Origin of the sequence: Moraxella canis, from assembly GCF_034424565.1 — a bacterium.
Classification (GTDB): Bacteria; Pseudomonadota; Gammaproteobacteria; order Pseudomonadales; family Moraxellaceae; genus Moraxella; species Moraxella canis.
This window is the reverse complement of the sequence record NZ_CP139961.1, coordinates 622,501-680,171: the sequence shown is the minus strand read 5'-3', so window position 1 is coordinate 680,171 and position 57,671 is coordinate 622,501. Positions and strand designations below refer to the sequence as shown.

Annotated in this window: 53 protein-coding genes (2 of these 53 only partly in view); 34 read left to right on the top strand and 19 right to left on the bottom strand. The window is 43.6% G+C overall.

Annotation, left to right across the window (positions count from 1 at the left end):
* Positions 1-596 carry the 5' portion of a DUF3108 domain-containing protein gene (locus U0021_RS02990; protein WP_114800297.1) on the bottom strand. It extends 73 nt beyond the left edge of the window, so only the first 596 of its 669 coding nucleotides appear in the window; its start codon is at positions 594-596; the stop codon falls past the left edge of the window.
* A gap of 299 nt (positions 597-895) precedes the next feature.
* Between U0021_RS02990 and groES the strand changes: the two genes are divergently transcribed.
* The 9 genes from groES (at position 896) to ubiM (ending at position 8,756) form a co-directional block, all read left to right on the top strand.
* The gene (gene groES / locus U0021_RS02985) at positions 896-1,189 is read left to right on the top strand and encodes a co-chaperone GroES (RefSeq protein ID WP_201030233.1); all 294 of its coding nucleotides are present in this window, start codon (positions 896-898) and stop codon (positions 1,187-1,189) included.
* 54 nt (positions 1,190-1,243) lie between these two features.
* Positions 1,244-2,872, top strand: a complete 1,629-nt coding sequence (gene groL / locus U0021_RS02980; protein WP_049237155.1) for a chaperonin GroEL — start codon at positions 1,244-1,246, stop codon at positions 2,870-2,872.
* A 168-nt stretch (positions 2,873-3,040) separates the two neighbouring features.
* A complete protein-coding gene (locus U0021_RS02975; RefSeq protein ID WP_114800272.1) occupies positions 3,041-3,541 on the top strand; it encodes a hypothetical protein in 501 nt (166 codons plus the stop codon).
* A 108-nt stretch (positions 3,542-3,649) separates the two neighbouring features.
* A complete protein-coding gene (gene lgt, locus U0021_RS02970) occupies positions 3,650-4,528 on the top strand; it encodes a prolipoprotein diacylglyceryl transferase (protein WP_114800273.1) in 879 nt (292 codons plus the stop codon).
* A complete protein-coding gene (locus tag U0021_RS02965) occupies positions 4,525-5,364 on the top strand; it encodes a thymidylate synthase (RefSeq protein WP_114800274.1) in 840 nt (279 codons plus the stop codon). Before lgt ends, U0021_RS02965 begins: the two co-directional genes overlap by 4 nt.
* Positions 5,361-5,882 (top strand): dihydrofolate reductase, encoded by a 522-nt coding sequence (locus U0021_RS02960; protein WP_114800275.1) that lies wholly within the window; start codon positions 5,361-5,363, stop codon positions 5,880-5,882. Before U0021_RS02965 ends, U0021_RS02960 begins: the two co-directional genes overlap by 4 nt.
* 48 nt (positions 5,883-5,930) lie before the next feature.
* On the top strand, positions 5,931-6,974 hold the full coding sequence (locus tag U0021_RS02955; protein ID WP_114800276.1) for an FAD:protein FMN transferase: 1,044 nt from the start codon (positions 5,931-5,933) through the stop codon (positions 6,972-6,974).
* Positions 6,975-7,047: 73 nt separating this feature from the next.
* A complete protein-coding gene (locus U0021_RS02950) occupies positions 7,048-7,494 on the top strand; it encodes a hypothetical protein (RefSeq protein WP_064620725.1) in 447 nt (148 codons plus the stop codon).
* 65 nt (positions 7,495-7,559) lie between these two features.
* Complete coding sequence (gene ubiM, locus U0021_RS02945; RefSeq protein WP_114800277.1) at positions 7,560-8,756, top strand: 5-demethoxyubiquinol-8 5-hydroxylase UbiM; 1,197 nt, start codon at positions 7,560-7,562, stop codon at positions 8,754-8,756.
* Between the two features lie 582 nt (positions 8,757-9,338).
* On the opposite strand, the gene xerA is transcribed toward ubiM, so the two are convergent.
* The 4 genes from xerA to lptM all read right to left on the bottom strand — a co-directional run bounded on the left by xerA (position 9,339) and on the right by lptM (position 12,971).
* Positions 9,339-10,319 carry a site-specific tyrosine recombinase/integron integrase gene (xerA, locus tag U0021_RS02940; protein WP_114800278.1) on the bottom strand — a complete coding sequence of 327 codons (981 nt, stop codon included), beginning with the start codon at positions 10,317-10,319 and terminating at the stop codon, positions 9,339-9,341.
* On the bottom strand, positions 10,319-11,218 hold the full coding sequence (gene dapF, locus U0021_RS02935) for a diaminopimelate epimerase (protein WP_078256607.1): 900 nt from the start codon (positions 11,216-11,218) through the stop codon (positions 10,319-10,321). The genes xerA and dapF overlap by 1 nt, the downstream gene beginning before the upstream one ends.
* 266 nt (positions 11,219-11,484) lie before the next feature.
* Positions 11,485-12,792: a diaminopimelate decarboxylase gene (gene lysA / locus U0021_RS02930; RefSeq protein WP_114800279.1), complete on the bottom strand. Its 1,308-nt coding sequence runs from the start codon at positions 12,790-12,792 to the stop codon at positions 11,485-11,487.
* Positions 12,793-12,833: 41 nt separating this feature from the next.
* The gene (gene lptM / locus U0021_RS02925; protein WP_227538685.1) at positions 12,834-12,971 is read right to left on the bottom strand and encodes an LPS translocon maturation chaperone LptM; all 138 of its coding nucleotides are present in this window, start codon (positions 12,969-12,971) and stop codon (positions 12,834-12,836) included.
* 356 nt (positions 12,972-13,327) lie between these two features.
* On the opposite strand from lptM, the gene U0021_RS02920 reads away from it, so the two are divergent.
* Complete coding sequence (locus tag U0021_RS02920; protein ID WP_049237136.1) at positions 13,328-14,512, top strand: acetate/propionate family kinase; 1,185 nt, start codon at positions 13,328-13,330, stop codon at positions 14,510-14,512.
* Between the two features lie 88 nt (positions 14,513-14,600).
* Positions 14,601-16,070, top strand: a complete 1,470-nt coding sequence (gene pta / locus U0021_RS02915) for a phosphate acetyltransferase (protein WP_114800280.1) — start codon at positions 14,601-14,603, stop codon at positions 16,068-16,070.
* A gap of 63 nt (positions 16,071-16,133) precedes the next feature.
* Here pta and U0021_RS02910 read toward each other — a convergent pair whose 3' ends face one another.
* Both U0021_RS02910 and yaaA read right to left on the bottom strand, forming a co-directional pair.
* On the bottom strand, positions 16,134-17,012 hold the full coding sequence (locus U0021_RS02910; protein WP_114800281.1) for a pirin family protein: 879 nt from the start codon (positions 17,010-17,012) through the stop codon (positions 16,134-16,136).
* 161 nt (positions 17,013-17,173) lie between these two features.
* Positions 17,174-17,950, bottom strand: coding sequence for a peroxide stress protein YaaA (gene yaaA, locus U0021_RS02905; RefSeq protein WP_114800282.1), 777 nt, complete (start codon positions 17,948-17,950; stop codon positions 17,174-17,176).
* A 207-nt stretch (positions 17,951-18,157) separates the two neighbouring features.
* Here yaaA and U0021_RS02900 point away from each other — a divergent pair, with 207 nt between their 5' ends.
* Complete coding sequence (locus tag U0021_RS02900) at positions 18,158-19,222, top strand: enoyl-CoA hydratase/isomerase family protein (RefSeq protein ID WP_227538686.1); 1,065 nt, start codon at positions 18,158-18,160, stop codon at positions 19,220-19,222.
* Positions 19,223-19,268: 46 nt separating this feature from the next.
* On the opposite strand, the gene U0021_RS02895 is transcribed toward U0021_RS02900, so the two are convergent.
* Positions 19,269-19,874 (bottom strand): rhomboid family intramembrane serine protease, encoded by a 606-nt coding sequence (locus U0021_RS02895; RefSeq protein ID WP_114800283.1) that lies wholly within the window; start codon positions 19,872-19,874, stop codon positions 19,269-19,271.
* Positions 19,875-20,266: 392 nt separating this feature from the next.
* Here U0021_RS02895 and U0021_RS02890 point away from each other — a divergent pair, with 392 nt between their 5' ends.
* Together U0021_RS02890 and U0021_RS02885 are read left to right on the top strand one after the other, a co-directional pair.
* Positions 20,267-21,919 carry an OmpA family protein gene (locus tag U0021_RS02890; protein WP_114800284.1) on the top strand — a complete coding sequence of 551 codons (1,653 nt, stop codon included), beginning with the start codon at positions 20,267-20,269 and terminating at the stop codon, positions 21,917-21,919.
* A 114-nt stretch (positions 21,920-22,033) separates the two neighbouring features.
* Positions 22,034-22,768, top strand: a complete 735-nt coding sequence (locus U0021_RS02885) for a pseudouridine synthase (RefSeq protein ID WP_114800285.1) — start codon at positions 22,034-22,036, stop codon at positions 22,766-22,768.
* A 62-nt stretch (positions 22,769-22,830) separates the two neighbouring features.
* On the opposite strand, the gene U0021_RS02880 is transcribed toward U0021_RS02885, so the two are convergent.
* A complete protein-coding gene (locus U0021_RS02880) occupies positions 22,831-24,606 on the bottom strand; it encodes a M61 family metallopeptidase (RefSeq protein ID WP_114800286.1) in 1,776 nt (591 codons plus the stop codon).
* 247 nt (positions 24,607-24,853) lie between these two features.
* Here U0021_RS02880 and U0021_RS02875 point away from each other — a divergent pair, with 247 nt between their 5' ends.
* From U0021_RS02875 to U0021_RS02850, 6 genes are all read left to right on the top strand, one after another.
* The gene (locus U0021_RS02875; protein WP_049237121.1) at positions 24,854-25,339 is read left to right on the top strand and encodes an FKBP-type peptidyl-prolyl cis-trans isomerase; all 486 of its coding nucleotides are present in this window, start codon (positions 24,854-24,856) and stop codon (positions 25,337-25,339) included.
* Between the two features lie 202 nt (positions 25,340-25,541).
* Entirely contained in the window at positions 25,542-26,522 is a 981-nt protein-coding gene (locus tag U0021_RS02870) for a putative oxygenase MesX (RefSeq protein WP_078256619.1), read from the top strand.
* Between the two features lie 9 nt (positions 26,523-26,531).
* Positions 26,532-27,566 (top strand): methionine synthase, encoded by a 1,035-nt coding sequence (locus U0021_RS02865; RefSeq protein WP_114800287.1) that lies wholly within the window; start codon positions 26,532-26,534, stop codon positions 27,564-27,566.
* A gap of 71 nt (positions 27,567-27,637) precedes the next feature.
* The gene (locus tag U0021_RS02860) at positions 27,638-28,159 is read left to right on the top strand and encodes a flavin reductase family protein (protein WP_078256621.1); all 522 of its coding nucleotides are present in this window, start codon (positions 27,638-27,640) and stop codon (positions 28,157-28,159) included.
* 169 nt (positions 28,160-28,328) lie between these two features.
* Entirely contained in the window at positions 28,329-29,927 is a 1,599-nt protein-coding gene (locus U0021_RS02855) for an AbgT family transporter (protein WP_114800288.1), read from the top strand.
* Positions 29,928-30,246: 319 nt separating this feature from the next.
* Positions 30,247-31,767, top strand: a complete 1,521-nt coding sequence (locus tag U0021_RS02850) for a catalase (protein ID WP_114800289.1) — start codon at positions 30,247-30,249, stop codon at positions 31,765-31,767.
* 95 nt (positions 31,768-31,862) lie between these two features.
* Here the strand turns inward: U0021_RS02850 and nqrF are convergent, their stop codons facing one another.
* The 6 genes from nqrF to U0021_RS02820 are packed head-to-tail and all read right to left on the bottom strand — an operon-like array spanning position 31,863 to position 37,768.
* Positions 31,863-33,098 (bottom strand): NADH:ubiquinone reductase (Na(+)-transporting) subunit F, encoded by a 1,236-nt coding sequence (nqrF, locus tag U0021_RS02845; protein WP_049237105.1) that lies wholly within the window; start codon positions 33,096-33,098, stop codon positions 31,863-31,865.
* 19 nt (positions 33,099-33,117) lie between these two features.
* The gene (nqrE, locus tag U0021_RS02840) at positions 33,118-33,726 is read right to left on the bottom strand and encodes an NADH:ubiquinone reductase (Na(+)-transporting) subunit E (protein WP_114800290.1); all 609 of its coding nucleotides are present in this window, start codon (positions 33,724-33,726) and stop codon (positions 33,118-33,120) included.
* The gene (locus tag U0021_RS02835) at positions 33,726-34,388 is read right to left on the bottom strand and encodes an NADH:ubiquinone reductase (Na(+)-transporting) subunit D (RefSeq protein ID WP_036365960.1); all 663 of its coding nucleotides are present in this window, start codon (positions 34,386-34,388) and stop codon (positions 33,726-33,728) included. The genes nqrE and U0021_RS02835 overlap by 1 nt, the downstream gene beginning before the upstream one ends.
* A gap of 2 nt (positions 34,389-34,390) precedes the next feature.
* Positions 34,391-35,200: a Na(+)-translocating NADH-quinone reductase subunit C gene (locus U0021_RS02830; RefSeq protein WP_049237097.1), complete on the bottom strand. Its 810-nt coding sequence runs from the start codon at positions 35,198-35,200 to the stop codon at positions 34,391-34,393.
* Positions 35,184-36,413: an NADH:ubiquinone reductase (Na(+)-transporting) subunit B gene (locus U0021_RS02825; protein WP_049237095.1), complete on the bottom strand. Its 1,230-nt coding sequence runs from the start codon at positions 36,411-36,413 to the stop codon at positions 35,184-35,186. Before U0021_RS02825 ends, U0021_RS02830 begins: the two co-directional genes overlap by 17 nt.
* A 2-nt stretch (positions 36,414-36,415) precedes the next feature.
* Positions 36,416-37,768: a Na(+)-translocating NADH-quinone reductase subunit A gene (locus U0021_RS02820; protein ID WP_114800291.1), complete on the bottom strand. Its 1,353-nt coding sequence runs from the start codon at positions 37,766-37,768 to the stop codon at positions 36,416-36,418.
* Between the two features lie 767 nt (positions 37,769-38,535).
* Here U0021_RS02820 and U0021_RS02815 point away from each other — a divergent pair.
* The 8 genes from U0021_RS02815 to U0021_RS02780 all read left to right on the top strand — a co-directional run bounded on the left by U0021_RS02815 (position 38,536) and on the right by U0021_RS02780 (position 44,962).
* Positions 38,536-39,786 (top strand): hypothetical protein, encoded by a 1,251-nt coding sequence (locus tag U0021_RS02815; RefSeq protein ID WP_049237093.1) that lies wholly within the window; start codon positions 38,536-38,538, stop codon positions 39,784-39,786.
* Between the two features lie 344 nt (positions 39,787-40,130).
* Positions 40,131-41,132: an SPFH domain-containing protein gene (locus tag U0021_RS02810; protein WP_114800292.1), complete on the top strand. Its 1,002-nt coding sequence runs from the start codon at positions 40,131-40,133 to the stop codon at positions 41,130-41,132.
* 36 nt (positions 41,133-41,168) lie between these two features.
* The gene (locus U0021_RS02805; RefSeq protein WP_114800293.1) at positions 41,169-41,423 is read left to right on the top strand and encodes an outer membrane assembly protein; all 255 of its coding nucleotides are present in this window, start codon (positions 41,169-41,171) and stop codon (positions 41,421-41,423) included.
* Positions 41,424-42,031: 608 nt separating this feature from the next.
* Positions 42,032-42,757, top strand: coding sequence for a 1-(5-phosphoribosyl)-5-[(5-phosphoribosylamino)methylideneamino]imidazole-4-carboxamide isomerase (hisA, locus tag U0021_RS02800; RefSeq protein WP_114800299.1), 726 nt, complete (start codon positions 42,032-42,034; stop codon positions 42,755-42,757).
* A 156-nt stretch (positions 42,758-42,913) separates the two neighbouring features.
* The gene (locus tag U0021_RS02795; protein ID WP_327037544.1) at positions 42,914-43,423 is read left to right on the top strand and encodes a hypothetical protein; all 510 of its coding nucleotides are present in this window, start codon (positions 42,914-42,916) and stop codon (positions 43,421-43,423) included.
* A 4-nt stretch (positions 43,424-43,427) separates the two neighbouring features.
* Positions 43,428-43,898 carry a hypothetical protein gene (locus U0021_RS02790; protein WP_327037543.1) on the top strand — a complete coding sequence of 157 codons (471 nt, stop codon included), beginning with the start codon at positions 43,428-43,430 and terminating at the stop codon, positions 43,896-43,898.
* A gap of 25 nt (positions 43,899-43,923) precedes the next feature.
* Positions 43,924-44,433, top strand: a complete 510-nt coding sequence (locus U0021_RS02785; RefSeq protein ID WP_327037542.1) for a hypothetical protein — start codon at positions 43,924-43,926, stop codon at positions 44,431-44,433.
* A 4-nt stretch (positions 44,434-44,437) separates the two neighbouring features.
* On the top strand, positions 44,438-44,962 hold the full coding sequence (locus tag U0021_RS02780) for a hypothetical protein (protein ID WP_327037541.1): 525 nt from the start codon (positions 44,438-44,440) through the stop codon (positions 44,960-44,962).
* 135 nt (positions 44,963-45,097) lie between these two features.
* On the opposite strand, the gene U0021_RS02775 is transcribed toward U0021_RS02780, so the two are convergent.
* Both U0021_RS02775 and rnr read right to left on the bottom strand, forming a co-directional pair.
* A complete protein-coding gene (locus U0021_RS02775) occupies positions 45,098-45,454 on the bottom strand; it encodes a hypothetical protein (RefSeq protein WP_078256629.1) in 357 nt (118 codons plus the stop codon).
* A gap of 127 nt (positions 45,455-45,581) precedes the next feature.
* Positions 45,582-47,882, bottom strand: a complete 2,301-nt coding sequence (gene rnr, locus U0021_RS02770; RefSeq protein ID WP_114801092.1) for a ribonuclease R — start codon at positions 47,880-47,882, stop codon at positions 45,582-45,584.
* A 182-nt stretch (positions 47,883-48,064) separates the two neighbouring features.
* Here rnr and rimI point away from each other — a divergent pair, with 182 nt between their 5' ends.
* Positions 48,065-48,484, top strand: coding sequence for a ribosomal protein S18-alanine N-acetyltransferase (rimI, locus tag U0021_RS02765; RefSeq protein ID WP_327037540.1), 420 nt, complete (start codon positions 48,065-48,067; stop codon positions 48,482-48,484).
* 88 nt (positions 48,485-48,572) lie between these two features.
* Here rimI and infC read toward each other — a convergent pair whose 3' ends face one another.
* Positions 48,573-49,070 carry a translation initiation factor IF-3 gene (infC, locus tag U0021_RS02760; RefSeq protein ID WP_205276590.1) on the bottom strand — a complete coding sequence of 166 codons (498 nt, stop codon included), beginning with the start codon at positions 49,068-49,070 and terminating at the stop codon, positions 48,573-48,575.
* A 176-nt stretch (positions 49,071-49,246) separates the two neighbouring features.
* Positions 49,247-51,184 carry a threonine--tRNA ligase gene (gene thrS, locus U0021_RS02755; protein WP_114801093.1) on the bottom strand — a complete coding sequence of 646 codons (1,938 nt, stop codon included), beginning with the start codon at positions 51,182-51,184 and terminating at the stop codon, positions 49,247-49,249.
* A 379-nt stretch (positions 51,185-51,563) separates the two neighbouring features.
* Between thrS and U0021_RS02750 the strand changes: the two genes are divergently transcribed.
* The 5 genes from U0021_RS02750 to U0021_RS02730 all read left to right on the top strand — a co-directional run.
* Positions 51,564-51,689 (top strand): hypothetical protein, encoded by a 126-nt coding sequence (locus U0021_RS02750; protein WP_327037539.1) that lies wholly within the window; start codon positions 51,564-51,566, stop codon positions 51,687-51,689.
* Positions 51,690-51,776: 87 nt separating this feature from the next.
* On the top strand, positions 51,777-52,445 hold the full coding sequence (locus U0021_RS02745) for a DNA methyltransferase (protein WP_114801094.1): 669 nt from the start codon (positions 51,777-51,779) through the stop codon (positions 52,443-52,445).
* Between the two features lie 3 nt (positions 52,446-52,448).
* Complete coding sequence (locus tag U0021_RS02740; RefSeq protein ID WP_114801095.1) at positions 52,449-54,116, top strand: Eco57I restriction-modification methylase domain-containing protein; 1,668 nt, start codon at positions 52,449-52,451, stop codon at positions 54,114-54,116.
* The gene (locus U0021_RS02735) at positions 54,109-56,583 is read left to right on the top strand and encodes a DEAD/DEAH box helicase (RefSeq protein WP_114801096.1); all 2,475 of its coding nucleotides are present in this window, start codon (positions 54,109-54,111) and stop codon (positions 56,581-56,583) included. Before U0021_RS02740 ends, U0021_RS02735 begins: the two co-directional genes overlap by 8 nt.
* A 134-nt stretch (positions 56,584-56,717) precedes the next feature.
* On the top strand, positions 56,718-57,671 hold the 5' portion of the coding sequence (locus U0021_RS02730) for a threonine aldolase family protein (RefSeq protein ID WP_114801097.1). The gene runs 63 nt beyond the window's last position; the window shows 954 of its 1,017 coding nt (coding positions 1-954); it begins with the start codon at positions 56,718-56,720; the stop codon falls past the right edge of the window.

The window sequence follows — 57,671 nt, the reverse complement described above, 5'->3', positions numbered from 1 at the left end:
TCTAGGCTTGGCGCAAGCCAAAAGCTGGTCGCGCGGTTGCGATCGTCATGGATGCGATCGATGCGCACAGTATCATAGGTACCCGCAGGCACGGTGATTTTGGTGTTACCCGCGCGGCGGAATTTTGTGGTTTCGATTTCGGTTTTTTTGACCAATTGATACGATCCACTGAATTTACCATTAATCAGCTCTTGGCGAATTTGTGCCTCTAAACTTAGATCATCATAGGCTTGACGCGGCATATTTAAAGTAGTGGCTTTGCCTTTATAAGTGCTAACCACTGACTTACGCGCATTATTAAAGCGGATACTGTGAGTATTGCCAATGCCTAAGATGCGTGCGGACATCGTCGATGAGCTTGGCAAAATGCGACCGTTAGATAGGCTAAAAGTCGCTTCTTGATTTAAGGTGGCAACGCCAGCGGCACGCGCATTGACCGTATATTTATAGTTATTACCAGTCTTGGTCAGTGTGCGCGTCGCTGTACCCGTTTTGCCATCAGCACTCACTCGATAGGTCGCTGAATAACCAGGCAAATCAGCTGCCACAGCCGCCACAGGCAGAGCCACAAATGTAGAAGCGGCTAACAAAGTCATCAATGATTTTTTCAAAACTCTCTCCAAATCTTAAGTCAATTCTTTTAGGTATGCTCATATAATGGACGTTTTTGCGATAATCTCAAGCCAAAATCTCGATCGCTTTGTCGTGTTTATGTCATCAATAATGCTTTGGCAGTAACAATTTGATACATTTATAAAGTGACAGCATTAAATCAATACCAGTCAATCAAATACAAAAAATTTTTGGAAAATGGCTTGAAATTTAGCAGCGCGACTCCAAAAAGCACACACAACTATTTTAATTTTTCCTTTGTAAAATCTTAGTTAACGGAGTGATTATGAAAATTCGTCCACTACATGACCGCATTGTTGTTCGTCGTACCGAAGAAGAGCAAAAAACTGCAGGCGGTATCCTGCTGCCAGGCTCAGCTGCCGAAAAACCACAACAAGGCGAAGTCATCGCTGCAGGCAACGGCTTGGTGCGCGACAATGGCGAAGCACGCCCACTGGATGTGAAAGTTGGCGATACGGTACTATTTAGTCAATATGCAGGTCAAACCGTCAAGGTTGATGGCGAAGAGCTGCTAATCATGAAAGAAAGCGATGTATTGGGCGTATTGGAAGCCTAATATCACTATTTTAACAGTTAATATTTTAATTAAAATCAAAACTCGGAGTATAACATGGCAAAAGATGTAAGCTTTGGCACAAGCGCTCGTGAAAAAATGATTGATGGCGTCAATATTTTGGCAGATGCGGTCAAAGTCACTTTGGGTCCAAAAGGACGCAATGTGGTGATCGATAAATCATTTGGCGCACCAACCATCACTAAAGACGGTGTGAGCGTCGCAAAAGAGATCGAGCTTGAAGATAAATTTGAAAATATGGGTGCGCAGCTGGTGCGTGAAGTCGCTGCAAAAACCAACGACGTGGCAGGTGACGGCACAACTACCGCAACTGTGCTTGCTCAAGCGATCTTGGTTGAAGGCATGAAAACTGTCGCAGCGGGCATGAACCCAATGGACCTTAAGCGTGGTATTGATAAAGCTGTACGCGCTGCTGTCGAAGAAATTCGCGCCATCTCAACACCTGCCAACGACCATAAAGCCATCGCACAAGTTGGCTCAATTTCAGCCAACTCAGACACCACTATCGGTGAGCTGATCTCTAAAGCGATGGAAACTGTTGGCAAACAAGGCGTGATCACCGTAGAAGAAGGATCAGGTTTTGAAGATGCGCTTGAAGTGGTCGAAGGCATGCAGTTTGACCGTGGCTATATCAGCCCATACTTTGCCAATAAGCAAGACAGCCTAACTTGCGAATTTGACAATCCGTTCATTCTTTTGGTGGACAAGAAAATCTCAAATATCCGTGAGATTGTGCCTTTGCTTGAAAAAGTCATGCAAACCAGCCGTCCGCTATTGATCATCGCTGAAGATGTAGAAAACGAAGCTTTGGCAACATTGGTGGTGAACACCTTGCGCGGGGGCTTGAAGACCTGTGCGGTCAAAGCACCAGGCTTCGGCGATCGCCGTAAAGCCATGCTACAAGATATCGCCATCTTGACTGGTGGTGTGGTGATTTCTGAAGAAGTGGGTTTAAGCCTTGAGTCAGCTGAGATTGAGCACCTGGGCACTGCTAAGAAAGTAACCATCGGTAAAGAAAACACCGTGATTGTTGATGGCGCAGGCGATAAAGCCGACATCGAAGCGCGTGTAGAGTCAATCCGCCGTCAAGCCGAAGAATCAACGTCTGATTATGATAAAGAAAAACTACAAGAGCGCGTGGCAAAACTGTCAGGCGGTGTTGCGGTGATCAAAGTTGGTGCTGCAACCGAAACCGAAATGAAAGAGAAAAAAGACCGTGTGGATGACGCCTTACACGCAACGCGTGCAGCCGTTGAAGAAGGTGTGGTTCCTGGTGGTGGCGTAGCGCTTGTGCGTGCTTTGGGCGCATTAAACGACCTAAAAGGTGATAACGAAGACCAAAACGCAGGCATCAATATCTTACGTCGCGCGATGGAAGCGCCACTTCGCCAAATCGTTACCAACGCAGGCGATGAAGCTTCTGTGATCGTCAATGAAGTCAAAAATGGCACTGGCAACTATGGCTATAACGCCGCATCAGGCGAATATGGTGATATGCTTGAGATGGGTATCTTAGACCCTGCCAAAGTGACTCGTTCAGCGCTAGAGCACGCAGCTTCTGTGGCAGGCCTTATGCTGACCACCGAAGTGATGATCACTGAAAAAGCAGCACCAGAAGCGCCGATGGCAGCTCCTGGCATGGGCGGTATGGGCGGCATGATGTAATTCACGCTTAGGCTTTAAGTCTTAACCGTATCAAATCCCCAAAGGCAAACTGTCTTTGGGGGTTTTTGATGGATGTTAGGATAAATGATCCTTTTTGGTGAAGAATTTGTTATGATGAGCGTTTATTAGATGATTTATTTTGGATAATGACATATTAAGGATAATATGATGAAACATCGTTTGACTATAGTTGGCATGATCTGTCTTAGTGTGGTCAGTATAGGTATGAATGCTCATGCTAAGAGCACGCCTACGCTTAGCGCCCAAGAAAAGCTCATAGTGGGTACTTGGTTTTGTCAGTCAGATTATAAAACTCCTGAATTTAATTTTAACTTGTATGGTTGGATTGAGTATTTTGCTGATAAGACTTATACCACGCATCAGGTAGGTAGAGAGTCTTATCCATCTTATGGAGGGATTACTGGTGTCGTGCGCTATAGCGATACTGGCACTTGGTCTGCCGATCGTGATAGATATACCTATATGGCTACCGAAGTCACCAAGCTTGATTACTCGCCCATTTTATCCATCATCCCTTATTGGCTTGAGTCTACTGAGTCTACAGGTGAGAGTTATACCATGCGCATTGAGACGCTTGATAACGATGCCTTTATTTCTGTGGATGATGAGACAGCGCCGCCTCATCGAGTCGTTTGTCAGCGCATTTGACCAAAATGCACTGTTTGGTGCGATAAATATAATTTCAAAAGTGCCACTTAGCAAAATCACCCAAAATCCGCTATAATAAGCGCAGTTTATTATGAGTATGGATAATATATGGCAATCGTTCATCCGCAGATTGATCCTGTCGCCTTAGATTTGGGCGTCGTTGAGCTGCATTGGTATGGCTTGATGTATTTGCTTGCCTTTGCGGCGGCTTATTTTTTGGCATGGGTCCGCACCAAATCACGAGCCGATTTTACCGCTGAGATGGTGTCGGATTTGGTGTTTTTTGGTTCGGTGGGCGTCATTTTGGGCGGTCGCATCGGCTATGTGATTTTATATAATTTTAGTGAATTGATTGCCAATCCTTTGTACTTATTTCGAGTATGGGAAGGGGGCATGAGCTTTCATGGCGGCTTTGTGGGCGTACTGCTTGCCATGTGGTATTTTGCACATAAATATAAAAAAGCGCCTTTTACGGTACTTGATTTTATTGCCCCTTGTGTACCGACAGGCTTATTCTTTGGCAGGATTGGTAATTTTATCAATGGTGAGCTTTGGGGTAGGGTGTCTCATTCAGATGCGTCGCATTTGATGTATTTTCCGCAGGCTGCCAATGCAGATTTTGAGATGATTCAAGCCAATCCTGCCTTGCAGCAGATTGCTGCTGATATTGGTGGATATCTGCTTTTGCCGCGCCATCCTTCTCAGTTGTATCAAGCAGCGACCGAAGGCATTTTATTATTCATTGTACTTTGGTGGTTCAGCGCCAAGCCAAGACCGCGCTATGCGGTGTCGGCGATGTTTTTACTGATCTATGGCTTGAGCCGTTTTACGACAGAGTTTTTCCGCCAGCCAGATGTGGGCTATGAGCTGATTTTTGGATGGATGAGTAAAGGTCAGCTGTACAGCCTGCCCATGATCGTCATCGGAGTGATTTTGATGGTGATGGCATATCAAAAACAGATTTATGATTGGAATAAAGCCAAATGAAGCAATATCTTGAATTATTACAGCATATTTTGGATCAAGGGGCGGACAAAGGCGACCGTACAGGCACAGGCACGCGTTCGGTCTTTGGCTATCAGATGCGCTTTGATTTGGCAAAAGGCTTTCCGCTGCTCACCACCAAAAAAGTGCACATGAAATCCATCACTCATGAGCTTTTATGGTTTTTAAAGGGTGAAACTAATACCGACTATCTGAGCGCCAATCAGGTGACGATTTGGGATGAATGGGCGACGCCAGAGCAGACGGCGCGATTTGGCAGGCGGGCGGGTGACTTAGGTCCAGTATATGGTCATCAGTGGCGAAATTTTGGCGCAACCAAAGATCATGATGGCTATAATGACGATGGATTTGATCAGATTTCGTGGCTTATCAATGAAATTAAGACCAATCCCAATTCGCGCCGTTTGATCGTATCAGGATGGAATCCGAGCGAAGCTGCCCAAGTGGCGCTGCCACCTTGCCATACTCTGTTTCAGTTTTTTGTGGTCGATGGTAAATTGTCTTGTCAGCTGTATCAGCGCAGCGCAGATGTATTTTTGGGCGTGCCTTTTAATATCGCAAGTTATGCGCTATTAACGCATATGATCGCACAGGTATGCGATTTGCAGGTGGGCGAATTTGTGTGGACGGGCGGTGATACGCATCTTTACCAAAACCACTTTGAGCAAGCCAAACTTCAGCTAAGCCGTGAGCCATTGGCGCTTTGCACGCTCAAGCTCAATCCAGCCGTCAAAGATATTTTTGAATTCACCTTTGACGATATTCAGATTGTGAATTATCACGCTCATCCAGCCATCAAAGCGGCAGTGGCAGTATGAGCGACGATATCAAAATTGTGCATGTTGTTGCGATGAGTCAAAATCGCGCCATCGGTAAGGACAATCAGCTGCTTTGGCACATCCCTGCCGATCTGCAGCATTTTAAGCGCATGACTGATGGTGGGGCGATCATCATGGGGCGTAAGACGTTTGAGTCGCTGCCCCGATTATTGCCAAATCGGGCACACTATGTCATCACGCGCCAGCCGATTCATTATGACGGCGCCATCACGGCTCAGTCACTTCAAGATGCCATTATGCTTGCCAAAGCTTATGCCCAGACTAAAGACCAAGATAAAATCTTTATCATCGGTGGCGGCGAGATATATGCCCAAAGCTTAGATATGGCAGATATACTTGAGATCACCGAAGTTGATACGGTCATTGAAGGGGATGCCTTTTATCCTGAGATTGATGAGAAATTCATAAAAACAGACGAAACGAAGGTTTTTGATTGTGATAAAAGTGGGCTTAGATTTCGCTTCACCACATGGCAAAAAAATATCACAGTAACCTAAAACCCATCCATTTAATTTTTGCTTAACTCATTTCAAAAGAGGCACACAATGCGCCACGCCCCCATAGCCATCATGACGGCTGTCATGCTGACGGCTTGTAGCCAGCAATCAACTTATCAGACCATCAGCGGCGAAACCATGGGCACAAGCTATCATATCCGTTTTGAACATGCGGATAATGCCAGTGATGCCGTAAAGATTCAAGCCACCATTGATGAGCGTCTCAAAGCCATCAATGACAGCATGTCCACTTACCAAGAAAATAGCACCATCAGCCGATTTAATCGCCTGCCTGCTGGCGAAAGCTTGATGATTGATGATGATTTTGTGCAGGTGCTTAGCGACAGCCTGACTGTCTATGAAGCATCGCACCATGCATTTGACCCAACGGTGTACCCTTTGGTTGAGCTGTGGGGATTTGGCAGTCGGATGAGCATTGAGCGCTTGCAATCACCGCCTAAGGCAGATGAGCTTGCCGATGCCAAGCGCTTGGTGGGGCTTGAAAAAGTGATGCTAAACGGGCATGAGCTGAGCAAAACAGTGGACGGTGTTGGGCTTGATTTTTCTGCCATCGCCAAAGGCTATGCGGTAGATGTGATCGCTGATACTTTGCATGATCATTATGGCGTTGTCAATTATATGGTAGAGATTGGTGGCGAGGTGGCGACTTTGGGCGTCAATGACAAAGGCAAGCCTTGGATGCTTGGCATCGATGCGCCTGTTGTTGATAGTAGCGTTGCCAGTAGAACCGTTTTGACCACTTTGACGCAGCCTGTCGGTGAGCCCATGCGTTTGGCGACATCGGGCGGCTATCGTAACTCAGTGGAGTATGATGGCGTGCGTTTTAGCCATACCATCCACCCTGTGTCAGGCGAACCTGTGGCAAATAATGCGCCCAGTGTGACCGTGCTGCATCAGACAGTGGCATTGGCAGACGCTTGGGCGACGGCTTTGACAGCATTGCCATACCCTGAGGCTTTGGCGCTTGCTGATGCTCAAGGTCTGATGGCGATGTTCGTGATTGAAAATTCAACCAAAACAGGCTTTGAAATCGTGCAAACAGCTTCAATGAAACAAAAATTTGCCAAATAGATCCTCGTCATTGCACGGATGGCACTTTTGAATTACAATAATGATCACGATTAAAAAAAACTGAAGGTTTGATATGGCTAATTTTTCACCCAGTATCAATTTTGCCAAGCGCTGGCTTGCCACACCGTCCGAAGCGCGCACTGCCATTTACCAAGAGCTTGATGATATTATTGATCTGCTTGACAGTGAGCTTTTGGTGAAGGATTTTCGTTTTCAGCACGAAGATTTTGATGCTGCTGTCGCCCAAGGTATGCAAAAAAACAGCGATTCTGCATCAGCCAACCGATTGATTCATACCATTGAGACCACTTCTTTGAAAGATGATGACGCCAAAGTGCTTGAGTCACCGAATGTCGATGAGCTAGAAGCTCGCTTGATTCAGAGCATGTCTGGGCAGATCGATGAATTTTTGGGTGAGCACATGGCTCAGCTTTCTGAAGATTTACGCGCTTGGGTAAAAGTGGCGGTGCGTCATGAACTGGCGAATTATCAGTCTGAAGAGCCGACTTCCCAAGAATAAATGATTAAAATAAAAACGACTTGCTTTGGCGATCTTGCTAAAGCCAATCTATGATAGAGAGATTTATGAGCGACAGTGCCCATCACAGTGACATTATTATCGTGGGAGCAGGTCCAGCAGGTCTTGCGTTTTGTCGATTTTTTAAGGGCAGCGATCTGCGTTTGACCCTGATCGAAAAAGCGCCATTGACAGCCTTACAAAACCCTGCTTACGATGGTCGCGAGATTGCTCTGACCAACACCTCCAAAGAAATTCTACAAAATTTGGGTGCTTGGCAAAGATTTAACCCTGATGAGATTTACCCCCTAAAAGATGCCAAGGTGTATAGTGGTCATCTAAACTATGCCCTGCATTTTCAAGTACCCAAATTGATGCACTTACAGCGTTCGCTGGATCGGCTTGGAAATTTAATTTCTAATCATAATATCAAAAAAGCACTGTACGATGAAGTGGCAACGATGGATAATGTCACGCTCATTACCGATGCGACCGTAACGGATGTCAATACAGATGATAATAAAGCCTGTGTGACCTTGATGGATGGCAGACAGCTACAGGCAGATCTTGTGATCGCTGCAGACAGCCGCCTATCTGGTGTGCGGCGTATGCTCGGCATTGGGGCGCAGATGCATGACTTTGGGCGTACCGTCATTGTCTTTCGTGTCACCCATCCGCTGTCAAACCATGCCACTGCCCAAGAGTGCTTTTTATATGGTCGTACTTTGGCGCTGCTGCCACTGAATGATACGATGACCAACTGTGTCATCACCCTCGATAATACGCAAGCAGATGAGCTATTAAAACTTAGCCCTGAGCAGCTGGCTCACGAAGCCCAAAGAATGTTTGGTGATCGATTTGGTGCATTTACCATCGCTGGTAGTGTGCACCATTACCCACTGATGGGTGTTCATGCACATAGGTTCAATGCCAATCGGGCAGCGCTTATAGGTGACGCAGCGGTAGGCATGCATCCTGTGACTGCGCACGGCTATAACCTGGGTCTGCTCAGCGCCAACACTTTGGCGCCACTGATTCTGCAGGCGCACCGCCGTGGCTTGGATATTGGCTCAAATCAGCTGCTATCTACCTATAATCGTCGCCATCAGGCGCACACCAGACCGTTATATCATGGCACCAATGCGATGGTAACCTTGTTTACAACCGATACGCCGCCCATGCGTGCGGTGCGTGATTTGGCTTTACGCGTCAGTAATAACCTTCCCCCAGTCAAGCACTGGATCGCCAAACAACTGGTGGGTTAAACTGCCCAGTTCTGACACTGCCATAGCTACTAAAAAGGTCAAAATGATTAGATTTTGACCTTTTTTTATCAATATCGACCTAGATATGCTGTGGATAAGCCTGTGGATAGTTTGTGTATAAAGTATCTTTTATTATCATATCCATATTTGTATTATGACAATCGCGTGAAACAGGGCATTTTTTGATTATTATTATTTTATCATTTTAACTAATAAAAAATTTAATATAACTATATCATTTAAACTGTTGAATAGGCTTATCCTTGGGTTTATAAGGCTTAGCAGGGTTTTCCCCATAAACTGTGGATAACTTAAGATACTGAGCTGATTTATGATAAGTAAAGCAAGTCGTATCAAGCGATGACATAGAATTGAACAAAATTTAATCAAATTGTAATTTTAAAAACAATATCATTAAAATCAATAATTTATAAAATTTTTGTTTGACAGTTTGATGAAATATTGACAAAGTTTTCAAAATATTATCCGAAAATTTTTGATAAAAAGGTTTCACGATATAAATAAAATTTTGTGGAAAAAATTGTGGATAACTTTGAAAATTAGACTGTTAAGCCATGATAATTACTTTGAGCGATGCGCACGGGGATGGGCGTGATCATAGACTCTCGTGAGTGCGCCAAAGTCAACATGCGTGTAGATTTGGGTGGTGCTGATATTTTGGTGACCAAGCATCTCTTGAATGGCGCGTAGGTCACCACTGGATGACAGCACATGAGAGGCGAAGCAGTGACGCAGCATGTGCGGGTACATATTCAGCTCAATACCTGCCATGGTGGCGCACGCTTTTAGGCGAAGCTGTATCGCGCGCGTACTCAGGCGAGTGCCGTGGCGTTCACTGATAAACAGTGCTTCGGAATTTTGTTCTTGCCATAAGTCGCGATGGGGCAGGTAGTCTTGAAGGGCGATAAGGGCTTTTTTACCGACAGGGACTTGGCGAGTTTTGTTGCCTTTACCTAATACGCGTACGATGCCGGTGTCAAAATTAACATCACCCACATTTAAGCCTGCAAGCTCAGACAGACGAAGTCCGCTACTATACATCAGCTCAAACATTGCCTTATCGCGTACCCACAAGCGCGCCTTGGCTACATCTTCGGGCATTTTTTGGTCAAGTAGCTGCTGTATGAGCATCTCGTCAGCAACAGTGGGCAGTTTTCGAGGTGCGGATTTGATTTTATAGCCGGTGGCGGGGTTAGATGCAAGAGCGCCTTGCTTGATCAAAAATTGATAAAAAATCCGAATGGCAGATAGGCTAAGCTTGGCACTGATTGGTTTTATTTGTGCTTCTTCTAAACGGGTGCCAAAAAATCGGGTCAGGTCTTGGCGGCGGCAAGCCAATGGATCACCGTCAAGATATTTGTCAGACGCCACAAAATTTAAAAACTGTATCAAGGCTGTTTGATAAGTTTTGATGGTGCGCTCAGAGTAATTTTGTAGTCTTAGCTCATCACACCAACATGATAAATAACCCCAAGCAGCTGAGTTTGGGTCTGCTTGGGGATTAGGATGGGTGGGTGCGACGAGATGCGACAGCCTGCTCATCAGTAAACATCATCCGCATTTGGATCAAGCTTGATGCCGGCAGATGCTGCCAAGCCATCTGGGCTAAATACACCTTCATATACAAAGGCAGTCGGTCCAGTCATGATCAAAGAGTAGCCATCTTGCCAACGAATTGCCAAGCTCCCGCCGTATAACTGAGCGCGAATATCCACCCCTTCATCCAGCCAGCCTTCACGAATACCTGTCGCAACAGAAGCGCAGGCGCCCGTACCACAGGCTTGGGTTTCGCCGACACCGCGCTCATAGACGCGAATTCGCACATGACGCTGATTGATCACTTGGACGAAATTGACATTGACTCTTTCGGGAAATGCTTCGTGCGACTCGATGAGCTTACCCAATCTTTCTACATCGGCAGTCAAGACATCATCGACCTTGATGATCGCGTGCGGATTGCCCATGTTGGCGACATACAGCTGAACTGGTGTGCCATCGACATCCAAGCGATAAGCGCGTCCGACTTTTGTGATGGTTTTTGGGGTAAAAGGAATTTGGTCAGGCTCAAACTTGGGCTTGCCCATGTCTACTTGTACCCAGCCATAGCGATCGGTGCTTAAGACGATGACGCCGCTTGAAGTTTCGACGCGTAAGCGCTGCTTAAAAGACAGTTTTCTGGCTTGTACAAATGAAGCAAAACACCGAGCGCCGTTTCCGCATTGGGAGACTTCAGAACCATCTGCATTGAAAATCCGATATTTAAAATCAATATCTGGACGACTTGGTGGCTCAACAATTAATAATTGATCAAATCCCACTCCAATCCGTCGATCGGCAAGTAGGCGAATTAGTTCGGGAGTCAGTGTCATGCGCTGGGTAACCAGATCAATCACCATGAAATCGTTGCCCAGTCCATGCATTTTTGTAAATTCTATGAGCATTGGTCTGTCCTTATTTTTATTTATACCACTTGTATCTTAACATGAAAACAGCGTGGTGGCTAATGGTTTTATGGGGATGATTGATGAAAAATAAATGACAATATTGGACAGTATTTGTTTAATATTGTCCATAAAATTTAATAAAATTATTAAAAAATTAATATCAATAAATGACATTGAATCAGCCATCAAAAGCTTACGGTATAGCCTTGATTAAAGAATCAAAAAATGCCCTGAAAATTCAGAGCACTTGTACTAGGTATGATTTAGATGAGTTCATCTTTCCACAGATCATCGAGCACTTCACGCTTACGAATCAGGCGATGATCGCCACGATTCACCATGACCTCGCAGGGTCTTGGGCGAGTGTTGTAGTTACACGCCATACTAAACCCATACGCGCCCGCACCCGTCACTGCCAAGACATCACCAACTTGTAAAGACAAAGCCCGATCTTTGCCCAAAAAGTCGCTAGATTCACAGACTGTGCCAACGACATCCCAAGTTTTGACAGCGGCTTCACTCAGCTTGGCGGGAATGATCGCCATCTGTGATTCATACAGCGCGGGGCGAATCAGCTCGCTCATCGAAGCATCAACGATGGCAAAGTTTTTAAATTCGGTGGGCTTAAGTACATCCACAGTCGTCAAAAGCACACCCGCATTTGCGACTAGGCTACGACCTGGCTCTAAATACAGCTTTAAGCCAAGCTGCTTTAAGCGCGGTAGTAGCACCTTTGCAACCTGCTCAACACTCACAGGATTTTCATCAATGTAGCGTACGCCCAAGCCGCCACCAAGATCAATGTGCTGAAGCGTAATGCCATTGTCGGTTAGGGTGTCGATCAGCTCAATCAATTTATCCAACGCATCAGAAAATCCATCAGCGTCCAGTAGCTGTGAGCCAATATGGCAATCGATCCCAACGATCTTAAGATGTGACAAACCATGCGCGTATAAATAGGCATCCACCGCTTGTTCATGACTGATGCCAAATTTATTATCTTTCATGCCAGTTGAGATATAAGGGTGAGTTTTGGCATCAACATCTGGATTGATACGAAGCGAAATGCGCGCCGTTTGGTTGAGTCGACTTGCTACCTCATTAATGGTATCAAGCTCGCTTAAAGCTTCTACATTGAAGCAGTGAATGTCTGCCTTGAGCGCATATTCAATATCATCTGCCGTCTTGCCGACGCCAGAATACACGACCTTTTTGGCATCGGTTACCTGAAGCACGCGAGCCAGCTCGCCTTTTGAGACGATATCAAACCCTGCGCCTGCTTCAGCCAGTGTTTTTAGGATGGCAAGATTTGAGTTGGCTTTGACGGCATAGCAAATCTGATGATCAATGTCATCAAAAGCATCAATGTAGCTTTGATAATTGTCCAAAAGCGCGCGCTGTGAATACACATACAAAGGCGTGCCATAGACTTCTTTGAGTGTGTGAACACTGACACCATCAAAATGCAAAGTATCATCACTGTACTCAAAATATGGCAAAGCGTTTGCCAAGCCTTGGGCATCAATGTGCAGTGCGCCATCTTGATGATGACTGACAGGGCTAAAAGTCATAATAGTATCCTAAAATTTTAAATAAAAATATCCAATACTTTTTAGTAGTCATTGATATCGTCGCTGACGGGTGCGGGCTCAATCACTGGCGTGCTGTCATCTGGCAGGTACAATGGACCTTTTTGACCACAAGCCGAAAGCAAAATCATCATTAAAGATAAGCTAAATACATTTTTCATCATGTTCATAAATCATCAAGTCCATTAGTGCGCTTGGTCATACAAGCCAAATCTTAACTCAAATAAAGTCGTTCATTCGCCGAACATTTTAGCACAACAGCAAAGCCTTGGGCGATCAATTCAGCTTAATATGACAAAAATCGGTGCCTGCTTTGGTGTGAGCGGTCGGCAGATGTGGGTCTGGATCACTAAGCAGATTGTGTGATTCATACATGATTATGAGCATAGATTTAATTTCAAAAAATTGTATTTACTACTTGACAATAGGGGTGGTCACAGGTTAATTTAGTGGGAATTTTGAGATAAATTTTTTGTTGGCAATCAACACAATAGACGCAGTATATCAAGGAGCGTACATGAGCTTAGCAAATCCCACTTTGGTTCTAAATTGTGGTTCTTCATCAATCAAATATGCACTTATCAGTGAAGATGGCGAGAGCCGCATTGAGGGCTTAGCGGAAGGTTTGGGCAATCCTGAAGCTCGCATTAAGCATAAAAACCTAGAGGGTGAAGCGACAGTGATTGAAATCCCAAACGGTGTTCATGCTGACGCGCTCAAAGTCATCTTAGAAGATCTGATCAAAGAGCATCAGCCTGTGGCTGTGGGTCATCGTGTGGTACATGGTGGCGACAAATTTAAATCTGCCACTGTGATTGATGAAGAAGTGCTATCGACCATTGAGGCATTGACAAGCCTAGCACCGCTACACAATCCTGCAAACGCCGCAGGCATCCAAGCGATTAACGCCATTTACCCTGATTTGCCGCAGGTGGCAATTTTTGATACCGCCTTTCATCAAACCATGCCTGAACATGCTTATCGCTATGCAGTGCCAAAAAATCTGTACACAGAGCATCAAATCCGCCGTTATGGTTTTCATGGCACTTCGCATGCGTTTGTCTCAAATCGCGCCAGCCAAATCACAGAGACTGATGGCGTGCATGGTTGGATCGTTGCTCATTTGGGTAATGGCTGCTCTGCGACTGCCGTTTACGATGGTAAAAGCTTAGATACTTCAATGGGCATCACGCCGCTAGAAGGGCTGATGATGGGCACGCGCTCAGGGGATGTTGACCCAAGCTTGCACATTCATTTAAATCGTACATTGGGCTTATCATTAGAAGAAGTTGATACCTTGCTTAATAAAAAATCAGGTCTACTGGGCGTGTCGGGCATCTCTAATGACATGAGAAATTTGGAGGCTGCCGATAAAGAAGGCAATGCAGATGCACGCTTGGCGCTTGATATGTTTGCTTATCGTACAGCCAAATATATCCTAAGCCTGACCGCAGCACTGCCTGAGTTTACAGGGATTGCATTTACTGGTGGTGTGGGCGAAAATGCTACCGAGATGCGCGCGAATATTGTTAAGCACTTAAAGCATTTGGGTGCAAAAATTGACACCGCCAAGAATGATGAACTAAAGCGCGGCGCTGAAGGCAGCTTCCACGCTGAAGATTCATCCATTGAACTTTGGGTGATTCCAACTGATGAAGAATACCAAATCGCCAGCGAAAGCCGCGCGGTCTTGGGACTATAATGAGTTATGAATACTTCAATAACCGTTCAAGCAGTTGAGCGGTTTTTGTGTTAATATCAATCAATCAGATAATTTATTAAGGGTACATATGAAAGCACTGTTATTGGTTCCGACATTTGATACAGCAAATTTTTCATCCATCGCAGAAAATTTTGCTAAAGGCGTGGGTGCAGCTTACCTTGCGCCATTTGATGGCGAGGGCGAAGGTCAGCTAAGAGCGGCAATCAGCGAAGGTCAGCTAGATGAGCTGCTTGAAAAAGTGGTTGCTAGCCAAAGTGCTGAGCTGACGGTCGTTAAGGGTCTGGCTGCTGGGTCAAACGCACCTTATGCCAGCTTGGTCAATCGTGATTTAGCAAATGGTTTGGATGCTGACGTCGTATTTGTCAGCCAAAATGCTGAAGAGCTTGCGGTATTTGCTGCTGGCTTTGGTGGTCTTAAGTCTGAGCGTGTGCTCGGTGTGATTTCAGCAGGCTTGGGCGAATTTGAGGTGCCTGTCTGGGCGACCGCTGAGGGTGCAGAGCTTACGATTAATGAAGAGGTTGTCAAAAACTATCAAGCAGCATCACGAGTCAAAAAACTCTCGCCATATGCGTTTCGTAACCAAGTCGTCCAAAAAGCCCAATCAGCCAAAAAACGCATCGTTTTGCCAGAAGGTGATGAGCCTAGAACCATTGAGGCTGCAGCGATTTGCCAAAGCCGCGGCATTGCCCAGTGTGTGCTTTTGGGTGAGCGAGCCAAGATCGAAGCTGTAGCGGCAGAGCGCGGCGTAGGCTTACCAAGCGATATTGAAATCATTGAGCCTACCAGTGTTGCAGATCAATATGTGGCGCCAATGGTTGAGCGCCGCAAGGGTAAAGTGGATGAAGCAGGCGCGCGCGCAGCACTGCAAGATACGGTGGTTTTGGGTACCATGATGCTACACATGGGTGATGTCGATGGCTTGGTTTCGGGTGCTGTCCATACGACAGCTGACACCATTCGCCCTGCGTTTCAGCTGATCAAAACGGCGCCGCAATACAGTTTGGTTTCTAGCGTTTTCTTTATGCTGCTACCAGAGCAAGTCGTGGTGTATGGCGACTGCGCGGTTAATCCAAACCCAACTGCCGAGCAGCTTGCTGAGATCGCCATTCAGTCTGCCGAATCAGCCAAAGCCTTTGGCATTGATCCAAAAGTTGCTATGATCAGTTACTCTACCATGAACTCAGGTTCGGGCGAAGATGTTGATACGGTCAAAGCAGCGGTACAAATTATCCGCGAAAGAGCACCGCAGCTCAAAGTGGATGGACCGCTACAATTTGACGCCGCGACTGTCAAAAATGTCGGTAAACAAAAGGCGCCGAATTCAGAAGTCGCAGGCGAAGCAAATGTACTGATCTTCCCTGATCTCAATACAGGAAACACGACCTATAAAGCCGTTCAGCGCACCGCTGATGTGATCAGTGTTGGTCCGATGCTTCAGGGTTTGAATAAACCTGTGAATGATTTGTCGCGCGGCGCTTTGGTGGATGATATTGTTTATACGATTGCTCTGACCGCCATCCAAGCCATTGGCGAATAAACGCTTAATATGGCGATCAATCAACCTAAAAGCCCCAAGATGATACTTGGGGCTTTTAAGTCTTTATTGTGAGCGTACAGGAATTTGACCAAATTTGCCACTTTGAACATCATGCATGGCTTGTAAGATTTCTTCTCGAGAATTCATCACAAAAGGTCCATAGCCAACAATCGGTTCATTCAGCGGCTCACCGCTTAAAATCAGAATTTTTGCGTCATTATTGGCACCAATTTTAACATCGCTGCCGCCTCGATGAAACGTAACCAATTCAGCCGATCGAGCGATGTGATCTTCATTAATTTGAATCGTGCCCTCTAAGACCAGCACCAACAAATTATGGCTCTCAGGAATGGTAAAAGTGTGCTGATGACCCGCTTTTAGGCGAACATCCCATAAATTGACTGGACTAAATGTGCTTGCCGCCCCTTGAGTGCCATCCAGCTCTCCTGCGATGAGGCGAGCGATGCCAGCACCCTGTAGGTCGACTTCTGGGATTTGGGCTTTGGTAATGGCTTGATATCTTGGCGCGGTCATTTTATCTTTGGCAGGTAGATTGACCCACAGCTGCACCATCTCAAAGATGCCGCCTGCCTTTGAAAATGCTTCAGAATGAAACTCCTCATGCATCAAGCCTGCGCCTGCAGTCATCCACTGCACATCACCCGTGCCAATCACACCGCCGCCGCCAGCAGAATCGCGATGCTCAACTTCGCCTTGATAAGCGATGGTAACTGTCTCAAACCCGCGATGGGGGTGCTCTCCCACACCGCGATGAGCAGTGCTGGCATTTGCAGGAAAGCTTTGAGGGGCGGCATAATCCATCATCAAAAATGGATCCAAATTCTTATGCGTTTCTTGATAATTGAACATGCCATGTACATGAAAGCCATCACCGACCCAATGCTTATTAGGTGCTGGATAAACTTTGGAGACTTGTTTCATGAGTATTCCTAATATAATAATGAGATTATTTTTAATATATGGGCTTTCATCAAAAAATAAACCTCAAGTTTGGCAAGTTTATGTTCTAAAAATGCAAAGGTAAATAGGTAAAAATCAAAAAGGCGCTATGACGGTCGGTAGGTCGTTGACTTGACTATCGACTACACCTCATCACGCCGAAATACCCAGTTGTCCTCATCGCTAAGTTCAGGGACAAAATAATACCCCTCAGAATCAAAGTTTTTTAGATCTTCAGCGTTGGTTAATTGATACTTAGCCGCATAGTTCACCATGAGTCCACGTGCTTTTTTGGCATAAAAACTGACCACTTTATACTTGCCGTTTTTTTCATCTTCAAAGCGAGGTGTGATAATCCGACCCTTGATCTTGCTTGGATTGACTGCGCTGAAATATTCATTTGACGCCAAATTGACCAAGACTTGATCTGACTGCTTTAGGTGCTCATTGATTTGATCGGTAATTTTATCGCCCCAAAATTGATATAAATTATCCGCCTTGGCTGTCTTAAACTTAGTGCCCATCTCAAGGCGATAAGGCAGCATCAAGTCCAGCGGTCTAAGCAAGCCATAAAGCCCTGATAAAATACCCAATCTGTCATTAAGATAGCCGATCTCGTTTTTATCAAGATGATAGGCGTCCAAGCCTGTATAAACATCGCCTGCAAATAAATAAATCGCAGGCTTGGCATCTTCGCCAAAGGGATAAGCCCAGCGCTGATTACGATCAACATTGAGCTCGGCGATTTTGGCGGATACACCCATCAATTCTTGAAGGTCAATGACATCGCAATCTTTGAGTGACTGCATTAACGTGATAGCATCATCAATGAGCGCAGGCTCGCTGTATTGATCAGCAAGGGATAGCGGAACGGGAGTTTTTTCGTCAAGATTTTTGGCAGGGGATAATAAAAAAAACATAATTGGCTCTTTTTCATGATGAATGTATCTATGCACAAACTATCAAACCTATGCCAAAAATGCAAATTTAAAAAACAAGACGCTAGATTTGGGTATCCAAAAGTGTGCAAATCCGATGAAATTTTATTTGGCAATTTCAAAAATTTTAGTATAATCAAAAACAGTGTGGTTTTTGTCTTTGGATTTTATGATGAAAAAGGAATGTTGATGACAATTGTGACGGATTTTTTGGCGATTAATGACACGCAGCGTATCGGAACGATCTTATTAAATCGCCCTGAGGCGTTGAATGCTCAAAACTTACAGATGGTGACCACCACAAAATCATTGCTTGATGAGTGGGCAGAAGATGACAGCGTGGTCGGTGTGTTGATCCGAGGTGCAGGCGATAAGGCATTTTGTGCAGGTGGCGACATTCGTGGCTTATATCATAGCCATGATCCTGAAGTTTTCCCCAATCCAACGGCTCAAGCGTTTTTTACCACCGAATATGGTCTTTGTAAACAAATAAAAAGTTATAAAAAACCCATCATTGTTTGGGCAAGTGGCATTGTCATGGGCGGTGGTATGGGTCTGGCAGTGCCTTCAAGTCATCGCATCGTCACAGAAACGACGATGATGGCGATGCCAGAAGTTAGCATTGGGCTTTTTCCTGATGCAGGTGGATCGTATTTTTTAAAGCACATGCCTAATAAGATTGGTTTGTTTTTGGGGCTGACGGGCGCGCGATTTAATGCAGCGGATGCCTTGGCGCTGGGTGTGGCTGATTTTAGTATGGCAAGCGGCGACTTTGATCTGTTAATTCAAGCGCTGACCACTGCTGAGTGGACGGACGATGCCGCCAAAAACCACGACATGCTCAACTCATTACTTGCAGACCTTGAAAATACGGATGTACTGCCAGAAGGATGGCTGCTGCCACATCGTGATGAGATTGAAAAGATCAGTCAAGTGGGCAGCTTGCTTGAATTTGATGCGCTTGCTAAAGCAGGTTCTGATATTGATTATATTCAAAAGGCATTTGATACTTATATTGCCGGCTCACCGACATCGGCAGCCATTGCTTGGCACATGGCAAATCAGGTGACAGGCATGAGCTTTGATGATGTCATGGATTTAGAATACATTGTTGCGATTCATTGCTCGCATAATGGCGAATTTGCCGAAGGGGTGCGTGCGCTTTTGATTGATAAAGACAAAAACCCAAAATGGCGATATACGCTTGAAAGCCTACCCGCTGGCTATATCGAAAGTCATTTTAAAGCTTGGTGATTCAAATAAAAAACGTGGTTATAGCCACGTTTTTTGATTTAATGACTTAAAATGAGGGGTTTAGCAGACGATTTAGGAAGTGAAAAATAATGCTTGGCTCAATGGTAATGGTGGCGACCACGCCAAATACCGCACCAAACAGATGGGCTGAGTGGTTGATATTTCCTCCGCCTCGGCGGTCAGCCCAGATGCTATAAGCCACATAAGCAATCGCAAACACAATCGCAGGAATGGGCAGCACGGCAAATAGATATAGCGTGTTCCAAGGTGCAAATAAAATATACGCAAATAAAACAGCACTTACCGCGCCTGATGCACCTAAGCTTGAGTAGCGGGGATTATTTTTATTACGCGCGTAAGTGGGCAAAATCGCCACAATAATCGCCAAAACATAAAATGCCACAAAGCCCAAATGACCAAATTTATTAATATAAAACCGTTCAATCACACTGCCAAAAAAATACAGCGTAAACATATTAAACAGCAAATGCATCCCATCAGCATGGATAAATCCATGTGTCAGTAGCCGATCGTATTGACCTTTATTGACAGCAGGCGGATAAAAAATCAGTCGCTCAAGCAAAGGTCTAGATTGCCATGCAGCGATGCTGACGATGACAGTGATGATAATAATGACAGTTGTATGATTCATGAAACGCTTTAGAAATTTTGTAAATACTTCCTTAGTCTAGCAGATTTTTGATGAAAAGTTTTGATTTGTGTGTAAATTATGGTTAATCCAGTTTTGAGATATTTAATCCTGATTCAAATCATAAGGCACACAATCTAAAAATGAGAAGAATTTAATTACCATAGTATTACACACATGTAAATAATGAATAACTCGTCAGTCTTTTTTGTAATTTCTTAACTTTTTGGGGGTGTAAAATCAGAGGTTTTGTTTATCAATTGTTGTCAGCTCTTTTAAGTCGCCTTAAAATCAGTCACAATAGAGCCATAAGAACAAGCAATCCGTTGTTTTTCTTAAGGATAACATTGGCATTTTGCTGATGGACAACGAAATTTTTACCCATGGAGCGACTTATGAGCTTAATCAATAAATTAAATGAACATATTACCCCGCATGTTTTGGCGTCAATTAAAAATCAAGATGGCGATAACGCCAACAAATCAAATTTGCTAAATGCCTTTTATGCAATCTTTGCGGGTCGATTGAGCAATGAGGATGTCTATCAGCGCGCCAATGCCTTGCCTGATAATGAGCTTGAGCATGGTCATCATCTTTTAAATGTGGCTTTTAGTGATGCTTCAACAGGTGAAGATCAGATCGCTTCTTTGAGCAATCACTTAGCTGATGAATATCATGTCTCACCAGTGACCGCACGCACTGCGATCGCCACGGCAGCACCTTTGGCTTTGGCGCGTATTAAGGAGCAAGCAGGCGCTTTGTCTGTCCCTTCTTTTATTCGTAACCAATTGGCTGAAGAAGATGAAACCCGCTTACCAGGTTGGGCGCACGCTTTATTGCCAGCAGGGCTATTTGCAGGCACAGCTGCCGCTGCCAGTACTCCAGTAACGCCAGCATCTACAGTCGTGACAGAACCAGTGGCGACTCAGGTGGTCACAGAGCCAGTTCAGCCTGTATCTAAGCCTGCTCATGTTAATACTGCTGCTACTGACAGACATTATGAAAATAAAGAAAAAAGCCCTTTCTTAAAAACACTGCTACCGATTATTGGATTGATCATTTTTGCAGGCTTGGCATGGCTACTATTGAGAGCTTGTCAAGATAATCCAGCGCCAGTGGCAGCACCAGCAGCCACAAACGATAGCGCTGCTCAAGCTGAGCCTATGGCGACAGATGTGGCTCAGGCGCCTGCGACATTAAGCCTAGCTTTGGATGAAACTGGTCAGGCGCTATATTCACACCGCGCTCAGGTGGGTAGTGAAGAATTGGCTGGTAATATCCGTGCAGCAGTCGCTCAGGTATTTGGTGCTCAGGATCTAGCAATTCAGCCGACCAATACGCATGCAGCGACCATGCCCGTAGCCGAGCATCTTCCTGCCATCTTGGAGCTGATGAGAGGCGTGCCAAATGCCAGCGTAGTGATTAATGACCGCACGGTACGCTTTAATGCTACGACTGCAGAAGATGTTGCCAAACTTGTTGACGGTGCACGCGCCATTTTACCATCAGACTTCACTGTGGAAGCTGAGCCTGAATTGGATGTGAATACTGCGGTTGCCACCAGTATTGAATCTGCGCGTAACGCAATCACGCAGCTTGGCGATACAGTAGAAGCCAATGAGCTAGACGCTTTGGTCAATGCTCTGAACACTCAGATCATTAACTTTGCTACTGACTCGACCCAAATTCCAATGGAGAATCAAGAAATTCTTGATCTGGCAGCCGAAAAATTCAAGGCAATTCCAGATGCTGCGCTGCGCATCATCGGGCATACCGATACCCAAGGTACTCATGAATATAACCAAGGCTTGTCAGAGTCTAGAGCTGCTGCTGTTAAGGATTATTTGGTTTCAAAAGGTGTTTCTGCCGATCGTCTGACTGTTCAAGGTGCAAGCTTTGATTATCCAGTTGCATCTAACGCCACTGAGCAAGGTCGTTTCCAAAATCGCCGCATTGAGTTTGCACTTTTCCAAGAAGGTGAAACTGTGACTCAAGTTGGTCATGCAGAAGATGCGCCAGCGGTTAAGGCACCGACTGAGCAAAAATAATGTTCAAGTCCCCTTAATGCTTTATAATTAAAATAATTAAAAACCAAACAGCCAAGGTTGTTTGGTTTTTTGTGTTATAGTGGTTTCTTAATTTGAGTAAAATGACAGGCAAATATGGCAAAACTTATCTTATTTAATAAGCCTTACGGCGTGCACAGCCAATTTAAAAAAGATCATAACGATATGGCGACTTTGGCAGAGTTTATTGATGATAAAACGATGCGTGTGGCAGGGCGACTTGATAAAGACTCAGAAGGTTTGTTGTTATTGACCGATCACGGTGAACTCAATCATGCCATCACCACGCCACCAACCGCTCATAACGCCAAATATACACACGCCAAATACGCCAAAACTTATCTGGTGCAAGTGGAAAATATTCCAACCGAAGCACAGATCAAGGCACTAGAACAAGGAGTGGTGCTAAAAGATGGCAAAACCTTGCCTGCTAAGGTGCGGCAGCTTGACGAAAATGCACTGCCCATTCACTTATGGCCGCGAAACCCGCCGATCCGCCAGCGGGCAAACATTCCTACTGCATGGCTTGAAATGACGATCACTGAGGGCAAAAACCGTCAAGTGCGGCGTATGGTCGCCCATGTGGGCTTGCCATGCCTTAGACTGATTCGCCATCAAATCGGTAGCTGGCAATTAGACGACTTGGCGGTCGGTGAAAGTCGTACAGTGCATTTGGATGATCAGATGTTGGCAGATATGGGCATTTTTAATCATTCTGCCAGTAGATCGCCTGCCAATAAAGCACATTCAAGCGCTTATCATGCCCCAAAGAATCAACCCAAGCCGAACCCAAAACGCACCCGACCACCTAAATTTGGTGGCAGGGGATAGCTTTTAGTGTAATGGCTTGGTTTCTACGCAGCGCTTCACAGCTAAAGCAATGCTGATAATCTTCATGGTTTTGGGGTAAAGTCAAGCCATTGACCGCCATCACCCTTAAGCTTAACGGTTTGATGCGTGGTTTTTTGAGGCTTGATGCTGACACTAAACAGCTCATCTCGCCGAAAAGCGTGCACAGTCAGCGCTAAGCTTGTGGCATCTTGGTGTTTGATCAGCTGAGTGAGTAGGGCTGAAGTGGCTTTTAATCCATCGATGGCGATGATAATGTCGCCAAATGCCAGCCCAGCATCACTGGCTGCAGACTGGCGGCTGATATGCTTGATCGTCAGCCCAGCTGCGCTTTCATCAAAGCTGATGCCCCAAGGCTTATCTTTATCTTGGAACTCTGTGCTGATGGCAAATTTTTCAAAGTAGCGCTCAAGCGGCAGATCTTCCACACCGATGACATAGCGATCATAAAAGTCATCCCATACCTTTTGTCCCATCATCTCAGCGATGATCTCGCCTAAGATTTGGGTTGTCAGACTAAAAGGCTGATTGGCTGATTTTTGATAGCAGGCTTTGATGACGTCAAACAGGCGATACTTACCGTCTGTTTGATCCATTAGCATCATATCAAGCAGCAGTGCAACCAGTGCACCCTTGTTATAATAGCTGATGCCTTGATTGGCGGTGTTTTCGTCCGCGCGATACAGTTTGATCCAAGTATCAAAACTTGACTGTGCTACACTTTGGTGCGCACGACCCTCGGTTTGATAGTAGCGGTTGATTTGTGCGGCGATGAGCTTAAGATAGCTGTCTTTATCAATCACCTCTGATACAAGTAGCATTAAGTCATCAATATAGGAAGTAAAGCCCTCAAACACCCATAAAAGCGGCGTATAAGCCTCATCGGTGAGCGGATTGTTCATCATCACATCAGGTTTGACCGTTTTTACCCACCATGCATGAAAATACTCATGGCTGCACAGCCCAAGAAACCGCTGATAATCACCATTTGGCACGGCACTTTCACCAAAGCTTGGTATATCAGCGCGTGGACTGATTAAGGCGGTGGAGTTGATGTGCTCAAGACCGCCGTAATCCTTATCGGTCACCATGGTCATAAAGGTATAATCTGTAAACGGCGTCTCACCAAGCCAATCGACATAGCTTTGGCAGATTTTGGTTAAGTCAGTTTTTAGGCGCTGCAAATCGCCATGATGCCGACCCGCTAAAAAAAACCTATGTGGCACGCTGATTTGGTCATGTTTTTTGATTTGAAAATCAAAGGTATCTTGTGTACCGATCTCAAACGGAAAATCCAAATACTCAAATGCTGCCAAAGCATCAAAATGATATTCAAGTCCTGATTGTGTTTGGGTGCATTTAAAATCCAAACCGCAAGCGATCGTACACTCAGGATGATGCACCAAAAACGCAGTCGGCACGACGAGCGTTAAGCTTGCCTGCGCGTGCTTATCAGCATCGGGTAATAGCAGCAGCGAAGTAAAATTCCCAAAAATACGCGTGGCATCAATGAACGCTGTGCGTACCGATAAGTCGCGGCAATACACTTCATAACAGATGGTAAGCCGATCCCCTTGACGAGCTTTTGAAAAAACGAACGTTTTTTTATCGATCTTTTCGGCGCGATGCTGTTTTTTCTCATCGCCGATTTGATAATATACTGCAGTGATATTTTTACTAAATTCACGAATCAAATAGCTGCCTGCAATCCATGTCACCATCGAAAACATCGGTGCGTCGCTCACCGCCGTATGCGTGATTTGCACATCCGCCAAATGTTCTGTAAATCGATCAAAACTGATTTGATAAGCTAAGTTCATTTTGATACCTTAAAATAACAATGCCAGATTGGCTGATTTGGAGTGATATAATTATTGATTAAAATATCAATTATATCAAAACCCATTGATTTTTTAAATGAGTGATGAGCTTTTACACAATGTAACGACTTTTTTGTAAAGCATTAGGCAATGGATTGATTTTTTGGTATACTAATAGACAAAATTTGTCATTTGACAGCTTGGGCAGTCGCCTGGGCGATGGCATTTTATTTATAAGGAATTTCTTATGACAACCATTAGTAATGATACCGTTGTACAGTTCAACTATACACTCACTAACGCTGAAGGCGATGTGCTTGATCAATCTCGTGGCGAGCCATTGGCATACTTGCATGGTCATCACAACATCATCCCAGGTCTTGAAAACCAAATGACCGGCAAATCAGCTGGCGACAAATTCAAAGTGACTGTTGCGCCTGAAGAAGCGTATGGCGAATATGTTCAAGAAGCGGTACAAGAAGTGCCACGCGCTAACTTCCAAGGTGTGGATAACATCGAAGTGGGCATGCAGTTTCAATCGCAGACCGATGACGGTCAAGTCATGCTTGTGACTGTCAAAGATGTCAATGATGACGTGGTAGTGGTTGATGGCAACCATCCTTTGGCTGGTGTTGAGCTGACTTTTGATGTTGAGATTGTTGAAGTGCGCGCTGCAACAGCTGACGAAATCGCTCATGGTCACGCACACGGTGTTGGCGGTCATCAGCACTAATCACTGATCATCCCAAAAGCCCAAGATAAGCATCTTGGGCTTTTTTGTGTTTTATTGAGCGTCTTTGGAGAATTATCCACTGCATCAGATGAATTGGCTTTAAATGAATTTTATTCATCTTTTTTGAAAAATATTTCGCTTTTATTCATGTTAAAAATGCGGTTTAATATCTCAACTTTAAATTTTGATGACAAGGTGCGATATGACCACACAATTTAATAGCCGAATTAAAAGCGTTGCTTTTGATGAAAATTATGAGCCTGCCCAAAGCACGCGTCTGACGACGAACTTTGCTAACTTAGCGCGCGGCGAAAATCGCAAACAAAATCTACAAAATGCCATCCGTATGATCAATAACCGTTTTAATGATTTGGCGAATTGGGACAATCCTAACGCCGATCGTTATTCGGTCGCGCTTGATATTATTTCTATGGATATCGATGTATTGGGCGATGGCGAATTTTTCCCTGCCATTGAGATGCTCAAAACCAGCATCATCGACCACCACACCCATCAAACTCTTGACGGTATCGTGGGTAACAGTTTTTCGTCTTATGTGCGTGATTATGATTTTAGCGTTTTGTTAGCTGATTATAACAAAGATAAGCCGTCGTTCAGCGTACCCCAAAATTATGGCGATTTGCATGGCAAACTGTTTCAGCATTTGCTCAATTCTGATGCTTTCACCCAGCAGTTTAAGAAAGCGCCAGTGATTTGTTTGAGTGTCTCGACCACCAAAACCTATTACAAAACCACCAATGTGCATCCGATTTTGGGGACAGAATACCGCCAAGAGGCATATTCGCTGACTGATGAATATTTTGCCAAGATGGGCTTAAAAGTGCGCTATTTTATGCCGCCAAAATCGGTCGCACCATATGCGTTTTATTTTTCGGGAGATTTGTTGAATGATTATACCAATCTTGAGCTGATTAGTACGATTGCGACAATGGAAGCATTCCAAAAAATCTATCGTCCTGAGATTTATAATGCCAATTCGGTCGCAGGGCAGGTGTATCAGCCAAGCTTGACTTATGAAGATTATTCGCTGACACAAGTAGATTATGACCGTGTGGAGCGCACCGAGCTTGCTATCAAGCAAGGCAAATATACCCAAACACATTTCATCCAAAAATATCATGCAGCGCTAGATGCGTGGATGGCACAATCATTGGATAAATAAGGAATAAAAATGTCTAAACTATTATTACCAACATCGACGGCAGGCAGCCTGCCAAAACCCAGCTGGCTTGCTGAGCCTGAAAAATTATGGTCGCCTTGGAAGCTAGAAGGCGATGCGCTGACCGAAGCCAAGCAAGATGCTTTGTTGGTGTCACTCCAAGAGCAGCTGGCAGCAAACCTAGACATCGTCAGTGATGGCGAGCAGACGCGTCAGCATTTTGTGACGACATTCATCGAGCACTTGCAGGGCGTGGATTTTAATCAGCGCGAAACGGTGCGTATCCGCAACCGCTATGATGCCAGTGTGCCAAGCGTGGTTGGTGCGGTGTCTCGCCCCAACTCTGTCTTTGTTGAAGATGCCAAATTTTTGCGCGCGCATACCGATAAACCCATCAAATGGGCACTGCCTGGTCCGATGACGATGATTGATACGCTGTATGACGGCTATTATAAAAGTCGTGAAAAATTGGCGTGGGAATTTGCCAAAATCTTAAATGAAGAAGCCAAAGAGCTTGAGGCGGCAGGGGTTGATATTATCCAGTTTGACGAGCCGGCATTTAATGTGTTTTTTGATGAAGTCAATGACTGGGGCGTAGCGACCCTTGAGCGTGCCATCGAAGGTCTGAGCTGTCAGACGGCAGTGCATATTTGCTATGGCTATGGCATCAAGGCAAATACTGATTGGAAAAAAACTTTGGGCTCAGAATGGCGCCAATACGAAGAAAGTTTTCCTAAGCTTCAACAATCAAAAATTGACATTGTGTCGCTAGAATGTCAAAATTCACATGTACCGATGGAGCTCATCGAGCTGATTCGTGGCAAAACGGTCATGGTAGGCGCCATCGATGTCGCAACCAACACCATTGAGACGCCCGAAGAGGTTGCGCTGACGCTGCGCCGAGCGCTTGATTTTGTGGATGCAGACAAACTGTATCCATCGACAAACTGTGGCATGGCGCCGCTGCCACGACAAGTGGCAAGGGGTAAGTTGCACGCTTTGAGTGCAGGCGCTAAGATTGTGCGCGATGAGCTGCTTGGCAAATAAGCCATTCATCCCAAAAAATACCTAAGGATGTACTTAAAGGCATCCTTTTTAATTTTAAAGAGTAATCAAACATGGTAGAAAAACTCATCTTTAAAGATGCCATGGCGCGCCTAGCAACGGCTGTCCATGTTGTCACCACTGATGGCGATAGCGGACGCCATGGGTTTACGGCATCGGCGGTGTGCAGCGTCACCGACTCGCCGCCATCTTTGTTGGTGTGCATGAATGCGCAGGCGCGCTCTTATGAGCATTTTGTCGCTAATCGTGTGCTTGCAGTTAATACTTTGACGCCTGAGCAGGCGCATTTATCAGGCATTTTTTCCTCGCCCTTGGAGTCGGATGAGCGGTTTGAATATGGCGAGTGGGAGATGTTAAATACGGGCGCCCCCATTTTAAAAGAGGCATTGGCAACTTTTGATTGTCATATCGAAGACATCAAGGATGTCGGCACACACAGTATTTTTATTTGTAAAATTGTGGGCATTCGTCATGCCGACCTAAGCCAGCAAGGTTTGGTGTATTTTGACCGAGCTTATCATAAGGCAGGACAGCAGACGGCATTTGAGCCTGAGCTGACCAAGCCAAAGCGTTAGAGCTCGATTTAAATCGTCAAGCACACTCAAGGTCTTAGCTTATTGGCTAAGACTTTTTTAAGTATAGACAATAAGATTGGATAAATGTATAGGATTGTGTCAAGTTTATTGCTATAATATATCCCTTTGGATTCAAAATATTAATTAATAGGCGGAGAGGGAGAGAGGTATGAGCTCACAATCATCCAATGATTTCGATCAAGCCGGCTCAAGTTCGCGCATGCAGCGATTTTTAAAAGGTGTGGAATGGCTGGGTAATTTGCTGCCACATCCTGTGATTTTATTTGTGTGGATGTCGGTGATCTTGCTTGGGCTGTCAGCCATCTTATCGGCGATGGATGTCGCGGTGATGGATCCGCGTCCAGAAGGTGCCAAAGGTCGCGCCGAAGATGGCATGATTTATGTGGTCAATCTGCTTAATGGCGAGGGTTTGGCAAGGATTGTTGAAAATCTTGTCAAAAATTTCACAGGCTTTGTGCCCTTGGGTACGGTGTTAGTGGCGCTACTTGGTGTGGGTATTGCTGAATATTCTGGTATGATTTCAGCAGCACTGCGCGGTATGGTGATGAACGCACCTAAAAAGATGGTGACTTTGGTTGTTGTCTTTGCTGGTATCATGTCAAATACTGCCTCTGAGCTTGGCTATGTGGTCTTAATTCCACTGGCAGCCATGATTTTCCACTCTTTGGGTCGCCATCCATTGGCAGGCTTGGCGGCAGCTTTTGCTGGGGTGTCTGGCGGCTACAGTGCCAATTTATTGCTTGGTACTGTTGATCCATTATTGTCCGGCATTAGCCAAGAAGCTGCTCGCATCATTGACCCTGATTATGTGGTCGGCGCAGAAGCCAACTGGTATTTTATGGCGGTCAGTACCTTTTTGGTGAGTGCTTTGGGTTTTTTTGTCACCGAAAAAATCGTTGAGCCAAACCTAGGAAAATATAACCCTCACGACGCCGATGATCCCACCGTGCTTGATAATAAAATTGAGCGGCTAAGCAGCCTTGAGAAAAAGGGCTTGGTCTGGGCAGGGGTGAGCATGGTGATTTTTTGCTTGCTTTTGGCATGGACGATCGTCCCAGAAAATGGCATTTTAAGAAATCCAGAAACAGGCTTAGTGGCAGGCTCGCCATTTTTAAATGGCATCGTGGTATTTATTTTTGTGTTCTTTGCGATTCCTGGCTATATCTATGGCAAGGTTACTGGCAGCATCAAAAATAACCAAGATGTTGTTGATGCGATGAGTCAAGCCATGAGCTCATTGAGTATGTATATCGTACTTGTGTTTTTTGCAGCGCAGTTCACCGCTTTCTTTAACTGGTCAAACCTAGGCTCTGTCATGGCGGTCTCTGGCGCCACCTTCCTAAATGACATTGGGCTGACAGGACCGCTGCTACTGATTGGTTTTATCTTGATTTGTGCGCTTGTAAATCTGATGCTCGGTTCCGCTTCGGCACAGTGGGCAATCACTGCACCGATCTTTATTCCGATGCTGATGCTCACAGGCTATGCGCCAGAGATGATTCAGGCAGCTTATCGTATCGGTGATAGCACCACGAATATCATCACGCCGATGATGAGTTACTTTGGATTGATTATGGCGGTTGCGATTCGCTATAAACGAGATACAGGGGTCGGTACCCTGATGGCGATGATGTTGCCTTATTCGATGGTATTTTTATTCGGTTGGATGCTGCTATTTTATCTGTGGGTATTTGTGTTGGGTCTGCCAGTCGGTCCAGGCGCAGCGACTTACTATCAAGTGGGCTAATAGCGCTTAACAACCTGAATGATTACTACCGTATTAAAAAATCACCTAAATGTATATTTGGGTGGTTTTTTTGTTTTTGAAGCGTTTGAATGGCTTTTGTTTTCTTTTCATCATGGATGATTTGTGTTATATTGAAATAAATTTATGTATTTAAAAATTATTCATTTTTGTTTTTTTAGTTTTATAAATTAAATCAATATTATTGAAAATTATCAGTGTTCTGATGATTGAAATATTGCGATAATAACTTTGCATTAGCAAATCGATTTGGCGATATGAGTCGCTGAATTTATCAAGCCACCTGTAAGGAAGGAAAATTATGAGTGAAAAAAAATGCCCTTATGATCATACTTATTTGACCATGAGTAACGGCGCTCCTGTACCAAGCAACCAAGACTCAATGAGCGCAGGACCACGTGGTCCATTATTGATGCAAGATCTTTGGTTGAACGAAAAATTGGGTGATTTTGCGCGTGAAGTCATCCCTGAGCGCCGTATGCATGCTAAGGGTTCTGGCGCTTTTGGTACATTTACTGTGACTAACGATATCACCAAATATACCAAAGCCAAGATGTTTAGTGAAGTTGGTAAAAAAACAGAAATGTTTGCCCGTTTTACTACCGTCGCAGGTGAGCGCGGTGCTGCTGACGCTGAGCGTGATATTCGTGGTTTTGCGCTTAAGTTTTATACTGAAGAGGGCAACTGGGATATGGTTGGGAATAATACGCCAGTGTTCTTTATCCGCGATCCTAAGAAGTTCCCTGACCTGAATAAAGCAGTTAAGCGTGACCCAAAAACCAACCTACGTAGCCCAACCAATAACTGGGATTGGTGGACACTCTTACCTGAAGCATTCCATCAGGTGACCATCGTCATGAGTGATCGCGGTATTCCTAAGTCTTACCGTCACATGCATGGCTTTAGTTCGCACACTTACAGCTTCATTAATGCTGAAAATGAGCGTTTTTGGGTGAAAATGCATTTCCGTACCCAACAGGGTATCGAGAACTTAACCGATGCTGAAGCTGAAGCAGTTATTGCTAAAGATCGTGAAAGCAATCAACGTGATTTGTTCAATGCCATCGAAGAAGGTAATTTCCCAAAATGGAAAATGTATGTACAAATCATGCCTGAGGCTGAAGCAGAAACTGTGCCTTATCATCCCTTTGATTTGACCAAAGTTTGGCCAAAAGGGGATTATCCACTGATCGAAGTGGGTGAATTTGAGCTCAATAAAAACCCTGAAAACTTCTTTTTGGATGTTGAGCAATCGGCATTTGCACCAAGTAATTTGGTACCTGGCATCAGCGTGTCGCCTGACCGCATGTTGCAGGCGCGTTTGGTCAATTATGCGGATGCGCAGCGCTATCGCTTGGGTGTGAACCGTAACCAAATTCCAGTCAATGCGCCTCGCTGCCCTGTCTATAGCAACCACCGCGATGGTTTGGGGCGTGTGGGCGATAACTATGGTGGGCGTCCGCATTATGAGCCAAATAGCTTTGGTCAGTGGCAAGATCAGCCACATTTGGCTGAACCACCACTAAAAATCAGCGGTGATGCTAAAATTTGGGATTTCCGTCAAGATGATGAAGATTATTTCAGCCAGCCTCGTGCGCTATTTAATCTGATGAATGACGAGCAAAAGCAAGCTTTGTTTGGTAATACTGCTCGCAATATGGACGATGCTCCTGATTTTATTAAGTATCGCCACATTCGCAACTGTAATAAGTGCCATCCAGAGTATGCCGCTGGTGTCGCTAAAGCACTTGGCTTGACTGTTGAAGATGCTGAAAAAGCTCGCGAGAGTGATCCAGCAAAACATTTGCCAAGCTTGCTATAATTAAGTCATAGCCATAAAAAACCGCTCATATTCTGGGCGGTTTTTTATAGTATTCAATATAAAAAATCCGTCAACTGATTGACGGATTTTTAGGTTTAGCCACCGAAGTCATCAAGTAAGATGTTTTCATCTTCAACGCCCAATGATTTGAGCATATTGATAACGGCTGCGTTCATGACCGGAGGTCCACACATATAGAACTCGCAGTCTTCTGGCGCAGGATGATCCTTAAGATACTCTTCATACAAGACGTTGTGAATAAAGCCTGTGTAGCCTTCCCAGTTATCTTCAGGTTGAGGATCTGAGAGTGCAACATGCCATTCAAAGTTGTCAAATTCTTCTGCCAAGCCATCATAATCTTCGACATAGAACATCTCACGCTTCGAGCGAGCACCATACCAAAACGAGATCTTACGAGTAGATTTCAGACGTTTTAGCTGATCGAAAATGTGTGAGCGCATTGGTGCCATACCAGCGCCACCACCGATAAAGACCATTTCAGCGTCGGTATCTTTGGCGAAGAATTCACCATAAGGACCTGAAACGGTAATCTTATCACCTGGCTTTAGGCTGAACACATAAGAAGACATCTTGCCTGGCGGAATGCCTTCAGGACCACGCGGCGGTGGTGAAGCGATACGGATGTTAAATTTAATGATGCCTTTTTCTTCAGGGTAGTTTGCCATCGAATAAGCGCGAATCACAGGCTCATCCACTTTGGATGTGTAACGCCATAAGTTAAAGGCATCCCAATCTTCATGATATTCTGGAGCGATGTCAAAATCTTTATAATGCACCGTGTGTGGCGGCGCTTCTAACTGCACATAACCCCCTGCGCGGAAAGGCACGACTTCACCTTCAGGAATCTTCAAGGTCAGCTCTTTGATGAAAGTTGCAACGTTATCATTTGAAATAACTTCACATTCCCACTTTTTGACATCAAAAAATTCTGGATCGACTTCGATCTTCATGTCTTGCTTGACAGCAACTTGACACGCCAGACGCATCCCTTCGCGGATTTCACCTTGGGTGAAGTGACCTTCTTCAGTCGGCAGAATTGAACCGCCACCATCTAAGACCTTACAGCGACACTGACCGCAAGTACCACCGCCACCACACGCTGACGAAAGAAAAATACCTTCGTTCGCCAAAGTTTGTAGCAGCTTACCACCTGCTGCGGTGCTGATGCTGTTATCAGGATTATCATTAATAGTAATTGTGACGTTACCTGTGCTTACCAGTTTTGAGCGAGCCGCTAAAATGATAGCAACCAAGCTCATGATAACAATGGTAAACATGATAACACCGCCTATTGCGGTACCAAATTCCATGATACTTTCTCCTATCTGTTTATAGCGACATACCACCAAATGACATGAAGCCTAATGACATCAAGCCAACGGTAACAAAGGTAATGCCAAGACCGCGAAGTGGTGCGGGTACATCTGAGTATTTGAGCTTCTCACGGATGCCTGCCAAAGCGGCAATCGCCAATGCCCAGCCAAAGCCTGAGCCGATACCATAAACGATGGATTCACCAAAGTTGTAGTCACGCTCAACCATGAACAATACGCCACCCATGATGGCACAGTTTACGGTAATCAGTGGCAAGAAAACACCCAAAGCGTTATATAGGGCAGGTACAAATTTATCTAAGAACATCTCCAAAATCTGTACTGTCGCTGCAATCAAAGCGATGTAGCTTAATAAGCCCAAGAAGCTTAGGTCTACATTTGGATAGCCTGCCCAAGCCAACGCACCGTCTTTTAATAAGAATTGGTACAATAAATTGTTTAATGGTACACAAATTGCCATCACGGCAATGACCGCAATCCCAAGACCAATGGCGGTTGAGACCTTTTTAGAGACCGCAAGAAATGTACACATGCCCAAGAAGAAGGCAAGCGCCATATTCTCAATAAAGACAGATGTAATAAATAGGCTGATATAATGTCCCATTAGTGACCTCCCATGCCTTTAGACTGTGGCTTCATCACAAATTCTGCTGGCTCGTGCTGATCTTTTTTCCAAAGGCGAACCAATGCAATAAAGCCTGCAATGACAAAGAATGAAGAAGGCGGTAATAGCAAAAGACCGTTAGGGATATACCAGCCGCCCTCAGTCACTTTTTCAAGTAAAGTAATACCAAACCAGCTGCCATTACCGATGATTTCACGGATCGTCGCAACAAAAATCAATACTGCTGAGTAGCCCAAGCCGTTACCAATACCATCTAAAAAGCTAGGCACAGGCGGATTACTCATGGCGAATGCTTCAGCTCGGCCCATAACGATACAGTTAGTGATGATCAGACCGACGAATACCGATAACGAACGGCTGATTTCATAGGCAAAAGCTTGCAAAATCTGATCAACCACGATGACCAATGAAGCGATAATAACCATCTGTACAATAATACGAATGGATGAGGGAATTTTGTTACGGATGATCGAGATAAAAAAGCTTGAAAATGCCGTAACTAAGGTTAGTGCGATACACATAACCAAAGCGTTTGCAACGCTTGTGGTGACCGCAAGTGCCGAACAAATGCCCAAAATCTGTAGCGCAATTGGGTTATTGTCAAAAATCGGCGTCGTTAAAATGCTTTTGGTATCAGCCATGATTACACTCCTTCGCCATTGCCTGCTTGACCAGCTTTGAGATTATCCAAAAATGGCTTATAACCATCTTCACCAATCCAGTACTGTAGTAGATTGTTCACACCGCGGATGGTCAAAGTGGCGCCACTGATGCCATCAACTTGACCTTCACGCGCTGTACCTGCTTTGACAACGGCGATTTTTCTAGAACCATCTTCGTTATACAGCTCTTTATCCACCCAAGTCTCTTGCCACTGAGGCTCTTCGATGCGCGAACCTAGACCCGGAGTTTCTTTGTGTTGATAAAAATTCACGCCTTTGACAGTATTTAAATCTTTATCCAAGGTCAAAAGACCAAAAATTGGACCCCATAAGCCAGCGCCGTGAATGGGTAGAACGATTTGATCAATCTCACCATTGGCATCTTTTGCCAAATATACTTTCGCAAAGTTAGGCTTACCGCCAATTTTGGCGATGTCATCCGCCAATGAGGTGGATAAATAAGGCGTGCGTGCTGCTTTTGACACATCATAGCCATCCACATCATTGATGCCGGCGGCTGAGATTTCTTGATCAGTGGCAAATTTACCAGTTTGTAAGTTCACCAAGCGGACCTCAAAGTCGGCAAAACGCTCTGGAATGACACTGGAAGAATCTGTTTCAGGGTCATACATATCTGCTGCCATCAAGATATTTTTGTTCAAATCAAGACGGGCATTTTCTTGTTGCTTTGATTTTAACCCAACAGCAACCGCAGAAACCATCACCGAGCAGACCAAGCACAAAATCAGTGCTGTGACTGCGGTGCTAACATTACTATTCTTGGCTGACATGGCTTAATCTCCGTGCAGTTTGACGTTTGATATTGGCTTGAGTGACAAAATAGTCAAACAATGGGGCAAACAAGTTGGCGAATAAGATGGCTAACATGATGCCTTCTGGGAATGCAGGGTTGACCACGCGGATAACCACGGTCATAAAGCCAATCAACAAACCATAAGCCCAGCGACCAGTATTGGTATGAGCAGCTGATACAGGATCGGTTGCCATAAATACGGCACCGAACATAAAGCCACCAATGACCAAATGCCAATGAGCAGGTAAGCTCATCATTGGGTTTTGACCACCGACCAAATTAAAGATAAAAGCAGTCACAACCAAGCCAATGATTGAGCCTGCAATCACGCGCCAAGAAGCGATGCGAGTCCAAAGAAGTCCAATCATACCAATCAAGATGGCAAGTGTTGATACTTCACCGATTGAACCTTGCATATTGCCCAAAAACGCGTCCATCCAAGTGATGGTTTGACCATAGGCATCGACAAATTGATCAGGCGTTACGCCCATGGCAGCCAAACCTAATGGCGTTGCGCCCGAAAAGCCATCCACAGCCGTCCAAATGGCATCGCCTGACATATAAGCTGGGTAGGCAAAGTATAAAAATGCACGACCAGCCAAGGCAGGGTTTAGGAAGTTTTTGCCTGTACCGCCAAAAATTTCTTTGGCGACAACCACGCCAAAACTGATGCCCAAAGCGACTTGCCACAATGGAATATCTGGGGGAAGCGACAGCGCAAATAATACTGAAGTCACAAAGAAACCTTCATTAACTTCATGACCACGCACGACCGCAAAAATAATCTCCCAAAGAATACCGACCGCAAATGTCACGGCATAAATGGGTAAAAACTGCATCGCACCATAAACAAAACTTGCCCAAACGCTATTTGGGTCATAGCCTGCCATGTCTGTGATGATGGTACGCCAACCTTCGGGTGTGATACCCATGGCTTGAATGGCGCTTAATGCTTGAAAGCCGACATTGTACATCCCCCAAAACATCGCTGGAAATGTACAAAGCCAAACGGTAATCATGATGCGCTTTAGGTCGATACCGTCACGCACATGTGAGGCGCTATAAGTCTGAGATGATGGCTGACGAAAGAAAGTGTCGAACATCTCAAACACAGCGTAATATTTCTCGTACTTGCCACCTTTGGTAAAGGATGGCTCCATACGGTCAAAGATATTGTGAATGAACTTCATGGTTAGCCTTCCTGCTCAATACGGGTCAAGTTGTCACGCAAAATATCACCGAACTCATATTTGCCTGGCGATACGAAAGTGCACAGTGCCAAATCTTCTTCGTCAAGCTCAAGTGCACCCAATTCAACAGCACTGATGATGTCTTCGACAATCAAAGCGCGCAGTAGCTGAGTGGGTAGATAGTCTTGGGGCATGACAGTTTCAAATAAGCCGATTGGCACCATGGCACGTGGTGAGCCGTTAGTACTGGTCGTAAAGTCGTATTTTTTGCCTTTAAAAAATTGCGAGATATAAATTGGCAATTTTGAAAAACGATTTGCGCCTGGCGTAAAAAAGTGAAGTGCAGGACGCTCACGACCTTCAGTAAGTACAGAGACTTGGTTATGAAACCGGCCCAAAAATGCAGTAGCGCCAGCGGCTGTGCGACCCGATAGAACAGAGCCTGAAATGACACGATTGTCATCACCTTTTAGCTCACCTTGAGTCAATTCGGTCAAATCGGCACCGCGCGTAGTGCGCACTAAGCGAGGATTGGTCACTGCTGGACCTGCCAAGCTGATGAGGCGCTCAGTGTGGATGCGACCTGTGGTAAATAGCTTACCAATGGCGATGACATCTTGATAATTGATCGTCCAAACCGAGTTGCCACGCGCCAAAGGATGTAAAAAGTGAATGTGCGTGCCCGCGTTACCTGCTGGATGTACACCTGTAAATCCTTCATAGATGGTATCGTTACCTTCAGCAGATTTGCTTAAGGCTTCAGGTGCGATATCGCCATGACAGACATAGGTTTTTGGGGATAATGTTGATAAAACTGCCAAGCCGTCATTAAATGCTTGTATTTCTTCAAATAATACTGTGGCAGGATCGACAGCCAAAGGGTTGGTGTCTGTTGCAGTCACAAAGATGGCAGAAGGCGTGCTGTCAATTTCTGGCGTGCGGCTAAAGGGACGAGTGCGTAGAGCGGTCCATTCGCCTGAAGCGACCAGCTGCTCAACAACCGTCTCACGATCCAGTGCTGACAAATCTTCAGAGCGATAAGCATTAAACGTGATTTCTTCGCTTGAGTGTGGATCGACGACGATGACCAAGCTTTCAAATACTCGTCGCTCGCCACGATTGACGGCAACTACAGTACCGCTAACTGGTGCTGTATAAAGAACGCCTGCTCGTTTTTTGTCTTCGTAAAGCACCTGTCCTTTGGTGACCTTATCACCTTCTTTGACATGCATGGTAGGGCGCATGCCGACATAATCGTAGCCGACTAACGCCACCTTAGTGGGCGTGTGCTCGCTAATCTGCTTGGAGGGTTCGCCAGTGATTGGCAGATCCAAGCCTTTTTTGATGGTAATCATAAGCGGATACTTAAATTAAGACCAAAACATACCAGCCTTCACCAAGTGGTGAATGATTGGCTGGACACCAAGTTTCCTAAAAACATCCAAAGCCGTGCGACCGATGAGTGGCAGGCTGATTTTGTCTAAAGGAGTCAGTATGAAACTTTGATGAACTTTGAAAAAAATTGGCAACCCATTTATTGCTCAATTCTTGCCAAAAAAACGATTGTTCACACCATTAACCTAACAATTATACGCTAAAACGCTCAAAATTTACAGACTTAAAGGCAATTTCTATGACAAAAATTCATGAAAATATTTGAAAAATCAATGCACGGCAGTAAAAAAGAGGAAACATTTATGGGATAATGCGACGCAATTTTAAGGAAAATTAAGATGTCCATCTCATTTGGGTTTTGGGGTGATAACATTAATAAAATTGACAAGTTAAGCATTTTGCAATTTACTTAATCTGATGAATATTCATTAAAGACAAAGTTTGATGAATCCTTTGGATGGCGTTGTATTTTAAGGTTTGTGTTTTCTTGAATTGGGTATGGTCAAATAAGCTTTAAAAGTCATTAAAAACATATGATTAAAGATGATAATCCATCTTTAGATTTTATTAAAATAGTGCCATCCTTTCATTGCACTATTTTTTACCTTGACAATTCGGTTAATCAAATGTTATCGTTGCTAGTACTTGATAAAACTGTGATATATCTGCTTGTCTCATTTTTATGCGCAAGTACACTGATATTTGATTTGTAAAATGTAACTTTAAAATGGCAAAGCGAATCAAAGCAATTAAATGCCCACAATGTGGCAGCACACACGCTACCAAGATCAAATCTGATCATTATCGCTGTGATAGCTGCCAATCAGAATTTTTTATCGATAGTGATGATATTAATATAAATCATAGGCATACTTATCATATGCCTGAGCTTTCGGTAAAACATCTAAAAAAGCTCAAATTTTTTGGGCTTGGGATCGCTGTGTTTTTTGCGATAATGATGGTAATATCATTACTTCCTTCGAGAACAACATACTCTCCGTCTGCTGTTCAAGAAAATAAGCCCTATTGGGATATTGAGCAAATCATACCCACAGCCGATAAGGATGGTGAACCCATTGCTGTAGTCGTGGGCGATATTGTTTCTGGCAATCATCCCAACCAAACCTACAAGCCTACTTTTGGATTTTTTCACGCCCAAACTTTTAAAGAAATCGCTGCCGTTCCGATTGATATAGAAAAAGTTGGTGGAGTTCATTGGAAGAAAATGGACGAAGGAAAAACCTACATCATCATCAATAAAAATCGTCTTTTTTTGTTAGACGAAAAAACATTAAGTATCAGCGAAATAACACCGCAAAGCATCGGACTGCCTGAATTTGAAAAAGGCTTTGCCGAAATAGACACAATCAGTGCCTATGAGAATTCACTTGAAATAACCAATAATTTAGGCAAAGAGTATTATTATTTTCCCAAACTCAATCAGGCGATTTTATATGGAAATCGTAAAGAAATGGATCAGCTGATTGCCCAAAATCCGATTGTCCCACAAGGAGTAACTCGATTTGTTTTTTCAAGAAAAGATGATGATAAATTACCTGAGCTTTTTAAAGTAAAAAGACAAGGACAAGTGGGGTATCCGTATAAAAAAATTTTTCTGCGTTGGTTCAAAGGTGAGTTATATATAGACAAAGAGTCTCAAGTTGTATCTTATGAGAATTTCACGCCTGAGCGATTTTATTTTAAACCTGAAGTATTGCACTATGATGACAAAGAAGTGTTTATCTATTTTAAGCACGATGTCTCAGAAAGCAGTCCGTATTTTTTTCAAGTGCTTGATGCCCAAACGGGCGAGCTAAAATCTACCTTACAGCGTAAAGGTATGCACCATTTAACAGACGACGATGTTTCTAAAACAAAAGACGGTTATTTGATAACCCTACACGGTATTTTCCTGCTAAACACACAAGAAGGAAAATTGGAGGAGCTTAAGCTTAGAGAAGCCTTAACCCAGCGATAACACACGCTTAATCAGCGTTGTAGCTAAGCATTTCTCAAAAATCAGCAGCTGATGTTGCGGTGACCTCAAGTAAAAGCTCAAATGGCTTGATTTGAACTTTTTACTTAATTTACAACGAGCGATTTCCATAAAATCTGTTAAATTCATCATCGAAAATACAGAAAAAATCAAATAAGCCATCAAAGTTATTTTTCTTTAGGCAGTTTTATTGTATATTATAATATATTTTCAGTTTTTTAAATAAAGCAGGATGGAAAAAGAAACGGATTTTACATTCTTAAAAATAGTTTTATACTATCAATTAAGAAATCATAAAAATCACCAAACGATAAAATCATAAAACGATGAGTATATTCAACATTTTTAGCAATCAGCTCTCCGCCGTCATTGAGTGGAAAAATCCCAAAGCCAATGTGATTTGGTGGAAATATCCATCAAAACGCGATGAAATCATCAACGCCTCCAAGCTGATCGTCGCTCCTTCGCAAGGCTGTGCTTTGGTGTATGAAGGGTCTTTGGTGGAAATGATTGAACAAGAAGGTATCTATAACCTTAAAACCGACAATCATCCGTTTATTACGACGCTTGTCAATCTGCGTCAAAATTTTGAAAGTGAACACAAACTCAAAATTTATTTTTTCCGCAAGGCTCAGATTCTCAACCAGCGTTGGGGTACGCCAAGCCCCATCAAATTCATTGATACCACTTATAAAATCCCTGTGGAATTAGGATTAAACGGAAATTTTTCGTATAAGATCGCCAATCCACAGTATTTTTATACTGAAATTATTGGTGAAACTGATGAACTTGAAGCAAAAGCGATCAGCAGTATCATCACCGAACGCATTTTACAACTTATCGCCCAACTCATTCATAACAAAAAATATTCCTACATTGAAATTGATGGCAAAATTCAGGACATTGCCCAAGACATAAAGAGCGAAATCAATGTGGAATATCAAAATTTGGGGCTGGAACTTACCGATTTTCGTATCTTGGGAACGCAATTTGATGAGGCGACCCAAGAGCGTATCGGTCGTGTAGCTGATATCAGTGCTGATGTACAAGCCGCCAAAGAAGCAGGATTGGATTATGTGGAGCTTGAAAAACTGCGTGCTTTACGAGATGCAGCTCGAAACGAGGGCGGACTTGCTGGGGCAGGACTGCAATTTGGGGTAGGTATGGAACTTGGTCGGAAATTTAACGAACAAACCGATTCGATGCTGACCAAAGGAAGTGCCGATGTCGCCGAACAGCTTCGCAAACTCAAAATCTTACTTGATGAAAACATCATCACAGCAGAAGATTTTGAGCTTAAAAAGCAAGAAATTTTAAGAAAAATATAGTTTGTAAATTTTACTTCACCTTTTAAAGCTAAGAAAATGAAATACATTATAGGAACCATCGTTGTACTGATTATTTTGTCCGTGGGCGCTTATTTTTTAGCGGATTTATGGGGTTATGACACCCTAATCACATCCGAAGAACTTAAAAAGGGAGCTATTACTGTGATGATTGTGGGGGTGGTATCGGTTCTACTACTGATCTTGGTGCCATTTTTCTTCAAAGACCACGCCAAAGGCTACAACAAAAACCACAATGGAATCGCCCAATCCAAAAAATCAGTCAAAAAATAATGCTCTCATTGCAATGGAGTACTGGTATTCAGGTTTAAAACCCTTGTGTTATGATGGTTTTGAATTGTGTTTGCCCATTAATTAAAATACCTACTTAAAATCGGTGTTAAATGATCCAATGCCGTGTCACTGTTAATGTTTAAATCCTCATAATCACCCAAGTTTCCATCAGTCAAGCGATGAAGTCATCTTGTATGAGTGGTGATGATGTTATCGTCGATATGGCAGTTTGTGCTTGTATTATGCTATCAAGGTAACCTTGTGAGTTTTAAGTTGGGTTATGATTTATCGACTAAATATGTCTATTCTAGATTGGATGAGGTGATACTTGTACTGTGCCAAGGGTATTGCTAGGATGTTGCGACAAGCTTAAAAGTGGCGTGTGTATTAGTCAGATTGCCAAAACTATGCTGATCAAAAGCAAAACCCCTATCAGGCTGTGCTTGCCATGCTTATCTGTACCGATTATCACATGGTTGGTTTTGAACGCAAAGAGCACATTAACCATTAATGCTTCGTGTTGGAAAAGTGCCCAAGCGGATTGCTTGAAGAGGGATAATTGGTTACAATGAACATTTGATTAGTAATTGATAAGGAAAACCATGTCTATGCTCATTATACCCGCCATTGATCTAAAAGATGGTAAATGCGTTCGCCTAAAGCAAGGTCGCATGGAAGATGATACCGTGTTTAGCGATGATCCTGTCGCGATGGCAAGCCAATGGGTCGCTCAAGGCGCGCGCCGTCTGCATTTGGTGGATTTAAATGGTGCATTTGATGGTGTGCCTGTGCATAAAGAGGTGGTGACCGCCATTGCCAAAGCGCATCCGCAGTTGCCCATTCAGCTGGGCGGCGGCGTGCGTAGCTTGAGCACCATTGAGCATTATTTGGCAGCAGGGCTAACCTATGTCATCATCGGCACCAAAGCGGTCGAAGCACCTGAATTTGTGGAAGAGGCGTGCCGTGAATTTGCAGGGCATATCATCGTCGGTATAGATGCCAAAGATGGCATGGTGGCAACGCATGGCTGGGCGAATGTCACTGATGTCAAGGCGACTGAGCTTGCCAAGCGTTTCGCTGACGCTGGCGTGTCAAGTATCGTTTATACCGATATCGCTAAAGATGGCATGATGCAAGGTGTGAATATCGAGCAGACAGTTGAGCTCGCCAGCTTTAGCGGTCTGCCGGTCATTGCCTCTGGCGGCGTGACCAATCTTGATGATATCGCGGTGCTCAAGCCGTATGGCGAGTATCTACTGGGTGCGATCACAGGTCGTGCAATTTACGAAGGGACGCTGGATTTGGCGGCGGCACAGACGCTCTTGGATGCATGAGTAATGACCTAAAATGCCCTGAATATGATGTCAGGGCATTTTTTGGACTTGGGATAATGGCTGTTTGTAAGGTGGTGCGACAAGACTTGTCCGAAAAGTTTTGATGGTGTATGCTACAAATGTCATATGGAATGATTAGATAAAAGGAATTGACTGATGAAACAACTCTTACCACTTACTCTAGCGCTATTGACCATCGGCTGCACAACTACGCAGCCGACCGTTCAAGCACCGCAACAAGTCAGCCAGCCTGTTGCACCGACAGCCAAGCCAGTTAAGACACATATTATGTATTATTGGGTAGATCCGATTACTCAAGGTCAGAGCATACCGTCAATATCTGGAGAGTTTTATTGGCAAGATGGCTGTCTATATCTGCTTAACCAACATGGCAAACTGGCTGCCACATTCCCTGAATTTCCAAAAGATGCCATTCAGTGGAATGAGCAGGATAAAACCCTAACCATAACCAATAAAGACAGCCCACCCAAGCAGTTTACCTTTAAGATGGGTGATGTGATTTATACTAATGGTGGCATTGCTCATAAGGAAAATATCAATATGGATGATCAAACCCCAGAAGATTATAAATGCCTTGAATTTTCGACAGGTATAGCAGCTCTTGGCACAATCAGTATCGAAAAATATGATATGTCGGATAAATAGAGATATGAAACAACTCTTACCATTCACTCTAGCGCTATTGACCATCGGCTGTACTACCACACAGCCAACTATTCAAGTAGGTCAATTAACGACAGAACCCACTCAAACACAGATTTTATATTATTGGGTGCATCCACAAAATCCTGTGCAAATGCTTGGTGTGGTATCAGGTGAGTTTTCTTGGGAAAATGGTTGTATTTATCTATTGCAAAATGGCAAGAAATTCACCGCCCAATTCCCAGAACTGCCCAAAGACAGTGTCGTGTGGAATGAGCAGCGCCGTACTTTAGCACTTAAAAACGTCAATAATTTATCTGAAACTGTGGAATTTCAGATGGGCGATATGATTCATACCAATGGCTATTATTCTGCTTATACGGCAGAAAAAATTGCCAATACAGATGAACAGGATAGAAAATGTTTATCGCCAGATGGTATGGCAAATATCGGCACACTTAGTATTGAAAAACTTTAAAATTTAAGCTTATCAAGGAATGATGGTGAAACAACTCATACCACTTACTCTAGCGCTATTGACCATCGGCTGTGCAACCACACAGCCGACCGTTCAAGCACCACAACAAGTCAGCCAGCCTGTCGCACAGACAGCCAAGTCAGCTAAAACACACATTATGTATTATTGGGTGCATTCTCCTGACTTTGGTCAAATGCTGACAATGATATCTGGACAGTTTTATTGGCAGGATTATTGCTTGTATTTGCTAAATAAAGAAGGTAAGTTTGTTGCAGCATTTCCAGAGCTGCCCAAAGATGCGGTTTATTGGAACGAGCAGGATAAAACCTTAACGATGACCAATAAAGATAGACCGCCTAAGCAGTTTACCTTTAAAATGGGTGATGTGATTTATAATAATGGCAGAATTATTTATAGTAAAAATATCAATATGGATATTGAAAGTGTAGAGGATCAAAAGTGCCTTGCGTCGGCAGCGGGTATTGCTAATCTTGGCACGATTGATATCGAAAAATATGATATGTCGGATAAATAGAGATATGAAACAACTCTTACCATTCACTCTAGCGCTATTGACCATCGGCTGCACAACTACGCAGCCAGCCGTTCAAGCACCGCAACAAGTCAACCAGCCTATCGCACCGACAGCCAAGCCAGTCAAAACACACATCATGTATTATTGGGTAGATCCGATTGCTCAAGGTCAGAGCATACCGTCAATATCTGGAGAGTTTTATTGGCAAGATGGCTGTCTATATCTGCTGAACCAATATGGCAAACTGGCTGCTGCATTTCCTGAATTTCCAAAAGATGCTATCCAGTGGAATGAGCAGGATAAAACCTTAACGATGACCAATAAAGATAGACCGCCTAAGCAGTTTACCTTTAAAATGGGTGATGTGATTTATACTAATGGATCTAATTTTCGCTATGAAGATATTTCGGTAGATCGCTTTATGAATGATAAAACCCCTGAAGATATCAAATGTCTTTCTTCAGCAGTTGGCGTTGCCAATCTTGGCACAATCAGTATCGAAAAATATGATATGTCAGATCAGCCGTAAATAAAAAGTGAGTGTATTTACTTTAAATCATTGACTTATAAAAATAATATCATAAAAATTCAAAGCATCGCATAAAATACCCCAAAGTTTAGGTCTGCTGCCTAGCTTTGGGGTTGGTATCTGGCGCATAAGCCATCAGTTGGCTTTAAGATGATGGTGATAATAGCGCACAGTGAGCACAGCTTGAGTAAATCCCAATACCAAAAGCATCACCCATAAGGCATTGAGTGGCTGATTGCCTGTGCGTATGATCAGGCTAATCAGCGCTGCCACATACACCGCCAACGCCATCACATAAATCCGAAATTTCGCCTTTGGGCGATACATCATAAAAGCAAGCAAAATGATGATCAAAATGGCAACACCAATCAATACCCACAGACCACCGCCTACAAAGGCAGCTATCGTTCCGCTGATCATATAGGCGCTCAGCCAGTCTGTCACACCTTCCAAAAAATTATAGCGAGGCTTGGCTAATGGTTGTTTAGTCATTTGGCGATGTCCTTGGCGTTTGATTAAGCTGTCAAGCCTGCCCAAACGCAAAACCAAAATTTGTTAAATTTGGCTTGCATATTTAGGCAAATGCTCAGCAGACAAGCTTTGAATGAGTCTTATAAAGTTACTTTGACTTGCGACGAGTCTTTTTAGGCTTGCTATTTTTACCTGATTTGTCATCGTCAGGCTTAGGGGGCACCGTTTGACTGTCGCCATTTTTATCAATACGATTTAGGTGCTCAACCAAGCGAAAATCAATTTGCAGCAAATCCATATTAACGCCTGCAACCTGAATGATTAGCCCATCACCCAGCCCAAATCTTGAGCCGCGCTCACCGACGAGCTTTTGTTCGCGCTCATCATAATCAAAGTACTCATCGCCCAGCTGCGAGATGTGGATTAAGCCTTCGATAAACAAGTCATTTAGCGTGACAAATAAGCCAAAATTAGTCACCGTCGTCACCGTTGCACCAAATTCATCGCCGATGTGGCGCTGCATGTAGTGGCATTTTAGCCAAGTTTCGACATCGCGAGATGCTTCTTCGGCGCGGCGTTCGGTCATGCTGGTTTGTTCGCCAGCGTCGTCTAAGGTTTTATAAATCGTCGCTTCAGGTTTTTGATTTGTGACTTTGTCTTTGATAGCGCGGTGCAGCATCAAGTCTGGATAACGGCGGATTGGACTGGTGAAATGACTGTATTCATCATATGCCAAGCCAAAATGCCCAATATTATCGGGGCTATAATTTGCCTGCATCATCGAGCGCAGTAGCATACTGTGGATGCTGATGGCATCAGGACGATCAGCCGTTGCTTTGATGATGCGCTGATAGTCCTCGTGCGTAGGCGATTCGCTAGGGAAGCTTAGCCCAAAGCTTTTGACATATTCATGCAGGCGCGCAGATTTTTCATCATTAGGCTTATCATGATTGCGATACAAAACGGGTAATTCATGCTTGAGTGCCAGATTGGCGGCGCAAGTATTGGCAAGCAGCATCATCTCCTCGATGAGCTTATGCGCATCACCTCGAGTGCGTGCTACGATGTCGATGATGTCGCCATCTTTGCCAAATTTAATATAAGTCTCCGCCGTCTCAAATGCCATCGCCCCACGATCTTCACGGCGCGCATCAAGCACGCCATAAAGCTGATGCAGCGTGTCGATGGATTTGAGCACCGCGCCATTACGCACCAGCTCATCTGGCAGGGTTTCATTGGTTGGGTCGTTAAAATAGGCATTGACTTGATTATAAGTCAATCGAGCTTGTGAATGCATGACGGCAGGATAGAATTCATAGCCAGTCACCTTGCCTGCGCGTGACAGCTTAATATCCGCCACCATGCACAAGCGATCCACTTTTGGATTGAGTGAACAAAGCCCATTTGATAGTGCTTCGGGCAGCATGGGAATCACGCGGTGCGGAAAATAAACCGAAGTACCGCGCTCATAGGCATCTTGATCCAGTGGCGACCCAGGAGTGACATAGTGGCTGACATCAGCAATGGCGACGATGACACGATAGTTACCGCCAGCGCGTTTTTCGGCATAGACGGCGTCGTCAAAATCGCGAGAGTCTTCACCATCAATGGTTACCAATGGCAGATGGCGCAGATCCACACGATGATCAAAGTCTTTTTGGGTGGGTTCATCAAAACTTGCGGCTTGCTTTAATGCGGCAGGGCTAAACTCATGCGGAATGGCATAATTATACAGCGTCGTCTCAATGATCAGTTCGCGGTCATTCAGACTGGTCAAAAGTTCGGTAATTTTACCTGTGGCAAACTCCTGATAGGTAGGCAGATCAATCAAAGATACTTTAACATCATCGCCAACGCCTGCATTCATCTCCTCGACATTCTCAGTGGTGACGGTGATGGGCTGATGCGCGTTTGCACCTGATAATTGCACAAAATACCCTTCCTCATCCGAGCTTAATTTGCCGATAAATTCAAGCTGACTGCGCTCAAGCACTTGAGTAATGCGCGCCTCAGCCTTTCCGCGGTATTCCGTTGCGACCGCTTCGACAGTATCGCCATCAAACACAAGGCGCATCTGCTTTTCATGTAAGAACAAATCAGGCATATCATCAAGCACCACGAAGCCAAAACCTTTTGGATTACAAGACACTTTACCTGTTAATAGGGTTGGTAGCGGCGCGACGCTAAAATGAATGCCATCAGAGCGTTCAAGCTGCCCATCGCGCAGCATGGCTTTTAGGCGATTGGTGAGTGCAAAAAATCGATCTTCGTCATCCAAAAATCCAAAGTGCATGGCAAGCGACTCTTGGGTGGCAGGATTGCCTTGATTGGTGATATCCGCCACCGTCTGCAAGATCAGCAGGCGAGAGGGGATGGGGTTTTGATACTTTGATGCTTCGATTTCAGCATTGGGGTCATTCCATTTGGTTTTTTTTGTTTTGCTGGTCATAGTTACTTACCTGATTTGCTTTTGTATAAAGTTGGTTTATTGTATCATAAAGCCTGAATTTATGTGCGCTGTCTGTGAATTGGAGAATGGGCGTGAGTCTTATGGTTATAAAAAAATCAGCAATCTGCGACAGGGATTTTGATCTTATTTGTCAAAAAATTGCAGAGCTTGAGCGATCTGTCATGCCAGATGATCCATGGCGTGCGACTGCGATCCAAGAAGTGCTGAGCCAATTTGGCGCAGGGTTATTGATAAACATAGAAGGTGAGTCTAATACAGATCTTAGCTCGGCGGTCGTTAAGGGATATTGTATCTATCAAATCATCTTTGAAGACAGTGAGCTGCATCGCATTGGCACGCACCCAAATTTTCGTCGGCGGGGCATCGCCAGGCAGCTGCTTGATCAGCTGATTTATCAAGTTAGACAGGCTCATTGTCAGCAGCTATTATTAGAAGTGCGCGCTGATAACACCGCTGCCATTAAGCTCTATCATCAAGTAGGACTTGAGCCATTTGGGGTGCGCAAAAACTATTATACCAGTGGTGAGACGATCTGTGATGCCCTTATCATGCGTCTGGTGCTCAATAATACAAAAGACTAAAGCCTGCATGGCTGATTACAGATAATAACGATCGGAATGCACCAGCATCCCGATCGTTTGAGCATCAGTTTTCTATGTGATACTAAGCTTACTTTTTCTTGGCAGGACCAAGCAGCATACCCATTTGTCGACCCTCGACTTTGGGAGCTTGTTCAACGCTAGCAATCTCGGCGGTGTCAGTAATAATGCGCTCAAGTTGCGCTTTTCCGATTTCTTGATGTGCCATTTCGCGACCACGGAAGCGAATACTGACTTTTACCTTGTCTTTGTCTTCCAAAAACTCAACAATTTTACGCAATTTGACCTGATAATCTGCTTCTTCAGTACCAGGGCGCAGCTTGATTTCACGAACTTGAGTTTGTTTTTGGTTCTTTTTGGCTTCTTTGGCTTTTTGTTTTTGTTCGTACAAATAGCGCTTATAGTCCATAATTTTACAGACAGGGGGCTTGGCATCGGCGACAATTTCTACCAGATCCAAATTTTCATCGGCTGCAGCTTTTAGGGCTGTTTGGATATCTACCACGCCCATTTGCTCGCCGTCTTCTTTGACCAAGCGAACTTCTTTTGCGCGGATTTCTTCATTAATATTTAAACGGTTTGACGGTTTAATGGTCTTACTCCTAAGAAAATTGAAAATTTATTGTAATGGTTTGAATGAATAATTACAAGCCTTATTATAGATTTGATCGGTCATAAAAGATAATCAAATCTATATAAACCATGTATCAAAGGGGCAGTAATTTGGATTACCGCCCCTTAGCCTTAGTTAAGATTTTCAGATTTTGCCACATAGCGACCTTTTTGTGCGATGGCATCGTTGATTAAAGTGATGAACTCATCAACGGACATGGAGCCAAGATTATTGCCTTCGCGAGTGCGCACATTGACAGTGCCATTTTCCACTTCTTTATCACCCATTACCAGCATAAACGGAATGCGCTCAAGGGTGCGCTCACGAATTTTAAAGCCAATTTTCTCGTTACGCAGATCGCTGATGGCACGCAGACCAGCGTCTTTAAGCTTGGCAACGACCGCTTGACAGGCGTCAGCTTGTTTGTCGGTGATATTCATGACAACCGCTTGAGTAGGCGCAAGCCAAGGCGGGAAAAAGCCAGCATAGTTTTCGATCAAGATGCCAATAAAGCGCTCAAAACTGCCCAAAATCGCACGATGAAGCATCACAGGGCGCTCACGGTCGCCTTGCTCATTGATAAATTCAGCGCCCAATCGCTCCGGCAGGTTAAAGTCTAGCTGCAATGTGCCACATTGCCACTGACGACCCAGGCTATCTTTTAGGGTGAATTCAATTTTAGGACCGTAAAATGCGCCTTCACCTTCTTGTAGCTCCCAAGATAAGCCAGCATTATCCAAAGCATCTGCCAGGTCTTTTTCTGCCAAATCCCACAAAGCATCATCACCCACACGCTTTTCAGGGCGTGTGGATAATTTCATCAAAATATGATCAAAACCAAAGTCTTGATACACCTTTAAAGTCAGCGCGATAAAATCTTGTGCTTCTTGTTTGATTTGTTCGTTGGTACAAAAAATATGAGCATCATCTTGAGTGAGCTGGCGCACGCGCATGATGCCATGTAGCGAGCCTGATGGCTCATTACGATGACAAGAACCAAATTCTGCCAAGCGAATTGGCAGATCACGATAAGATTTCAGACCTTGATTAAATACTTGTACATGACAAGGGCAGTTCATCGGCTTGATGGCGTAATCGCGGCTTTCAGAGCTGGTTGTGAACATGTTTTCGGCATAATTTTCCCAATGCCCTGATTTTTCCCACAAGCTTCTATCAACAATTTGTGGCGTTTTGATTTCTAGATAGCCATTGTCTTGTTGAACTTTGCGCATATATTGTTCAAGTACTTGCCAAATTGTCCACCCATTTGGATGCCAAAACACCATGCCAGGCGCTTGTTCTTGCATATGAAATAGATTAAGCGCCTTACCGATTTTGCGGTGATCGCGTTTTTCGGCTTCTTCGATGCGCGCGATGTAGGCTTTCAGATCTTTTTTGTCTGCCCAAGCGGTGCCATAGATGCGCTGAAGTTGTTCATTTTTAGCATCACCGCGCCAATAAGCGCCACTCATCTTAGTCAGCTGAAATGCCTTTAAAAAACGCGTGTTAGGCACATGCGGACCACGGCACATATCGATGTATTCTTGATGATAATAAAGCCCCATTGCTTTTTCGTCAGGCATATCCTCAATCAAGCGCAGTTTATAGTCCTCACCGCGTGACTCAAACACCTTGATAACCTCATCTCGCGGCGTCATTTTTTTGATGACATCATAATCTTGGTCGATGAGTTTTTTCATGCGTGCTTCGATGGCTTGCATATCCTCAGGCGTGAATGGGCGTGGGCTATATATGTCATAATAAAAGCCATCTTCAATGACAGGTCCGATGACCATCTTAACCTCAGGATACAGCTGTTTGACAGCATGACCCAAAAGGTGTGCGCATGAGTGGCGAATGATTTCAACACCTTCAGGATCTTTGGCGGTGATGATTTGGACGGTTGCATCGGTAGTGATGGGATCGCTGGCATCGACCAATTGACCATTAACGCGACCTGCGATGGTCGCTTTGGCAAGTCCAGGACCGATGTCTTGAGCGATTTGCATGACTGTTGTTTCGCCCTCAAATTGGCGAACGCTACCATCTGGTAATGTGATTGCAACCATAAAAACTCCTAAAATTGGCGTTGGTAGTGATGTTTGCCACTTTCAAACATATATCCGCTACCGTAACAAAATAATCTTGTAATTGTATCAAACCCCCTTAGAATAATCAAAAAGTTATTGATATATTGGTATAAATATACAGGAGCCTATTGTAGTTTGCATACTTTGGCTTGTTATTTATTTAACTATCCATTTATCCATTTGATTATTTAAGTAGTTGATCGTTTAACCAATCAGTTTGTGTTGCAACACTGTTTTACCCTCAATTAACAGTAGTTAATTTGCAACATTAATCCAAAAAACTTGCTAAATTTCTCTTTTGGTGCTAAATTTTTAAAAAATTATTTCATATTAAATATTTGATAGATATGCATTAAAAATGTTTACAATGTTTAAAAACGCCTTTACAATATTTAGCGTCAAGCGTCAAGCGTCAAGCGTCAAGCGTCAAGCGTCAAGCGTCAAGCGTCAAGCGCTGGCTAATTTCGTCTCAATGTTCTCATAAAAATCCATCCATTTTAAGTCTGCCTAGTATCTTGGGTGGGCTTTTTGTTGTCCAAAATTTCTTAAGCTTCCTAACAGGCGGTGCACAATGACCGATACCGCCAAAGTTCAATCTCAAACCAAATCCAAAAAGCGTGTTGCTGACCATGGCGAGGTCTTTACCGCTGAGCGAGAAGTCCGTGCCATGCTTGATTTGGTCAAAATCCAAAGTCAGCAAATTGGCAGTCGTTTTCTTGAGCCTGCGTGCGGTACAGGTAATTTCTTAGCAGAAATTCTAACACGCAAACTTGCGACAGTATTGACAAAATCACAAATCAACAAAAGCCAAAAATCGCCCAAATATTCCCAAAGCCACTATGAGCGAGATGCCATTTGGGCGATTTCAAGTATTTATGGCATTGAACTGCTTGCTGATAATGTCAGTGAGTGCCGTAGCCGATTGTTGGCGTTATTTACATCTCATTATCAGACGCATTTTAAGCATATCAATCAAGCGGTGATCGATGTTGCTCACTTTTTATTATCAAAAAATATCGTCCACGGTGATGCGTTGACGCTCAAGGATAATGATGGCAATGCCATTGTATTTAGTGAATGGACTTTTGTGGGTGATATCAAGCTAAACCGCCGTGATTTTGTTTATGAAAATTTGGTAGAAAAAGTAGATAACGCTTCACCGATTGACAAAGGCTTTATTGCTAAGCCGATTGCTGATTATCCCCCAATGTATTTTTTGACGCTCAGTGAACAAGGATAAGGTATGCGGGTAGAAAATATTGAAGTTGATAGCAACATCGTTCCTGATTTAGATAATTTGGGCAAAGGTCAATTAAATTTATTTGAATTGGCGTACAACCCCGATGTGCTTGATTGTTTGTCAAGTCTTTCTAATGACGAAGTGTTTACATCGCCAAAGCTTGCCAATCAAATGCTGGATTTGTTGCCGTCTGATATTTGGCAAAATCCACGGGCAAGATTCTTAGACCCTGTGTGTAAATCAGGCGTATTTTTGCGTGAAATTGTTAAACGCTTGGATAGGGGATTGGAAAATCAAATACCAGATAAACAATCTCGCATTAATCATATTCTGACCAAGCAAGTCTTTGGTGTCGCCATTACGCATCTCACCGCATTGCTGTCTCGCCGTAGTGTCTATTGTGCCAAAGAAGCCAATTCACGGCTATCTATCTGTACAGGCTTTGATGATGATATGGGCAATATCATTTTTGGGCAGGTGGAGCATGACTTTCAAGATGGTAAATGCACACAGTGCGGTGCCAGCGAAGCGGTATTCGGTAAGCGCAATGGACTAGAAAACCACGCCTATGCGTTTATCCATACCAATAAATCAAACCAATATAAAGAGTTAGAAACAATGAAATTTGATGTGATTATTGGTAATCCACCTTATCAGCTTAGCGATGGTGGTGCAGGAGCAAGTGCCGCCCCGATTTATCATAAATTTATTGAACAAGCTAAAAAACTTAATCCCAATTATCTCATTATGATTACGCCTAGCCGTTGGTTTGCAGGTGGTAAAGGGCTTGATGAATTTCGGGATAATATGTTGAATGATAAACGCATTAAAGAAATTCACGATTTTCCGAATGCACAAGATTGTTTTGACGGCATTAAATTAGAAGGTGGTGTAAGTTATTTTTTATGGGACGCTAAATATGGTGGTGATTGTGAAGTATTTACTTATGAAAATGGTAATTGTACTTCACAAATAAAAAGACCTTTAAAGGAAAGCAATATTGATGTATTTATTAGATACAATAAAGCTGTATCCATTTTAAACAAAGTAAGAAAATTAGAAGAAGACAGTTTTAGTGATTTGGTAAGCGGAAGAAAACCTTTTGGTTTAGCAAGTAATTTTAAAGGAAATTCAAAACCTTACAAAAATAAAGATGATAATGTTGTTCTTTATCAAAATGGTGGAATTGGATATATTAGCAGAGAAGATATTCCAAAGAATAGAGATTTAATATTAAAACATAAGGTTTATATTTCTTATGCTTATGGAATGGGAGCAACAGAACCATATCAAGTTATTAATATTCCTTTTTATGGGGATATTAATACTATTTGCACAGAGACTTATTTATTAATAGGTTATTTTGAAAATAAAGAAATTTGTGAAAATGTAATTTCTTATATGAAAACAAAATTTTTCAGATTTTTAATACTTTTAATAAAGAACACTCAACACGGTACACAAAGAGTTTATCAACTTGTCCCAATGCAAGACTTTACCCAATCTTGGACAGATGAAAAATTATATCAAAAATATGGTTTATCCAAAGACGAAATCGCATTTATTGAAAGTATGATACGCCCAATGGATAATGAGACTGGCGTAAAAGTAAAAAAATCTCGTGGCAAAAAATCACAGGCAACATTAAATTTGGAGAATGACGATGAATAACCCAACCTTTGCCCAAATCCACACGCCAAAGATTTATGTTTATTCTGATAGCCGTTATCCAAATTGTCTCAAAGTCGGCTACACTGCCCAAGAAACGGTAAGTCAGCGAATGAAACAACATTATCCAACCGTGACACCAAGCCAAAGTTGGAAAGTGGAATTTGAAACTTTGGCGATAAAAGATGATGGCAGTTATTTTAAAGATTTTGCCGTGCATAAAATGCTAGAAACAATGGGTATGAAAAACATTGCTGGCGAATGGTTTGAATGTGATATTGATACAGTCAAAAATGCCATTTTAAACATTAAGCAGTCCAAAACCTTTGAAAGACAAAGAACGCAAGATTTTAAAATGCGTCCAGAGCAATTAGACGCTGTGAATAAAACTGCTTATTATTTTAATGCAATTAAACAAGATAAAAATAACAGCCGCACACCGCATTTTTTATGGAATGCCAAAATGCGATTTGGTAAAACCTTTGCCACTTATCAGCTTGCCAAACGCATGAATTGGCAAAGAGTGCTGATTTTAACCTTTAAACCTGCAGTAAAAAATGCGTGGCAGGAAGATTTAACCACGCACAGCGATTTTAATGGTTGGCAATTTATCAGCCGTGATAGTGAATTAAAAATAGAAAATTATGATAAAAATAAGCCAATGGTGTATTTTGCGTCCTTTCAAGATGTTTTGGGTAGAGATAAGTTTGGCAATATCAAAGCCAAAAACCAAGAACTGCACGCAATGAATTGGGATTGTGTGGTATTTGATGAATATCATTTTGGGGCGTGGCGTGATAGTGCCAAAAAACTTTTTGCCAAAGATGATGAATTGGCAAAAATGCAAAATGAATATCAAGACATGGAAATCAGCGTAGAAAGTTTTGATGAAAATGAATTGCCAATTACCACAGAGCATTATTTGTATTTATCGGGTACACCATTTCGGGCGATTGCCAGTGGTGAATTTATTGAAGAGCAGATTTTTAATTGGACTTATGGCGATGAACAAAAAGCTAAATTGGAATGGGATAACACAAAAGGCGACAATCCTTATTCGTCATTACCTCAAATGATGTTACTTACTTATCAATTACCAGAGTATATTCGTACGATTGCGACACAAGGCGAGTTTAATGAATTTGATTTGGGGGAATTCTTTAAAGCGGATGGTAGTGACAGTAATGCCAAATTTAAACACGAGAATTATGTTCAAAAATGGCTGGATTTAATCCGTGATAATCTTGATGAAATGATTATTACCAATTTAAAGCACGGCAGCGCCAAACCACCAATGCCATTTAGTGATGTCAATTTATTAAACAGTTTATTGCACACACTTTGGTTTTTGCCCAGTGTGGCGAGCTGTTTTGCAATGGCGAATTTATTGAAAGCATCCAATAATAAATTTTATCACGATTATGATATTATCATATCAGCAGGCAATGATGCAGGAATGGGCGATAAAGCCTTAGAGCCTGTCAAAAAAACAATAGGCGATAATCCTTTGGGTACAAAATCCATTACGCTGTCATGCGGTAAATTGATGACGGGCGTGTCTGTGCCTGCGTGGACGGGAATTTTTATGTTAAGAAATTGTAGTAGCCCTGAGACTTATTTTCAGGCGGGATTTCGGGTGCAAACTCCGTGGACGCTCAAAGGGGATGATGGGATAAATATTATTAAAAATCAGTGCTATATTTTTGATTTTGCCCCCAATCGTGCCTTACGCCAAATTGCTGATTACGCTCATAAATTAAACCCAAAAGAAGGCAATCCTGAAAGCAAAGTCGCCGAATTTATCGCTTTTTTGCCTGTACTTGCCTATGACGGCAGTGCGATGCAACAAGTAGATGCCAAATTATTATTAGATATGGCAATGAGTGGCACAACAGCGACACTGTTGGCACGCCGTTGGCAGTCGGCATTGCTTGTGAATGTTGATGATATTACTTTAAAAAATCTGATGGCAAATCAAGACGCAATGGACGCTTTGATGAAAATTGAAGAGTTTAGAAGTCTCAATGATGATATTGAAGTCGTCATTAACCGCAGTGAAAAAATCAAAGGCTTAAAAGAAAAAGCCAAAGAAAATGATGGCGAATTGTCAAAAGAAGATAAAAAGACTTTGAGCGACGAAGAAAAGGAACAAAAATCTTTACGAAAACACATTCAAGAAAAGCTCATTAAATTCGCCACACGCATACCAATTTTTATGTATTTGAGTGATTATCGGGAACATAGTTTAAAAGATGTCATTCAGGAACTTGAGCCTGAGTTATTTACCAAAGTAACAGGACTGTCTCAAGTGGACTTTTCTTTACTTGTCAGTCTGAATATCTTTGATGAAAGCGTGATGAATGATGCTGTCTATAAATTTAAAAGGTATGAAGATGCAAGCCTTGAGTATGTAGGGATTGATAAAAAAGATGAGTATATCGGATTGTTTAATACTGTGATTACAAGGTAAGATCGCTTTATCACCCTATAAAATTAAAAAAAATTTTATTTCGATTGATTTCAATTTTATCTTAAGTTATTGAAATTTTTTGGTCTACTCCTGCTTAAATGATATAATGCCATCTTTATCGATGGGTATTAAATATGAAACATTTTGCTTCTGATAATTATGCTGGCGTACACCCAACCATCATGCAGGCGCTGATCGATGCCAACCAAGGGCACGAGATGGCTTATGGGGCAGATAGTATCACGGCGCGCCTTGATGATTTGATTCGCCGTGAATTTGGTGAGCAGGCGGTAGGATATCCTGTGTTTAATGGTACTGGTGCCAATGTCTTGGGGCTACAAAGTCTCATGCCGCGCTATGGATCGGTTATTTGTGCAGAGACCGCGCACATTAACCAAGATGAAAGCAACGCACCGCAAGCTGTGGGCGGCTACAAACTTTGGACAGTGCGAAGCGATGATGGCAAATTGACGCCTGAGATGATCGAGCCTTACGCTCAAGGTTTTGGTAATGAACATCGTGCTCAGCCTTTGGTGCTGTATATCAGCCAAGTGACTGAGTGCGGCACTTGTTATACTGTCGATGAGTTGGCGGCGCTTGCAGAGTTTGTGCACGAGCGTGGCATGAAGCTGTTTGTGGATGGTGCGCGCTTGGCAAATGCCGCCAGTTATTTGGATGTCAGCTTTTATGAGATGATCACTAAAACTGGTGTGGATATGGTAGCATTTGGCGGCACCAAAAATGGCTTGATGTTTGGCGAATGCCTTATTGATGTCAAAGGCGTGATGTCAAATGAGATGAAATTTTTGCGCAAAATGAGCATGCAAACCGCCTCAAAGATGCGCTTTATCTCAGCGCAGCTGATTGCTTTGTTTCAAGATGATCTCTACAGATCCCTTGCCAATCACAGTAACCAGATGGCAAAGTATTTGTCAGATGAGCTACTAAAGCTTGATGGTGCCTCTTTGGTTTATCCTGTAGAGTCTAACGGCGTATTTATCAAAATGAAACAAGATCATATCGCCAAAGCCAGAACCCAAAGTAATTTTTATGATTGGCATGACGACTCGGTGCGACTGATGTGCAGT

Coding starts and splice junctions, on each gene's coding strand:
- thrS (WP_114801093.1), bottom strand. CDS start 51,184: ATGGTTGCAATCACATTACCAGATGGTAGCGTTCGCCAATTTGAGGGC.
- U0021_RS02825 (WP_049237095.1), bottom strand. CDS start 36,413: ATGAAGTTCATTCACAATATCTTTGACCGTATGGAGCCATCCTTTACC.
- U0021_RS02950 (WP_064620725.1), top strand. CDS start 7,048: ATGGCTAATTTTTCACCCAGTATCAATTTTGCCAAGCGCTGGCTTGCC.
- hisA (WP_114800299.1), top strand. CDS start 42,032: ATGCTCATTATACCCGCCATTGATCTAAAAGATGGTAAATGCGTTCGC.
- U0021_RS02810 (WP_114800292.1), top strand. CDS start 40,131: ATGAGTATATTCAACATTTTTAGCAATCAGCTCTCCGCCGTCATTGAG.
- nqrE (WP_114800290.1), bottom strand. CDS start 33,726: ATGGGACATTATATCAGCCTATTTATTACATCTGTCTTTATTGAGAAT.
- U0021_RS02775 (WP_078256629.1), bottom strand. CDS start 45,454: ATGACTAAACAACCATTAGCCAAGCCTCGCTATAATTTTTTGGAAGGT.
- U0021_RS02900 (WP_227538686.1), top strand. CDS start 18,158: ATGACAATTGTGACGGATTTTTTGGCGATTAATGACACGCAGCGTATC.
- U0021_RS02955 (WP_114800276.1), top strand. CDS start 5,931: ATGCGCCACGCCCCCATAGCCATCATGACGGCTGTCATGCTGACGGCT.
- U0021_RS02750 (WP_327037539.1), top strand. CDS start 51,564: ATGTTTACAATGTTTAAAAACGCCTTTACAATATTTAGCGTCAAGCGT.
- U0021_RS02885 (WP_114800285.1), top strand. CDS start 22,034: ATGGCAAAACTTATCTTATTTAATAAGCCTTACGGCGTGCACAGCCAA.
- U0021_RS02870 (WP_078256619.1), top strand. CDS start 25,542: ATGACCACACAATTTAATAGCCGAATTAAAAGCGTTGCTTTTGATGAA.
- yaaA (WP_114800282.1), bottom strand. CDS start 17,950: ATGTTTTTTTTATTATCCCCTGCCAAAAATCTTGACGAAAAAACTCCC.
- U0021_RS02855 (WP_114800288.1), top strand. CDS start 28,329: ATGAGCTCACAATCATCCAATGATTTCGATCAAGCCGGCTCAAGTTCG.
- U0021_RS02795 (WP_327037544.1), top strand. CDS start 42,914: ATGAAACAACTCTTACCACTTACTCTAGCGCTATTGACCATCGGCTGC.
- xerA (WP_114800278.1), bottom strand. CDS start 10,319: ATGAGCAGGCTGTCGCATCTCGTCGCACCCACCCATCCTAATCCCCAA.
- U0021_RS02920 (WP_049237136.1), top strand. CDS start 13,328: ATGAGCTTAGCAAATCCCACTTTGGTTCTAAATTGTGGTTCTTCATCA.
- U0021_RS02880 (WP_114800286.1), bottom strand. CDS start 24,606: ATGAACTTAGCTTATCAAATCAGTTTTGATCGATTTACAGAACATTTG.
- lptM (WP_227538685.1), bottom strand. CDS start 12,971: ATGAAAAATGTATTTAGCTTATCTTTAATGATGATTTTGCTTTCGGCT.
- U0021_RS02975 (WP_114800272.1), top strand. CDS start 3,041: ATGAAACATCGTTTGACTATAGTTGGCATGATCTGTCTTAGTGTGGTC.
- nqrF (WP_049237105.1), bottom strand. CDS start 33,098: ATGGAATTTGGTACCGCAATAGGCGGTGTTATCATGTTTACCATTGTT.
- U0021_RS02895 (WP_114800283.1), bottom strand. CDS start 19,874: ATGAATCATACAACTGTCATTATTATCATCACTGTCATCGTCAGCATC.
- U0021_RS02865 (WP_114800287.1), top strand. CDS start 26,532: ATGTCTAAACTATTATTACCAACATCGACGGCAGGCAGCCTGCCAAAA.
- U0021_RS02830 (WP_049237097.1), bottom strand. CDS start 35,200: ATGTCAGCCAAGAATAGTAATGTTAGCACCGCAGTCACAGCACTGATT.
- lysA (WP_114800279.1), bottom strand. CDS start 12,792: ATGACTTTTAGCCCTGTCAGTCATCATCAAGATGGCGCACTGCACATT.
- U0021_RS02860 (WP_078256621.1), top strand. CDS start 27,638: ATGGTAGAAAAACTCATCTTTAAAGATGCCATGGCGCGCCTAGCAACG.
- U0021_RS02740 (WP_114801095.1), top strand. CDS start 52,449: ATGCGGGTAGAAAATATTGAAGTTGATAGCAACATCGTTCCTGATTTA.
- U0021_RS02875 (WP_049237121.1), top strand. CDS start 24,854: ATGACAACCATTAGTAATGATACCGTTGTACAGTTCAACTATACACTC.
- U0021_RS02820 (WP_114800291.1), bottom strand. CDS start 37,768: ATGATTACCATCAAAAAAGGCTTGGATCTGCCAATCACTGGCGAACCC.
- U0021_RS02965 (WP_114800274.1), top strand. CDS start 4,525: ATGAAGCAATATCTTGAATTATTACAGCATATTTTGGATCAAGGGGCG.
- U0021_RS02805 (WP_114800293.1), top strand. CDS start 41,169: ATGAAATACATTATAGGAACCATCGTTGTACTGATTATTTTGTCCGTG.
- rimI (WP_327037540.1), top strand. CDS start 48,065: ATGCCAGATGATCCATGGCGTGCGACTGCGATCCAAGAAGTGCTGAGC.
- U0021_RS02815 (WP_049237093.1), top strand. CDS start 38,536: ATGGCAAAGCGAATCAAAGCAATTAAATGCCCACAATGTGGCAGCACA.
- U0021_RS02745 (WP_114801094.1), top strand. CDS start 51,777: ATGACCGATACCGCCAAAGTTCAATCTCAAACCAAATCCAAAAAGCGT.
- U0021_RS02850 (WP_114800289.1), top strand. CDS start 30,247: ATGAGTGAAAAAAAATGCCCTTATGATCATACTTATTTGACCATGAGT.
- rnr (WP_114801092.1), bottom strand. CDS start 47,882: ATGACCAGCAAAACAAAAAAAACCAAATGGAATGACCCCAATGCTGAA.
- lgt (WP_114800273.1), top strand. CDS start 3,650: ATGGCAATCGTTCATCCGCAGATTGATCCTGTCGCCTTAGATTTGGGC.
- pta (WP_114800280.1), top strand. CDS start 14,601: ATGAAAGCACTGTTATTGGTTCCGACATTTGATACAGCAAATTTTTCA.
- U0021_RS02780 (WP_327037541.1), top strand. CDS start 44,438: ATGAAACAACTCTTACCATTCACTCTAGCGCTATTGACCATCGGCTGC.
- U0021_RS02910 (WP_114800281.1), bottom strand. CDS start 17,012: ATGAAACAAGTCTCCAAAGTTTATCCAGCACCTAATAAGCATTGGGTC.
- U0021_RS02960 (WP_114800275.1), top strand. CDS start 5,361: ATGAGCGACGATATCAAAATTGTGCATGTTGTTGCGATGAGTCAAAAT.
- groL (WP_049237155.1), top strand. CDS start 1,244: ATGGCAAAAGATGTAAGCTTTGGCACAAGCGCTCGTGAAAAAATGATT.
- U0021_RS02835 (WP_036365960.1), bottom strand. CDS start 34,388: ATGGCTGATACCAAAAGCATTTTAACGACGCCGATTTTTGACAATAAC.
- U0021_RS02735 (WP_114801096.1), top strand. CDS start 54,109: ATGAATAACCCAACCTTTGCCCAAATCCACACGCCAAAGATTTATGTT.
- dapF (WP_078256607.1), bottom strand. CDS start 11,218: ATGCTCATAGAATTTACAAAAATGCATGGACTGGGCAACGATTTCATG.
- ubiM (WP_114800277.1), top strand. CDS start 7,560: ATGAGCGACAGTGCCCATCACAGTGACATTATTATCGTGGGAGCAGGT.
- U0021_RS02890 (WP_114800284.1), top strand. CDS start 20,267: ATGAGCTTAATCAATAAATTAAATGAACATATTACCCCGCATGTTTTG.
- U0021_RS02790 (WP_327037543.1), top strand. CDS start 43,428: ATGAAACAACTCTTACCATTCACTCTAGCGCTATTGACCATCGGCTGT.